The following is a 45,274-nucleotide window of genomic DNA, read 5'->3' as shown; positions in this document are numbered from 1 at the left end:
TACCCATTACTATTGTCCCTAGCCCCGATAGCAGCGGTTACCCCACAGCATAAAAGGAAAAGAAGAAGGATTTGGCTATGGCAAAGCAGGGCGCGAGGAGTAAGAGCGGATAGCGGGATAAAGCTCCGGAAAATGATTTTAAGAATGGATTTAAGCTTTTGTGTTTAATAAGGTTTAAATTTAATGTATAATTATCTGCATTATCTTTCTGTGATGAAATATCTAATTCGGGCCTATTGTAAAAACTATTTGTGTGCTATACGCCGCCGCCGGAATGGTTACGGAAACGCCTCTTATCTCCAGCTGTACATTGATGCCGGAGTAGTTTACAGTGTTACCAACACCTAATACACCGGTAAAGGTTATTGTGGAAAGTGTGGCCGACGTCGCCTGGGGAATCTCTACGTAAGTAACGTTACCTCCATTGATCGTTGCTGTACATAAGACACAAACCCCGTTAATGGTAGCGGTTCCCCCATTTCTCTTTGCATACAGATGCAGATTGCTGTTCCAGAGGGTGGGAACATAGTGCATGCTGATCCTGGCACCGGCGCTTGTAAGAAGATTGAGGAAAGATTCCGGTAATGCACCGGATAAGGTAATTAAGTTTGGATTATCATAAGTTCCCGTATAATTGGTTCCTGCTTCAGTAATTGCTGGAACACTAACCGCCCAGCTGGTGCCGGCAATACTTATTGTTTGTCCTTCAGTCTCTATATGACCTCCTATCATTAAAAGAATAATGTAAAGGTATTTTTTCATAAATATTTTCCGGATAAAGCGATTATTGGTTTTCATTTTTCAATTTTATTCGGTGATGGTGTAGATGATGGTAACGACTGTATTAGCCTGGGCCTGTAAATTAGCATAATTCCCGGGAACTAACGAAATGGTGAGCCCATGACCGTTGTTTGGACCGTTGCCTGTATAAGCACCCCCTATGCCGCTGATAATGGTAACAGGAGTTGTTGATAGAACCACCTGCCCCGAGGATGTTCCCAGGGTTCCTCCTCCCGCTCCGGAAGCAGCAGCGGCCAGCAGCCTTATATTAACCCCGTCAATGATTTTATTCACAGAGGCTGTAATTCTTCTGGTAAGTCCTCCGGAAGCAATTGCAGAGGTATAATTGATCCACTTTGAAGTATTGGGTGCCGGATTTGCCAGAGCGTTCCCGGCTTCGGTAGGAGCTGTAAAGTTTAAAGTTATATTGCCTGAAGGTTCTATATCCATTAACATGACTTTAGCTAAGGTCATTGTAACGGTAAGGTTGGCAGTCTGGGAATACAGGCTGCCGTATATTATAAAAGCTATTGTTGATAATACGGAACGCATCAGAATCATTTCTTATTTTTTATTTGATTATATCCTACTTTCAGGGATTCCTGCTGGTATTTGATTTCTATCGGCTGTTTGACAATACTGATGTTTAAGTTTTTTATCTCCGCAGGCTGTATGTTAAACTGAAACCGGGTGTTTGAGATCTTGTACCGTTTATCAAGACCGTTCCGGTAAACTTTCACCGTCCAGTTGCCGGGTCTGAGATAGGTAAAATCGAAGTCTTCTCCTATAAAGCAGATTTTACGGTAAGTCTGGTCACTGCTGCTTGCCTCTACAATAATGCTTTCTCTTTTACTTTTGCCTTTTTTATCAATATCTGTCTTATCTTTTTCTTCTGTTTCCTGCAACTGGATTTTCCCCCGGACACCGGCTGCTGATGTTAATCCGAAATTGAAAAAATTTTCTTTATTGCTGAGAGAAAGGGCAGCCGGGAAAGCCTGTGTTGGGATGTCATTGATTTCGGTGGTTGAACGGTCTATTTCCAGGAAATAGTTTCCCGGGATTACATTTCTGAACAGGTAATTCCCTTCTTTATCTGTAACGGATAAATAATTTCCAAGCATCAGCCGTATCCCTTCTGTCTTTTTTATGCCGAGATTACTGATATTTCCGGATAAAGAAATGTATTCTGCCGTTTTCTGAACCGGAATATTGGGACGCCACGTATACCGCATTGAAAATATAAAATCTTTATGTCCTATTTCTCCTCTCTGTAATGAATATCTTCCCGAAAGATCCAGCTCATTTCCGGGAAAGAGCTGCTGATGAAGCAGCAGTTCAAAGAGATTTCTGTCTTTAAAATATTCTTCAGGAATATAATTGTTCTGATAAAATATGCTTAAGCCGGTCTTATCGGAAAACCGGCTGAATATTCTGGCTCCGTAATAAAGATTTTTCTGATTCTGAAGCTGATACCTCGAGGTGACTGTATAGCTTCCGAACAGATTAAAAGACGTTCTGAATTTCTGAAATGAAATATTGGCCGAGTAAAGGCTTGAATTTCCACTAAATCCTGTAAGGTAATTATCTGTTTTACCAAGCTGCCCGTCGAGGCTGATCTGAAATATTCCGATCTGCTGACTGATACTTAGTTTGAAGAACCGTTCATAATAATCAAACTGTCTGGGCTCAAGGCGATCCTGATACTTCTGATAGGCATTATTAAGGGTAATGAAGCCTGTGGAGAGATACCTGTACTGTATTCCGTATTGAAAATATTTTCTGTACGGTGCTGCCAGCAATAAATGGTCCCGTTGAAATTTGTTGGCATCCTGTATATAATTGGCGAAAACACTGAACTTTTGCGTAATATTGTAATATATATTGCCATTGAACGTATTGGTATTGGTAAAATACCCCGCAAATTCCGGACTTGTTCTGATATACATTAAACTTCCGTTGAACTTTTCAAAAATAGCTTCCGCCTGAAGCATATAAGCTGTTCCGTCTGTTTTCTCTGCGGAACTGTAAGCCGCTTCTCCGGAAAGTTTTATATTCCTTGAAATTTTGAATTTTCCTTTAACGTAAGGAAGATGGGTATCCGCATGTAATCCTGTATCTGCATAACCGATTTCTTTGCTCCCCGGAGTCTTATAAAGGTATCCAACGGAAAGTTCCGATTCTTTCCTGATTTTAAACGCTGAATAGATATTGAATTCATCTTTAATCTCTTTGAAAAATCTGGGACGGTTGTAAAACCCGCCCATACTTATCCTGTTAAAATCATACCGGACTTCCGCCCCGCGCCCGTATCTTGCAAACTCGGTTAAATAAGACGATGAATAGGTCTTATCCCCAAGATGAACAAAAAAACGGTCCCGTTTATAATTCACAAAATATTCTTCATATTGGGTAAATGAATTGAATTCTACCGGATTATGTGTGACAGCACGAAACTCAATCTGGTTTTTATTTTCTTTATCCAGTGTCCCCCTGCCATATATCTCCCCCTGGAAACCGTCCCGGTAAACCCCCATATTCTGCATACCGATAAAAGATAAGGATGCCGCGACAGGAAATCTGTGGTAAATGTCATCATCTGCTGGCCTTATCGATATCACCTGCGTGCTTATATAGAGGTCCTGTTTTTCTTTGGGATTATCTTGGGAATAGGCAAGAAGATTCAGATTCTGAATTTCATTCTGTCTGAGTTCCGTGCTCGTGATCCTGTGTATATGAATAACTTTTGATTCACCGGGAGCTAAAGTGACAGATGAAGTATCATCAATAACAGCATTTTTACTTTCCAGAATAATGTTTTCAGTTACATTCCCGTTATTTTTCAATAAAAATGAAGCGCGTATAGTCTCCCCGGCTCTTATAAATTCAGGGAAATTTAATGAGGAAAGGAAAAGCTTCCTGCTTCCTGAAATAGTAATGGGAGAAGTCTTTATAAAAGAGAGTCCGTTGCGACGGTCTGTAATATTCAGCGATACAGTGTAAAGGCCCTGGGCAGTTTCTGCGGCAATCCGTAAGGGAACCAGATATACTGAGGTTTCATGGGAAGGAATTTGAATTTCTCCCTTCTCCAGAATAGGATTGATATTAGGGGTGGAAGTGGTTACTGAAATATCATAAACCTTGCTTTCAGCTGAAATATTTTCTAAAGTGAAGGGAATAGAAGTAGACATTCCGGGCATAAGGCTATCTCTTTTACTGCTCAATCGGTTGGATTGGTGCTGAGAAAAAATAAATACCGGGAATAATAAAAGAATAATGGATGCTGTCCGGGTTCTAATCATTTTTTACTTCTAATTCCACATTCAGGGCAAAAGCATTCTCTTCTTCGTCTGTGGCTATTATGGTGGCATTATATTGGCCAATGGGTACTTTGCTGATGTCGATGTAAAATGTTTTGGAGGTATCGGGAAGCAGCCCCATGACAAGGCTTGAATAGGTTCCTGCCTTTTCGCCGGTTTTACTGTTATAGATTTCAACCGAAGCTGTCGGTTTACAGTAAAGGTTACCATGATTGGCTATGGCAACCTTTAGGGTTTGCTTCCCTTCCTGTTTTTCTACTTTTACACTTTCAAACTTAAGGTTCGGTTTTGCCTTTTCGGTTTCATAATCTGTAATGATCTGGATGGCGTACCGTATAACAGAAGTAATGCTTACCCCTGCTTTGTGTTCACTGGGCTTTATTTCTTCCACGGGCTCTACAATAATCACACTCCAGTAGCTTCCGGGAGCTGCGGTCTGATTGGGGACTGTAATTTCGTAAAGCACTTCTGTCTTTTCTTTGCCCTTCAGCGTGATCAGATTGGTGTTGAGCTTTATCCATTCTCCATTACTGCGTTTATTGGTGCGTAATGCTGTATAATTGATGGTTCCGTCTGCGTGGTAGGCAAAGTCCTGTAAAAATAATTTTACAGCCTGGGGGCTGGTGCCGGTGTTTTCAATGGCAACCTTTCCTTTGTAAACTTTTCCGTTTTCTACCTGGTAAGAATGCGTAAGACCGTTAAGAATCACAATGCCGGCATGTAAGAAGCTGAACTGCAAAATCAGGGTGATTAAAAGAAGAATACGCTTGATCATTATGTAAAGTTGAGGGTTAAATTATAGATCATAGAAAAGCAGGAAGAAACTGAATAACAATTTCTTCATGTCTTTGAAATACAGAACAGAGAATTATACTGAAATTCTAGTTATCTGATATGGTATAGGTAACGGTAGCTACTGTTGTTGCGGTAGCCTGCAAATCTGCATAAGCCGCCACTCCTCCCGGCCCGCTTCCTGCGGCAAGAGCATAAGTAAGATTATGGCCGTTATTGGTTCCGTTACCGGTATAAGCACTTCCGATACCGGAAATAATGGTCTGGTCTGCAGCACTTAATGTCAGCAGCCCTGCAGAAGTACCCAATGTACCGCCTCCGGAACCCGTTGCTGCGGCAGCAGTTACATGAAGGTCCACTCCGGGAATGATTGCATTCATTTTTACACTGACGTTACGGGTAGGATCTGCAACAGATTTTATAGACGAATAATTAAGCCATAAGGTAGTATTGGCTGCACTCGGAACAACAGGATTTCCTGCTTCATTGGGTGCAGTAAACCCCAGTGTGATATTTTTCGTGGCAGCAGGTTCAATATCAACCAGGGCAACTTCCGGGATGGAAATCGTTACCGTGTGATTATCCGTATTCGTGTCCTGTGCTCTCAGGTTTCCGGAGAATGCTGAAGCAAATAATACAATTGCAAAAGGTAATTTCAATTTTTTCATGGTGTAGGTTATTTAATAAAGTGAATTTAATAATAATCGATAAAATATGAAAATAAATTTCTTTTTTTTAAATATTGTTGTTTATTTTCATATTATATGTAATTAATATTGTGAATTATATATGTTAACTATAATAAAAGATATTTTTTCTATAAGTGTCATTATAATAAAAAAGCCTTACACCGGAGGGTATAAGGCCATACAGGTAAATGAATAACTCCTATATCCAGTGTGGATCCGAAACAGACACTTTTCCGTTCTCTATTCTTCCCGCAAAATGCCAGATACAGTCCCCAGATGTGATTTTAAAATCATACCAGCCTTTGTTTTTGGCCAGATCAACGGTCATTTTTTGTTCAGTTTGATGCACCGGAATATTTTTCCGGCTATTTTCGTAAAGATCTTCCAGAACAAAGCTGATATTTCCTTTTTTGTTTTGTCTGAAAATAAATTCAGCCTTATGACTGGCAGCCCTGCTTACAAAAAGCACTTCTGTTTCCTGAATCATACCGCCTTTGAATTTTCTGAAAAAGCCGTTCGGCCCGAAGACCTCACAGTCATAATGCTGAACCGGTATTTCATGGTTCATTTCCTGTTTGGAATACAGGGCATAGGAATAATAAGAAACTCCTTTGCCCGGCATGGCTCTGTCATAAATAATCAGCGGAACCCCGTTTTCTTTCAGATTCTCCATGTGAATATTCTTATTTTGGAGGTTGACGTGGAAATGATAGGGCAGCGGATTAGAAGGCTTGCCACCCCTTTCCTGAATATGGAGAAGTTTTTCATTAAGTTCATTTTCATCATACCATTTCAGATCGGGAACAGGTTTATTTCTGGCCGCATTAATGGTTCTGGCATAATCTTTCTGATCGATATAATCCATCCGGGGAACATTCGTATTGGCTGTATTGAAAGCGGAAGTAAGATCTCCGCAAACAGCTCTTCTCCAGTCACTGATATTGCTTACGGTAACGTCTTTCCCTGATTTCTTTCTGATGAATTTTTCAAGGAACTGAAGTACGGAAGTATGGTCCGAAACTTCAGAATTCACAAAGCCGCCCTTCGTCCACGGAGAAGCGATGATCATAGGTACCCGGTATCCCAGGCCTACGGTTCCTTCAATTCTTTCATGATCTTTCAGAGGAAGGCTTTTCATATACTCCTGGGAACGGTCCACATATTCAGCCCCTTCTTTACTGTTCATATCAACAGGCTGATTGGGGTTTAACGGAGGTGCAAAAGGAAGCACATGATCAAAATAGCCGTCATTTTCATCATAGTTGATGATGAAGATTGTTTTTTTCCATACTTCAGGATCTTTGGTAAGGATGTTCAGAACTTCTGAAATATACCATGCTCCATACCACGGTGATCCCGGATGGTCGGAAAAATGTTCAGGAGCAACCAGCCATGAAACCAAAGGAAGTTTTTTTTCCTCCACATCTTTCCGGAACTGGAACAGGACATCTCCTTTCGGAACAACAAGTCTTTCTCCATGCTCATCCTGCCCGATCTCAAGATTCCGGTAATCCGGATCTTTGCTGTTCGTGGTAAATGCTTTTTCATGAAGATTCCTTTCCTTCTGTGATAGTTTTGAATAATTCTTAGGATCATACCGGATCTGATCTTCTTCCAGTTCACGGATGATCTTTTCCAGTCTTTCTTTCTGTTCCGGTTTCTTCTGAATTTCCTGTTTCAGATGGTCAATCATTTTAGGAATATGCTGATGATAGCCTTTTGAAAATTTAACATTGAAACCTGAAAACCATTCAATCGGGTTATCTGTAAAATTACTTAACCAGGCCTCTTCTTCACCGGACATTCCCTTCGGAAGACTGATTTCATTCTGATAAATCCTCCAGGAAACATTCTGATCTTCCAAAATCTCAGGGAAACTTTTCCAACGCGCCTGTCTGGCTTTATCATAATCAATATTGTCATTGTAGACATTCGCTTTTACTTTACCGGTTGGCTGCTCACGAAGTGTTCCGGACCAAAGGAAAAGCCTGTTGGGAGTGGTCCCTGTAAGAGAAGAACAGAAATATTGGTCAAATATCGTAAACGCATCGGCCAGCTGGTAATAGAACGGGAGATCTTCCCGGTTGTAATATCCCAGGGTAAGCGGAATATCTTTATAATCTTTATTGCCCGAAGCTTTTGCCTGAAGCCACTGGTCGTACTTTCCTTTATTCAGGGCTTTTTGCTGGTCAGACCATGAATGAGGCAGTGAGCTCATCCAGGTAGATTTTGTATTTCTGAGATTCAGCCGTGCAGGCGAAGCATATTTGCCGGAATTTCCTTTCTGGAAAAATACAGAATGGCCATCCTCTTTTATAAAAGCTCTTTTGTCCAGGAACCCCCTTACTCCTCTGAGTGCACCGAAAGCATGATCGAAAGAACGGTTTTCCTGCATCAGGATCACTACATGTTCCGCATCATAAAAAGTAGACTGAGCGGCAGGCTCAATAGTCAGGGCTTTTAAAATGGAAGGGTGCAGCACACCTGAGGTTCCCAGCCCCGCCAGCAATAGACTTGATTTTTCTAAAAATTCTCTTCTGTTCATAATCTGTCGTAATAGAAAGAAACCGCAAGTTAACAGGATTTTCTTACGGTTTCCGGATTTTTATACAATGAATTTGTTTTTAGTTTACTGAAGCCACCACGGTTTGGAATTGATATTGTCGTTTCCTCCGTACTGTGCATTAAGAGCTGCTTTCAGGTTAGCGCTGTTATAATTATATTCAGATTGCGGATACCTGAATCTGAATGGAGCCGAAACCCCTGTCTGCAGCGGGTAATTCGGGAAACCTGTTCTCAGGTAATCGTAATAGGAAGTCCATTGAGCCTGGTGGAACATGGTCATATATTTCTGGATCATGATCTTTTCTATACGGTTTTGCAAAGGATCGGCATCATTATAAACCACCATTGGTGAGGCCAGATACAGATTCACATCAAATCCTGCAAAATACAGATCAGGGTTCTTTACATACGTCTGGTAAAAGCTGAAACTTGCTTTAACGGCATTGTCATAATGAGTTTTTGAAGATCCTGAGATCCATCCTCTGGCTGCTGCTTCCGCTAAAATAAATTCCAGCTCGGAATAGCTCAGTACTGAAGAAGGCTCGTTCGTAGCATCCTTATAAAAACGGTCATTTACCTTTGAGATATTTTTCGCGGTGATCAGTGCTGCATTATCAGAATAAGGAGAAGTAGGGTTTCCTCCGTTATATCCTGTAAAATCAGTAACCGGTTTTGCGGCTTCCTTAGCTGCGGTAGTCTGTGCCGCGAATGTGAAAAGTCTTGGATCGTGCCGGTCTTTAAACATATTAATGAAATAATCCGCCATATATAAACTCGATCCGTAACCGCTGTTATTGAACATGGTGTACCGGCTGTCTGCGGCATCGGCAAATTTCAGTTCGCCATTATCTCCGATAGAAGTCATCAGGGGCTGATTAGCCGCTATTGAAGCAAATTCTCCGGCAACATTGTAGCTGCCCAGCGTAGTCTTTTTAGACATGGTGATCAGGATCTTCAGACGGAATGAATTGATCAGCTTTTTCCATTTGGAAGCGTCACCGTTGTAAATAATGTCCCCTTCAATCTTGTCTGTGGAATTGATCAGGTCGTTGGCTTCTTTCAGTTCAGTAAGGATACCTGCCATCACTGCTTCCTGGCTGTCATATTTCGGCTGGGTAATTTTAGATTCACCTTTTATCGCTTCAGAATAAGGAATGCTTCCCAGCTTCATACTCAGATTAAAGAAATGATAGGCCCGGTAGAATTTACCAATGGCAAGATAATTTTTATTGCCGGTTTTTTCTGCTTCCTGCATCATTTTTACCGTATTCAGAAGGCCTTTGGTGTACACTTCAAAAGAAGCTTCATTCCATTTCATATACTGGTAGGTATTTTCACCGTCGGTTCCTATCATCATTCTTGAGGCATACATATTTTCACCGTTTACCTGGAACGTGTTCATCGATACGTATGTTAAAAGAACTTTCGGGTCTACACTGGCCTGGTCATTAGGATTTTCGTTGATGGTATCAAGACTGGTTTCACATGAGGCCATCATCAGGATTCCTGCTGCGAACAGGGATTTTACAGCTGCACTTTTCAGCTTTGCTGCTGTTTTGTAGGGCATACTGGCTTTTATATTAAGAATTGTATTGTTTTTCATTGTACTGATGCTTTTAAATTAGAATTTGAGATTGAACCCGATTCCGAACCATCTGCTGGAAGGGTCCTGTATATCATTGGAGTCTTTGGTTTTGAGCTGGAAGTCCGGATCGGAATAGAGGTTTTTAGACTTTTTCCACATGGCCAGGTTATATGCTGAAACATTCACGGTTAAATTTTTTACCATTCCTTTAGGATTAAGAAGGGAAGAGAAATCATATTCTAAAATAACAGATCTCAGCTTGATGAAGGTCCGGTCAAAAACATTGGCAAATAATTTACTTTCATCTTCTGTAACCCTTGCCTGGTATGGATAATTCTGTGCCCAGTCCTGGAAGCTGATCGGTTTGGTGTGCGTGGTATATGTTCCTGTGGCAGCATTGTAATTAACTCCGTCCGGTACAAAATAATATGTTCCCGGATTGGCATATTCCAGATCCCTGTATGCCGTAGAGTTCGGGTGTTTCCCGCCCCACCACATTTTTTCAACTACCTGCGATCTCATCACTCCGCCGATGCTTCCGTCGATCCCTATATTTAAAGAAAGCTTTTTATATTTGAAGGTATTGTTGAATCCGAAAGTCCAGTCCGGGTTGAAATGGCCCAGATTGCCTGGAGTATTGGCTCTTGTAGGCATTCCTGTGGCAGCATTCAGAATAACCTTTCCGTCCGGCGATTTCTGCCAGGTATAATCATAGAAGCTGTCCATTCTTTCACCGAGTTTGATGTTGTTGTAGTTCGGCATATTGTCATAAATAGAAGTCAGCTTCTGCTCATACGTACTCCAGTTGATTAAAGATCTCCATGTGAAACTGGCTGTTTTTACAGGAACCAGCCCTAATGAGATTTCAAACCCTTTTGTTGTATACTCATTCCCGTTTACATACTGAGAAGTAAATCCTGATGACTGTGCTGTCGGGAATTCAAGGATATTGTTGTAATCCAGCGTTCTGAAATACGTAGCATCTAATGTAATTCTGTTGTTGAACAATCCTGCACTTAATCCCAGTTCGTAGGATTTGGTCTGTTCAGGTTTCAAAGAATTTTCAACATTCAGGATGGTAGGGTAATAGTTGGTGGGATTGCCGTTGAACGTAATTCCTTTATTGTTCAGATAATAATTTCTGGTTGAATAAGGCTGGAAATCATAGGCTACCTTTGCCCATGAGGCGGAAAGTTTCAGCATGTTCACTGATTTCGGCATTGTGATCAGGTTGGAGATCACGGCACTCACCGAAGCGGAAGGGTAGAAGTAGGATCTGTTGGCTTTCGGAAGGGTAGATGACCAGTCGTTACGCCCTGAAATATTGATAAAGAAGGCATTGTACAATCCGATGTCAATCGTTGAATAGGCACTGTAAATCAGCTTTTCTTTCAGGTAATCATAGTATTTTAAAGCTCCGATGGAGTTTTCCAGAGTATACCGTTCCGGAATTTTCAGCCCGTCTGTTGATGCATTGTCAATATCATTTTTATAGTAAAATGCCGAACCTCCTGCATTCACCGTGAAATCAAAATTGTCAGATATTTTCTTTTTATAGGTAGCCAGCACATCGTAGTTCAGGTTCCATGTCTTGGAATCATTCAGAATATATCCGCCGCTTCTGGGAGCACTGTAATTGAAATAAGAATACGGGCTTAATATTTCCTGCTTATTGTGGTTTTCCACGATAGATATTTTACCCTTTACCGAGAAATCCTGAGTGGCTTTATATTCAAGACCGGTCTGCGCATTGATGATGTTGGTCCTGTTTTTATTTTTGTAGTATTCAGCCCCGAACCAGGGATTATTGTACCATGCATAATTCCAGTTGGCCTGTGCTGTACCTTCTTTTCCCGGGATCCACATATGATTTTTAAGATCTCTTCCGTCTACATCGGCTCCCATCCAGATCAGGATGGTATACATATGCCCGCTTGGGTTGTAATCGTAATTGGGAATATTTGGGGTAAAGGTCTGGTTGAAATTCAATTTGGTATCAAAGATCAGCTTTTCACCCAGATGATTTTCAGAAGAGAAGTTGATTCCATACCGCTGAAGGTAAGAACCCGGAATGCGGTCGTCATAATTCATGAAATTTCCCGAAAGACGGTAAATATCCTTATTGTTTCTGTAACTTACGGCAAAACTGTTGTTATTGATAACGGCCGGCTTCAGGAATGTGTTTAAATTATCATGATACTGCCAGTCGATCGGAACTCTTTCATATCTTGATTTGTCGTTGTACTGCGTTCCGGTTACCGCTCCATACCAGGGGATGACCTGTCCGGTTACTTTATCCCGGATCGGGCTGTTCCATTGGGCAATTTTCAGGCCGGGTGTAAATTTGGGTCCCCAGATCATGTCTCCGTCATTTACTCCGCCATCTGCTCCGTCCCAGAATTCATATTTTCCGTGGGAACCGTTTCCGTATTCGGTCTGTGTTTTTGGAAGGTTGGTGAAACCTCCCGTAATCATGGTATTCTGTGAAAAATCAATGGTAAAACCTTTCTTTTTGGCTGTTTTTGTGGTGATCAGAACAGCTCCGTATCTTCCTCTGGAGCCGTATAATGCGGAGGCAGTTGCTCCTTTCAGAACGTTGATATTTTCAATATTATTGGGATCTAAATTCTGAAAAACCTCTTTTTCTACGATGACTCCATCAATAACAAAAATCAGATTGGAGTTTCCCCTTAAGGTAAACTGGGGAGCCTGCTGCATTCCTGTGGGATTGGAAACGTTCAGTCCGGCAACCTGTCCGGAAAATAAATTTCCTATACTGGGTGTAGTAATCGTTTCAAATTGTTTGGTCCCGACTTCCTGGGTAGCATAACCAATTTTTTCTTTCTTTTTGGCGATTCCCAAAGCGGTTATTACCACTCCTTCAATCTGTTTTTCCTGTGGTTTTTTCAATACTACGGAATATTTTCTTCCGGAAGAAACTTCTACGGTGAACAGTGAAAAATCAGGGGCATAGAACTCAAGGATATCTTTCGGATTGGCTAAGATGGTAAAGTTCCCATTTTCATCGGTAATTGCTGTATTTCCGGTGTTTTTGTCGGTAATACTTACTCCGGAAATTACGGAGCCGTTCTCGGATTTTACATTTCCGGAAATGTTAATTTCTTGGGCAGTAAGATAAAGGGGAAGTAAAAAAACTGCAAAGGAAGCTAGAGTCTTCTTCATTTTTTTGAGGGCAAATTTAGCCCGGCAGTATTACCTGAATTTTACGACCGTATTAAAATAAAAATATGATTTTAATATTTTTTAACACATATAATTAACATTTTGATAAAACGGAATTTTTCTTTTATATAGCAGATTTTGCTTTATTATACTATTTATAGCAGGGTAGAAATCCTGGCATTAATTTTTTTTTGATACCATGGATATACGAATGATTTTATTAGTGGCTAAAAATAAACATTGAACAAAGCAATAATTTAATCAATCCTGTATTGCAGAGTTTATATTACCACGCAAAGTTGATGGATAATTCCGCTTTATTTTAAGTGAGTAAAGTGATGCGGCTTCGTCGCTGGCTTATTCATATACTTCGACGGACCAACGAAGTTGATTCCAGCTTTTGCTCCCTTAAAATCAGCAGTCTTAAAAATGGAAAATTTGCGTTAAGCTGTTTCTAATCAGTGTATTGTATTTTAATCAAAAAATACTCAAAAAATGTGGTTTAGATAAAAAAGATGTGAATGTTATACAAAAAATCAAATTTAGAAATTTAAACAAGCTCTTAACAGTCTTGGTGTATACCGTGTTTAAAATAATTATCCGCCTTTTAGAATCTGCTCAGGATTCCCCAATGGATCTTTATATCATTGAATTTAAAAGGATTTCCAAATTCATTACCATTGGAAAGCTGGAAACTCATCAGCCCGATCGGAATAAAGAAATTAAATCCGAGGCCGACACTGTAAAGCTTCGGCTTGACGTTGAGCGATTTATTATTAAGCTGGCCGTATTGTCCGAAGAGGTCAAAGAAGGCCTGACTGCCTATCAGATACCGGTATTCCAGTCCTGCATAGTAATAGAAATCGGCAGCGAGGGATTTTTCATTGAAACCCCGCATGGAATTCCAGCCTCCGAAGCGGTATAATTCGTTGGCAGAAAACTCTATTTTAGAATCCATCATGGCACCTTCCGCCCTGATATTGAGGAAGTGGTTTCCGGAAATATGATAATTGTGTTCCCCGAAGAAATAGAACTGGTTCTGGTTGGCTTTGATATTATCTTTGGTGTACGTCGTGGTCAGATAGTCATAACCGGCATTGATCCTTGTTTTGTAAAGGAAAAGATCAATATCCGTAGGTTCCGTCATTTCAAACCAGATCCCGATTCCTTTTTTGTTGTAATCTTTTCCCTGAACATACAGGGTATCAATAATGCTCGATGTTTCCAGGGTTCCCCTGATTCCGATCTTATTCCGGTTATTGATGTTATAATAAAAAGCAGGAAGGAATTTCACATTGGCAAAAGTGGAATCCTGTCTGAAGATATTTACCTTCAGGTTCATGCCCACATTAGATTTAAGAAGGTAGGGAATATCGGTCTGAAGGTCAAAAGTCTGCCCTTTATCAGGGTTTCTCTGCCAGTAAAGGTTAACGGTTTCAAAGCCGTTGAACATATTCCTGAAATTCACATTCAGGGTTCCGTTCAGGGTGAATTTTTCCGTTTTATCGTTTCCGAAACCGATTACCCCGTCAAAAGTATTGGTCTTTTTCTTTTCCATGAACAGATAAATACTCGTGGAATCTTTGGTAAACAGAGTTTGGGGCGGCCGCTCCAGAGTTACAAATGCATGGCTCTGAAAATTTTTGCTGATGGCCAGAAGGTTTTTATCATCGTATGTTTTTCCTTTGAATTCCTTTTCGAGATTTTTCATGAACCTCTTCGGAACCCTTTCGTAGCCTTTTACTACAAAACCGTCAATGGTCCGTTTATCATTTTTATTGATGTCAAGCTCAATCACCGGATAGCCGTTTTTCTGACCTTTATATTTTGATTTGATCCGGCTGAAAGAATACCCTTCATCAATAAATTTCTTGTTGATGCTCTTTTTGGTGGAATCTAAATTTTTAGTGAAAAAATCTTTTTGAAGCTTCAGTTTCAGAACAATGGAGTCTGAGAGATTCACAAAGGTTTCATTGAAATTTTTTCCTTTATCAAAGAAGATTTCCGTGCTGTCCCCTTTTACTTTTACCTCTCTCAGCTGGGTGAAGAAATAATTATTCTGTGAAAGGGAATCCAGGAATTTTGCGGCCGATGCGGAATCTTTTACTTTTTTCCGGACATTGGTTTCCGTGTCAATAAGCCAGTACTGTTTGTTCTGTGCTTTAAAGAAAGTACAGGATAACAGAAATAATATGGTAATTAAACGGATCAAATAATAATTTTTACTTTGCTATATATTCTTTTCCTGATTCATCAATGTAGAACTCTTTTCCATCTCTTTCTACCAGCATCATTCCATCTGTAAACCAGGAAAATTTATCATAGGTTTTATCATTAATGTATTTTCGGGCAGGTAAGTTGTATATTTTCTTATTACCATTTTTATCAGCAACAATGGTTAATTTTCCAAACTGATGGATTGAAGAATAACGCTGGTAATTGTCTAAAAATAATTTCCCGTCTTTGGTAAAGTACTGATGCTTTCCGGTATTGGAATATGATCCGGCGATGATATAGGGTTCAAATTTACCCGGTGATGTCTCATAGCCGTGCCCTTCAATATAATCGTAATCAGCAGGGATTATTAATTTTCCTGTATTGCTGATGATTCCGCTTTTCCCATTCTTTCTTACCAGGAACAGAGGTATTGATTTTGCAAAAACGTCAATTCTCTCATATTGCTCCTGAATATCTTTAGGAAGCCGGCTGATGATCTCCTGCTTTTCATTTTCAGCTTTCCTCTCAATTGCTTTTACTTCTGTTTCTGTATCAGACATAAAATCATTCTTCACCTCTGAAGGATCTTCCAGTTTTTTACAGTCTATTTCAGTATTGTTTTCTGCAATACATTTAGATTGGTTATTGAGGCGGACATGGGCAGACATCACATGAGTATAGTTCTTACTCTGGGGATTATATACTTTATATTCTTTAAAAGGGTAAGCAAGATCATATTGAGGTGCAATCACCAGTTTATTATTCTGATCAACAAAACCCCACCGATCTCCTTTTTTAGCAGGAAATAAGGTGGCGTTCTGGCCAAAAACAAGAGATGAAAACAGTAAAAAAATAATATTCTTCATGGCTGATACCGTATATTTAAACTGAAATTAATCCAGTTTATTATATTTTTTCATCAGATTTTCATAGGTTCCCTGTGGAAGAATCCACTTTAAAGGAACTCCTATTTTCTGTCCGAATTTACCAAAATAATAATGGGCTTTCCATTTCTTTTTTCCTAACAGGTTTTCGACATAAGCGGCTACTTCCAGAGGTTCTGTTCCTTCACCTACATGAGCATTCATTAAAGAATATACCTTGTCGAAAATATTTTTATAAGGTTCAGAAACTTTCGTTTTCACCCGGTTTTCTGCAATATTGGTTTTGATATCTCCCAAATGTAGAGAACATACATCAATATTCCAGGGATATACTTCATATCTTATGGCTTCTGTTACTTTGTCCAGTGCAGATTTTGAAGCAGAATAGAAACCACGGAAAGGAAGCCCCATTTCACTTCCGATGCTTGAAATATTAATGATTTTTCCGGATTGATGCTCCCGCATTTTAGGCAGAACAGCACTCATCATCTGAACGGCGCCCACAAGATTGAGGTTGAAAAGCTTTAGAATATCTTCTTTCGTAGAGTCTTCCACGGCTCCTACCATTCCCATTCCTGCATTATTGATCAGAACATCAATCCTTGATTCTGTTTTCAGAACTTCTGCAACAGCATCCTGTATGGCATTATTATCGGTAACATCTGTGGGAACAGACCTGAAATACTGACTTTCCGTATGCTTTCGGCTTAAGCCGTATACCTTATGGCCTTTTTTACCAAAATATTCTGCCAGTACGAAACCTATTCCTGATGAGGTTCCTGTGATGATGATGGTCATGTATTGATATATGAATTTTAGACTTGTTTTTATTCTTCTTCCGGTTTCTGATTGTGAGCCGTATTTCCAGCAAATGTAAAAAAAGAAAAGTGAATCTGCTATTTATTATAATGCAAACATCAATTTTAGTAACGTCTGTTACCATTTTTTAATAAAAACATAAAAATAGATTAACTGAACGGTGCGCATGCTGTTCTATTTTTGCACCTTCTGTTATTAAACTTGTTTAAACTCATTTTAAGTTTAACCCCAAACCGGAGGTTCGACGTAGTCAAAAGAAACAACATTTATGCGCAAAGTATTTAAACTTAAAAAATGACTAAAGTGTTTAAAATAAAACTTTTGTGACTGTTGTGGTTTAATAAAAAAGTTTAAAAAGCTTTATTGAAAAATAATATCCTTAATGACAATCAAATGATAAAGTTTCTAAAAAAGACAGGTATTTTCCTGATGCTGGCCGTTTTTTCAAAAAATCAGGCACAAAACTATCTTCGGTACACTATAAATAATGCTCATTCTCATAATGATTATTTACAGGAAATTCCTTTTTGGGAAGCTTATTATGCCGGGTTCGGATCAATAGAAGCGGACGTTTTTCCGGTAAAAGGAAAGCTTCTGGTAGCGCATACGGAAAAAGAGCTTTCTCAGGAAAGAACACTGGAATCCCTTTATCTGAATAATATTTCAAAGCAGATCAGACAGAATAAAGGCAGTATTTATCCTGAGCCTGATAAAAAACTTCAGTTGCTGATCGATGTTAAAAACGATTACAAAACAGCTCTGAAAATATTAACCGCCGGGTTAAAAAAATACCCTGAAATAACCGGCTGCCCGGGAATTAAGATTGTCATTACCGGAGGAAGACCGCAGCCTGAAGATTTTAAGAATTACCCGGATTATCTTTATTTTGATGGTGATCCTGATAAAGATTACACCGAAGACCAGCTGAAAAGAGTAGGAATATTCAGCGCGGATCTGAAGGAGCTGGTGCAGTGGAACGGAAAAGGAATTCCACGGGATGAAGACACAGAAAAAATAAAAAATATTGTTGAAAAGGCGCATCGTCAGCAGAAGCAGATCCGCTTCTATGGTGCTCCGGACTTTCCGAATGCCTGGGTAAATCTCATGAGCCGGAATGTGGATTTTATCAATACGGATCATATTCCCGATCTTAAAAAATTCCTGAATAATGTTCCGAAGAATTTTTACAGAAATACAAAAGACTATCCTGTTTATACTCCCTCCTATAAATCTGACGGGATCAGCAGGAAAGTAAAAAACGTTATTCTCCTGATTCCGGACGGAACTTCTCTTCCCCAGTATTATGCCGCGTTTACCGCGAATAAAGGGAAGCTGAATGTTTTCAATATGAAATCAACAGGGCTGTCGAAAACCAATTCATACAATGCTTATATCACCGATTCTGCACCGGGATCAACAGCTTTTGCCACAGGAGTGAAGACCAGAAATACATTTGTGGGAGTTGATGCGTCGGGGAAAACTCTTGCTCAGATTCCTGATATTATTGCCGCTAAAGGAATGGTCTCGGGGCTTATCTCTACCGGAGATATAACAGATGCAACACCGGCGGATTTTTATGCCCATTCAGACAACAGAAATAACTCCGGAAGTATAATGACGGATTTTATCAGTTCTAAAACTAAGGTTTTAGTTGGAGGGCCGTCTGGCGGACTGACGCCTGAAAACAGACAGAAGATCAGAGCCGCCGCCATTGAAATCTATGATGATCTGAAATCGGTAAATAAAATCGGCGGCCGAATGATCATTGCAGATCCTCTGGCTTCCAAAAGACTGAGTGAAGGAAGAGGAAAATGGCTGCCAGACGCATTTGATCTGGTTCTGAATGACCTGAAGGATCATAAAAAAGGTTTTTTTATGATGGTGGAAACTTCACAGACTGATGGAGGAGGGCACAGCAATAATCTGGAGCAGCTGGTGACCGAGTTACTGGATTTTGATCAGGTGGTGGGAAAAGCAATGAAGTTTGCCGATGAAAATAAAGAAACGCTGGTTGTCGTTGTCGGAGATCATGAAACCGGAGGGTTAACTCTTCTTGACGGAAGTCTTCAGGAGGGCTGGGTATTTGGAAACTTCAGTACGAACGATCATACGGCAATTCCTTCCAGTGTGTTTGCGTATGGACCCAATTCAAAAGCATTTACCGGAATGTTTGAAAATACAGAGATCTTCAGTAAGATCCTGGAAGCCTGCGGAACCCGGAAATAAGAGGACTGTGGATAAGATTGTGGATAAGTATGAATTGAAGGAGTAAATCTAAATGAGATGATTCTTTTTAAAATTGAATTTTGCATTTTAAAAATGATCGATTTATCTTATTTACAGGCGTTTTTATTGTTTTTTATCTGATCCTGTCATCAGTAAACAGCAATTTACAGCATGCTTATTCCGGTTGTGGATAAGTCTGTGGATAAGTCTGGATTTAAGGATCAACTTAAAGAAAAATGATGAACATTAAAAATATACCCGTGTGGTCTGGAAGTACTCCGCAATTGTTGAGCATTATGATAGATAAAAATCCCGTTTTTCAATGTGGATAACTTTGTGGATAAGTCTGTGGATAAACTGTAAACCTCAGTATTTAAGGTAAATGATCCGGGAGCTCGGTTAAGAAATTCAGGTATCATTATAAAATTAAAAAAATAATTTTTGAGGTTAAATCCTAATAGTTTAAATATTCTTTCAATGGTATAAAAGAGCAAAAAGAAATCAACATTTTCATATTGATGACTTACATGGCTTTCCTCTTCCGTCTTCAAACCTTATCCCGGAAAGAGATTAAATAAGAAACTTGCTGTTAAAACTGAATCCGCCTGGTATTCTAAAAATATAAGTATTCATCCGAGCCGGGAACTTTGATTTTATTTTCCCCGATTCTGAAATCATCCATCCGGATCAGTGGTTTAAACGGATGGATAAATTCTTTGTGGTAATCGTCAGGAATTTCAGCATCATCGTCACAGGAGGAATACTTTTTGTTGATCACAGCTTTGCCGGTTGAAAAATTAATTTCATTCAGGAATTCAAAATCACAGGTATCATCAAATTCATCCCGGGAACCGATGAGGTAAAAATCTCCGTTCTGAAATCTGAAAATATGACGGTAAGCCTGAGTGTGCCGTGAATTGGTAGAAAATTGCTGCTCCACTGTAAAAGTATTGTTTTTAATTTCAATTTTCAGCGAATTGTCCTGAGGATAGAATCCCGTTCCGCTGGAAAAAAGAAGTGTTCTGTTCTCTTTCCAGATCCGAGATTTTCCGTTATTATTTTTTATAATATACAGAGCCCTCACAACGCCGTTATTGCCATCGAACTTGGAATTACTTTTTATATGGGTATTGAAAACGAATACAGTCTCTTCTTTCCCGTCTTTATCCAGATCTCCTTTAGCTTCAGCTATTTTCTGATAGCCTTTAGGTATATTGAAATCTTTCAGGTTTTGTGCCTGAAAATTTAAACCCAACAGAACGGCGGCAAAGAAAAGAATTTTCATTCTGAGCAGAAATTGAAATTATAAACCGAAATCTTCTTTTTTTATCAGCTTGTTATCTTCCAGACTGCTGAGATGTCCTTTCACGGTTTTATAGCTGCCGGCAATATCAGTTTCCCTGCCTTTGCTGTCTGTTACAGTGACTCCGGCAGAATATGATTCGTCTTCCGCCTGGTAGGTTCTGTAAAGCTTGTAGCTGTAACCGTTGTTGGTGAATAAAAGATAATTCAGCTCCATTCCCGAATTTTGTTTTCCTCCGCCTCTGTAATAGGAATTATAGGTGAATTTTTTCCAGCTTTCTTTATTTCTTTCGGCGGGAAACTCCATTTCAACTTTGTTCTTACTTCCAAACCGGTACTGGATATATTCATTATTTTTATCCTTTACCAAAGCCATTTTCTTTCCGTTTTTGGTTTCAAAGGAATAGACGGTTTCTTCATTCGGGCGTAAGTATTGTGCCCAAAGAAATGCTGGGAATAAGGTTAATAAAATCAGGTATTTCATGATTGGAATTATATATAAAAATACAGTAATCTGAAACAATGTGGCATAACATTTTCAAATTACTGCATTTTCAGGTTTTCAACTTAATGGGCAACTACGCTTTCAAGGTCTTCCCAGAACATCGGATACGATTTTTCCACTACCTCTTCATCCTCAATATTCAGTTCTCCCATCAGGCAGAACGGGGCAAAGCTCATGGCCATTCTGTGATCCTGATACGTTTTAATGGAAATATGTTCTTCCGGTTCTCCAAAGCTGACTGAACGGATCGTCAGGTCTGTGATTTCAGTTTCAGTTCCCAGTTTTTTCAGTTCATTGTATAAAGCCAGAAGCCTGTCGGTTTCCTTTACCCTTAAAGTTCCCAGTCCTGAAATATCGAAAGGGATTTTTAATGCAGCAGCCGTTACACAAAGAGTTTGTGCAATATCCGGGCAGTTGTTCATATCCAGAGCGATTTTTTCCGGGAAAACGAAATCGGGTACCGGCTGAAGGGTGATCTTATGTTCATCTTCAGTAAAGAGGGTTTTGATTCCGAAGAACTTCTCATAAATTCCGGCAATAGCGGAATCTCCCTGGGTAGACTTTTTGTAAAAGCTTTTCAGGTGAATGGTTTTTCTTCCCAATGCACAGATGGAGTAGAAGTAAGAAGCCGAGCTCCAGTCGCTTTCCACTTCATAATCAGTTGTCTGGGTTTCACCGTTGAAAGGTTCTACTTTTATTGTGTTTCCTTCAAAGCTGTTCTTTATTCCGAATCTTGTCAGGATATCCAGCGTCATTTCAATATAGGATCTGGAAGTAACATGGCCTGCAAGATGAATTTCCAATCCGTTTTCCAGTTTTCCGGCAATCAGAAGAAGAGAGGTGATAAACTGGCTGGAAATGTCTGCAGGAACATTCACTTTATCCTGAGTGATCTTTTTTCCGGTGATTTTCAACGGAGGAAAACCTTCATTTTCCAGATATTCAATCTCTGCTCCCAGATCTTTCAGGGCACTCACCAGATTTTTGATCGGCCTTTCTTTCATTCTCCCGGATCCGGTAAGAACGATGGTCTTTCCTTCCATAATGGAATAATATGAGGTAAGGAAGCGCATGGCAGTTCCGGCGTGGTGAATATCCACTGTTTCTGTATTTTCAGATAAAGCTTTTTTTAAAAGCTGTGTATCCTGGGAGTTGGAAAGATTTCCGATTTTGATGTTTCTGAATACACTTTCCAAAATCAACAAACGATTCGAAATACTTTTCGAACCGCTGATCTGTATGGTTTTATCTCCTATTAATTCTGATTTTTCTAACTTCATTTTGATTGTTGCTTCATTGTTTATAAAATTTTACCCCGTTCTGATCGGCATAGCAGAAGAAATTTCCGTTCTGGTCATAAAGCTCGATGAGGTGAAAACCTTCTTTGCCGTAATTTTTTTTCTCCAGAAGAGGGAGCATTTCAAACTTAGCCTGATACAGCTTTTTCTCATCACCGTTAAACTCCAGGATCTGATAATGCTTTCCTTTTTTAACGATATAAATACTGCAGAAAGCACAGTAGGTACTCATCATGGTGATCTCGTCGTATTCTGCCGGAATGATCCAGTCATTTTTAGTGGTATCAAAAAATCCTGTTTTTCCGTTCACGGTCTTTAGAACTGCATTCGGGGAAAGCTCAGCTTTATTTATTTCCGTTTTTTTCCGGCTGAAAGGTTCCGTATATTTCTTGGAGGCCGATATTTTTTTCATTTCCGGAAGCGGCTGTTGTGGTTTTGTTCCTTCAGACGGGTAAGGTTTAATTGTCTCATTATAATAAGAGCCGGATCCTGAAGAATAGCTTCCGTACCCTGAAGATGATCTCTCTTCTCTTACGGCTTCTTCAGAAAAATCCTTAACCTTGCCGTTTTCAAAGTTGATGGTCAGCTTTTTTTTAGACAGTGGCGGTGTGGAATACGTGATGCTGAAAGATTTTGGAAACTTATTGTAATCCGTTGTGCTTTTCTGTGCATTTTCAAAAAATGTTCTGGATATTTTCAGCGTTTTTTTGTCGAGCAGAATCAATGAATAACTATCGTTCAGCTCGTTGAGCAGCACTAAAATCTCATCTTTCAGTGCCGGTTTTTTATCGTCTTCCACATAATATACATTTCTGAACGAACGGTCAAATACTTTTTTCCCATCCAGAGTATACACATCTGTGGTAGAGTATCCGACACCCTCCGAAGAATAAAAGCCCTGAAGATTATCTATTTTTACTGCATTCACCAAAGAATAATTTTCATTGAAAAAATTATAGCGGCTGTCTTTGAGGACAATTTTATTCCCATAAATATAGGTAGATGTAAAGCTGTCTGCGGTGTTGCCTTTAGAAGCTGTAAATTCTCCCGGATGCAGCGTGGAAATATCTATTTTGTCATATTCTGCCGGAATGATCATTTTTCCCGATGTGTCCGAAATACCGAATCTGTTCCCGATCCTGTAAGGAACGGAAACCTGGCTGTATGCAAGGATACAGGTGAAAAGTAAGGCAGAGATCAAAATTCTCTTCATATTATTTCAGCTTCTCATTGTTCTGATGTCTTTCTTTATCCCGGTCGGTCTTGATCTTCATTTTTTTATCAAAAGCTTCCTGAAGATTTACCCCGGTCTGATTGGCTAAACATAAAGTCACAAACAGTACATCGGCCAGTTCTTCTCCCAGATCTTTGCTTTTATCACTTTCTTTTTCGCTCTGTTCACCGTATCTCCGGGCAATAATCCTCGCGACTTCACCTACCTCTTCGGTAAGCATAGCCATATTGGTAAGTTCATTAAAATAACGGACCCCGATGGTTTTGATCCACTCGTCTACCTGCTGCTGCAGCTGTGTAATTTCCATTATTGATAAGCTCCCAAAGTAGGATTAGAAGTTCTTGATACGTTTACAATGTCGAAAGGAACCGTCCCTGCCACAGCGGTATTTCCTTTTCCTCTTGCCGGCGAAGTGGATTTAACCCGCAGGTTCATTTTCGCGGCAAAATAATTCAGAAACTGTGGATCTTCATTTTTAAAACTTTGTACCACATTCATATTACTGTCAAAAGTGAAACCGGCTTCCGATACTCCGGAATATTTTATTAACGTGTTCTGAAGCAGGTATTCAAACTGCTGCCCCGGAGTCTGTTCAAAATTAACCGAATTATCCCGGTCCGAATAAACAATAGAGTTCTTGATATCAAGACGCTGAAGGGCTCCCTGCTCTGTCTGTCCGGCAGCATTTTTCCATTCATTCGTCGCATAGATTCCAAGTCTGTTGAAGCTGCCCATCGTTTTGGAGTAATTGGCAATGGTGGAGTGGGTATAGCTGTGATTTCCTCCTCTGAAAATTCCGATACAGGATTCCCCACAGTTGTTCATTACCAGGTTTTTGGCATTAACAACCGAACCTACGGCATAAATTCCATATTCAAAAAAGGTATGGATGAATGAATTGCTGATATTGGCGTTGGCCTGTTTCATATCCAGTCCTCTTGTACCTCCTAAAAGTCTTGCATAGTTCATATTAAGATTGGAGGTTGCTTCCATTCTGATGGAGTTCCAGTTTTTAGGAATCGTATCATAATAAGGATCATTCCTGTCTCCGCGAAGGATCACTTCATCATTTAAAGCTCCGTTGATGTTCAGGGAAGCTCCTGCTGAAACTTTCATTCCGCTGTTTTTATGAAAATAAACCTTAGTTCCGGGCTGGATATCCAGAGTGATATTGGGATCAATAGTCAGATCACCATAAATAATCTTGGCTTTATTGCTATTCCAGGTCGTATGATTGGAAATTACATTGGGATTGCCGGGAGTCTGAATAAAAAACTCGGCATCCTGAACGACTGAAAATAAGGTGACATGCTGCTGGCCGGCCCCACTGTTAAAAAGAATTTTATCTTCAGCAATCGCTTCCGGTCCCGTAGCTTCGGGAGCAATTTCAACAAAAATATACATGCTGTCTTTCTTTCTCAGCGGAACATCTTTAAAATCATATCCCGGTTTTCCGTCCACATTGATTCTGTATAAAGAAGAAGCTCCTTTCTCCAGACTGATTCTTGGGATCAGAACATCTTTATCTTCATTATTATATACTTTTACAGCATAGGTCTCAGAACGCACCTGATGATAAACTGTGTCACAGAATACGGTGTCTTTTGAAAAACTCAACAGCTGTGAAGGCGCGTCAAATGTAATATCGTCTTTATTACATGATACCGCTACCAGAAGCATCCAGAAAGAAAAAGCCAGTAATAATTTGAATTTCATTGAAATTAAAGTTTAAATAGATTCCAAATTTAACGAAAATACTTTGAATTTCTTATCAAGAAAAAAATATTGAACAGGGTATTTGGAAATTAGAAAAAATGTTGTACTTTTGCAACCTAAAATTAGCAGAGAAATATCCATTACTATTTCGAAAGCAAACTTTAATTTTTTAAAAATTGTATTATGAAAAACGGAATTCACCCAGAAAATTATAGACTTGTTGTTTTCAAAGATATGAGTAACGACGAGGTGTTTCTTTGCAAGTCTACTGCAGAAACAAAAGACACTATCGAATACGAAGGACAGGAGTATCCACTGATCAAAATGGAAATCTCTTCAACTTCTCACCCTTTCTACACTGGTAAAGTGAAATTAGTTGACACTGCAGGTAGAGTTGATAAGTTCATGAACAAATACAAAAAATTCGCTAAGTAATTTTTTGAATATAAAAATATTAAAGTCTTCCGGTTTTGGGAGACTTTTTTGTTTGGGTAGTATTCAATATTGGAAAATCCAGGCCATTGGGTTCTGATCAGTGAAAGATTGAATTAATGTTCCTGTCTGCCATGACTATGTAAAATGACGGATATATTCAATTGGAACAGGCTTTAGCCCGTTTAAAAATATGAAACAAAAATCCATTGGCTTTGGCCAAAACCTATAATCTAACAAATAAACTCAATGATATAAGACATTTTATATTCCTGTGTTTTCGTATTTTTGTTCTGAACAGAAGCGGAATCTGAATATCAGACCGGAATACAGAATTGATCCGGTTTCTTTCAGTCTCTGTTTCTGATCTCTAACTTTTAATATCCAGACAATGCAATTAGTATTTTCAGACGCACAATATTGGGAAGATTTTCTTCCGCTTACTTTTACCCGTCCCGTTGCTGCCATGCGGTGCGGCATCCTTACCTTCTCCGAAAGATGGCAGAAAATCCTCGGAAATACCGAAGTTTCCTATTTTACGGAAACCTACCTTCAGCATAAATTCAAAGAGCCCGAAGATAAGGAAAGTCTTTTCCTGGTGACCAACTTCCTGCCGACGGAAACCGTGATTCAGCAGATCAGAGATCTTAAACAGGGGGAAGCATTGGTATATGAAGATGAACTGGTGGCTGCCAGAATCAATATGAAAGGTTTTTCTCTGAACCAGATCGAAAAAATGACCGATATTAAGGAAGAACTGATCTTTTTCAAGAGACCGGCAGATCTTTTTACCTATAATCACCATGCCATCGATTTTGATTTTGATCTTCTTACCCGGGGAAGAACTTCTCAGGAACTTTCTGCAACCAACGGCTTTTTAGGAGATAAAAAAGATCTTTTCATTGAAGAAGGAGCCCAGGTGGAATTTTCAACATTAAATACCAGAACCGGAAAGATCTACATCGGGAAAAACGCTGAGGTGATGGAAGGCTGCAATCTTCGTGGCCCTGTCGCATTGGGAGAAGATTCCAAATTCAATCTGGGGTCTAAGATCTATGGTGCTACAACCATCGGACCTCACTGCAAAGTAGGCGGTGAAGTGAATAACATTATTATCTTCGGCTATTCCAGCAAAGGCCATGAAGGCTTCATTGGAAATTCGGTGATCGGGGAATGGTGTAATTTCGGAGCTGATACCAATTCATCCAACCTTAAAAACAATTACAGTCAGGTAAAACTCTGGAACTACCGTACCAAAGCTTTTGAAGATACAGGACTGCAGTTTGCCGGACTGATTGTGGGAGACCATTCCAAAACAGCCATTAACACCCAGCTGAATACAGGAACTGTGATTGGGGTAGCCTCCAATATTTTCAAACCGGGATTTCCTCCCAATCTGGTGGAGAACTTTTCATGGGGCGGACTGAAAGATGATGAAAGATTCAGACTGGATAAGGTTTATGAAGTGGCAGAAAGAGCTATGGCCAGAAGAAAAGTAGCTTTGACAGATGACGACAAGGCAATTTTAAAACATATTTTTGATACATACTAGAACAATAACCTCCGGAGATAACGGAGGTTTTTTTTTAATTGGAATACAATAAACGCAGGCTGTTTAAGTAGCTTTTTCCGGAAATCACTTCAGCTTCCTTATCTTTAAAAAAGAAGAACTGATAATCCGGGTTTTCCTTCTGCAGCTTTTCAAATTTTCTTTCACTGATACTCTTGCCATTGAAATAGTAGTAATCAGGAGGTCTTTCATCAGATGTAAAGAGTCCTCCCAGGTAATAATGCTCCGAATCAATCTGAAATTCAAGATTGTTGATTTTTTCATTTTTAGAGAAGAATACGGATGTATTTTCGTATGTATCTCCATTCATCGTATCGGCAGGCGTTATACGGTAGGCTTCTCTGAGGCTTTTATTGAGCTCTTCGAAATCAAAATACAGAACATTTTTCTTTTCAATAAATTCATTCGGGATTTCCAGAACAAAATTTCCTTTTTCATCTGTTAATGTTTTGAAATACCTGCTTTTGCTAAGGAAGAAAACTTCAGCATGGGCAATTTCTTTTTTGTCCGGCTTGAAAATAAGCTTTCCGGATAACCTTGTTGTAGCAGCGGTTTTTTGTTCGGTAGCTGTGGTAAGATCTGTTTTAGCCTGGGCCTGCACGAAACTCAGATTGGTCACCAGAATAATGCCTGCCGCAAACATAGACAGAGAGGGAATTTTTCCACAGATTTCCTTATCTCCGGAATTATTGAGCATATCCTGAATCTGTTCATTCGTTTTATCTGTAAGATCTGCAACACATTGGCAACATTTTTCGCAGAATTTTCCTTCAGAAGTATTCTGCATGGTTTCCCATTTTTCAGGGCATGGTTTGCTGATTTTGATGTTCATTTTCAATGTAATGGTTATTTCGTATTAAATATAATTATTTTATTCTGCAATTCCACGTTCCTGAGAACCAGTTTGGGTTACCGATAATAGATTATTCCATTCTTTTATAAAGAAAATAGTGTAATTTTAGGAGTTTGATATCAGGAGATCAGTCACGGCTGTTTTCTACGGAAAAGCTCCATATATAAAGAGACTGGAGGAAAAAAAATGTACTGAGCATCCGGTGTGTGAAAAATTTTAATAAAAAAAATCAACTTTTTTATTATATGATGTAATAAAAATGAAAAGGCAGTTGTCTTACTTACAGAAACAAAACTCATGACCCAAGAAACTTTTAAGAATACGGTGTTTATTCTCAAAGACGAGATGTATCGTTTTGCGAAAAGATTCGTCATGAGCAGTGATGAGGCAGAAGACGTAGTACAGGACCTGATGATGAAGTTCTGGCAGAAAAAAGATGAACTGGAGCAGTTTGGAAATTTCCGCTCCTATGCTTTGAAATCTGTACGGAACGAGTGCCTGAACCGTCTGAAGCATCACGATGTGAAGCTGGGATTTGCAGATATGCAGCTTCACAGGTCAGAATTGTACAGCATGGATGTCAACAATCTGAAGGAACATATAGTTGGCTTTATCAACCAGCTCCCTGAAAAACAGAAAATGGTGATCCATCTGAAAGACGTAGAAGAATATGAGGTATCTGAAATTTCCGAAATGCTGGAAATGGAAGAAAATGCAGTAAGAGTAAACCTGATGCGCGCCAGGCAGAAAGTAAAAGAACAAATTTCACAACTGATGAGCTATGAGCAAAGATCAATTTCAAAATAAATACGACGAAATCTTCCGTGAAATAAAGGAAGAGAAAATGGACTGGAATTTCGAGGATTTTCTTCAGCAGACACAAGAAGGAAATACCGAAACAAAAGATGTCCCGGTTATCCCTCTGAAGAAAAAGCCCTCTTTCCCGAAATGGGGCTGGCTGGCTGCGGGACTGCTGATCCTGCTCAGTATCGGTTGGGTGTTTAATGGATTGAATACCAGTGTTCAGGACAGAGAAAAACTGGTAAAAGATGAAGTGCTGAAACAGAAATCAGGATTTATTGAAGAGAATAATGATCATCAGGAGCAGGTAGCCGTTAATCACACAGATTCTATTTCCGGAGCCAAAAAAGATTCTATCTTTCAGGATAATCCGGTGGCGGAAAAAGATGTTATGGATGAGATCCTTCCGAAAAGAGGCCGCCTGAAAAAGGAGACCAAGCCGAGATATGTAAGCAGTTCCTCCTTTCAGAACGGCAAAGATGTTAATGATTCCACACAATATGATGACTCTTATGTGATTGTCAACGGAAAGAGAATCAGCAGTGAAAAAGAAGCAATTGATGTTGCAAAATATTCCTTTATGAAATTGGGTAATGAGTTTAAAAAGACAGTAGCCACTTCCCAGAAAAATGAAAGCATTGACAATGAATATTAACCCCCAATCAACCCCATGAAAAAGATATTATATATATTAACCATTATGTTAAGCGGTTTGGTGACCTTCCCGGCACAGACCGAGCAGCTTAATCAGCTTTTCCAGAGTTTTGAGAAAAGTGGTGGCGTAACTTCCATCAATATCAAGAAACCTATGTTCAAATTACTGAATACCCTTGATATTAATGACGAATATGTAGGCAAGATCAAACCCATTCTGAATGAGGTAGACGGCCTTAAGCTTCTCATCATTCCTAAAATCACATTCCCGGATCATCTCAAAAATGAAAACCTGGAACAGATCAAGCTGAATGAGCAGCAGTCCAGTAAAGTAAACAGAGCATTAAACAGTCTTAAATTCAATGAGCTGATGTCTATGAACAGCGATGGTGTTTCTATGAAATTCCTGGCTGAAACTGAAAAAGACAATTATCTTGAGAATCTGATTTTCAATGTAGATTCCAAAGAAGAGAACATTATCTTTATCCTCAACGGTAAAATGAAACTGTCTGATGTGAATAAGATCATCAATTCCAGCGAAGTGGCAGTCAGTTCTTCACAATCTTCCATGAAAAGTTCCTTTACCTCGGATAATGCATCTTCTTATCTGAACGGGGACAGCAGAAATGTAGGGGAATTCTCTAAAATAGACGCCAGCCTGGGTGTGAATGTCATCTATAAACAGGAAAATACAAGAAGTGTGAAGGTGCTCGCAGATGCAGATAAACTCCAGTATGTAATTACCAAAGTAGAAGGCGGAGTCTTAAAAATCTATGTAGATAACAAAGGGGTAAGGAATCTGAGGTTTAAAAATCTGAACGTGAATGTTTCAGCCCCTCATATTAATGAGATCACAACTTCTACCGGTGCTGTTTTTACGGCGGTAAACCAGGTAACAGAAGATAATTTAAAGATAGGTGCATCATCAGGCGGTGCAATTAAAGGTAAATTCAATGTCAGAGAGGTGGCGAGTGTAGGCATCAACTCAGGAGCAGTCTTAAATGCTGAGATTTCCACTCAGAAGTTAACGCTGGATACTTCAAGTGGTGCAAGCGCATCAATATCCGGGAAAGCAGAATCTGCAACCATTGATATCAGCAGCGGGGCTGCCTGCGATGCAGATGGTCTTAAGATCGGTACCGCTACCGCACAGTCTACATCAGGAGCCAGCCTTTCCCTGTTTGTAACGGATAAGCTGAAGGTAAGAGCTTCTTCAGGAGCTGCCGTAAGATTAAAAGGAAATCCGGAACTGGATGTAAAGGTAGACAAAGTTTCAGGAGGAAGTTTCCGACAAATAAAATAAACAAATTAACCATGAAAACTCTTAAAAACATTTTTTGCGCTTTTCTGGCCATTGTCATGCTTCAGTCCTGCGTAGTATCCGGGAAACCGAATATGGCTTTTTTTAAAGACAAAAGCTATGATTTTGAAGGAGCCCAATTTTTAAGTGTGAATGTTCCGATGTTTCTCGCAAAGCCTTATATAAAGAAGGTGTTGAGGGAAGACGGGGAAAGTGAAGAAGTTATCAGGCTGGTTAAAAAGATATCCAAAATAAAGGTAATGACAGTAGAAAACGGCAGCAGTGCCATGCTGAATGACTATGCCGGTTATCTGAACCGTAATCATTACGAAGAATGGGCTACCATCAAGCACGATGGAGATAATGTGAATATCCGGGTAAAACAGGACGGTGATGCTATTAAAAATATGCTGATCACGGTAAACTCTGCCAAAGATCTGGTTTTTGTAGATGTTAAAGGAAACTTTACGGCAGATGATATCTCCAGAATGATCAATGCTGCGTCAGACCGGTAGTTGGTATTCATTCCTCCCCCCAAAAAAAATCTTAACATGGAAAAATTAATCAGAGAAGTGCGTATCCTTAAAATTTACGCAGGATGCCTTACTGCCGCATGTATTCTGTTTTTCTTTCTGGCATTTAAAAATCAGAATTCAAAACAGCGCTTTGAAGAGATTGATGTGGAACGGATCAATATCATTGAGAAAGACGGAAAACTGAAAATGGTGATCAGCAATCAGAAACGCCAGCATCCCGGAATGTTTAATAATAAAAACCTTAAGCCCAGGGAAAGGAATGCCGGTCTTATTTTCTTCAATGAATTGGGTGATGAATGTGGCGGGCTTGTATACGGAGCGGATGACAGCGGATCTGGGATGGTATACTCCGTAGATCAGAGAAAAACAGATCAGATCATGCAACTGCAGTATACTGAAGGAACGGGAGATCAGAAGAACCGGACCTACGGGTTGAAATTATGGGACCGTCCGGACGATTTCCCTATTGAAGAGATCATCAGATTCGAAGATTCTTTAAAACGTCTCAATGATCCTGCCGCTTCCAAAAGAGCATATGCAAAATTAAGGGCAGAAGGAAAACTCACCAGCGAAAGATTTTTTGCAGGAAAAGCGGCCAACGGAGATGTAGGGCTTTTTATAAAAGATACCAATGGCCGAATCCGGCTTCGGGTATATATTGATAAAAATAATCAGACCCATATTGACAGGCTGGATGAAAGCGGGCAGGTTGTAAAATAATCTGAAACTGATATATCCACCTAAACTGAAAACAAGTAGTTTCATATAACACTTTATTTATTTTGTACAGAAAAACCGTTCACATAAGAGCGGTTTTTTGATTTAAGTTATTGATTATTAAATTTTATTTAAACTATCAAAAAGGATTTTCATATCTCATCAAAATAACCTAATTTTGCAAAGAAAGTAAAGATGTCTATTCATAACAAAATTGTAGAGACAGCCATCACTTTCGATGACGTTCTTCTAGTACCTTCTTATTCAGAAGTTTTACCTAATCAGGTTTCATTAAAATCAAGACTTACCGACAAAATTACGCTGAATGTTCCGATCGTTTCCGCTGCAATGGACACCGTTACAGAAGCTGATCTGGCTATTGCCCTGGCAAGAGTGGGAGGGCTTGGATTTATCCACAAAAATATGCCGGTTGCCGAGCAGGCAGCACAGGTAAACAGAGTAAAACGTTCCGAAAACGGAATGATCTCTGACCCGGTAACTCTTTCCAAAGATCATACCCTCGGCCAGGCCAAAGAGCTGATGGCAAAATTCAAAATTTCAGGTCTTCCGGTTGTAGATAAGGATAATGTCCTGATCGGGATCATCACCAACAGGGATGTGAAATACCAGGAGAATCTGGACATGAAAGTAGAAGAGATCATGACCAAAGATAATCTCATCACTTCCGATAAAGATACCAATCTTGAGAAAGCAAAAGAAATTCTTCTTAAAAACAGAGTAGAAAAGCTTCCGATTGTAGATAAGGACAATAAGCTGGTTGGCTTAATTACCATTAAAGATATTGATAACCAGTTAGAATATCCTAATGCCAATAAAGATGAAAACGGACGCCTTATTGTAGGGGCCGGAGTTGGAGTAGGAGAAGATACACTGGAAAGAATCGCAGCTTTGGTTCAGGCCGGAGTGGATATTATCGGTATCGATTCTGCCCACGGACATTCAAAAGGAGTTCTGGATAAAATCTCAGAAATCAGAAAAGCATATCCGGATCTGGATATTGTGGGTGGAAATATTGTAACGGCTGAAGCTGCCGAAGATCTGATCAAAGCGGGGGCCAATGTCCTTAAAGTCGGGGTAGGTCCCGGATCTATCTGTACCACAAGAGTTGTGGCAGGAGTAGGAGTTCCTCAGTTATCTGCCATTTATAATGTGTATGAATATGCAAAGACTAAAAATGTAGCCGTAATTGCAGACGGAGGAATCAAGCTTTCCGGCGATATTGTAAAAGCTATTGCAAGCGGAGCAGGAGCGGTAATGCTAGGTTCACTTTTAGCAGGAACAGATGAAGCACCGGGTGAGGAGATTATCTTCCAGGGAAGAAAATTCAAAACATACCAGGGAATGGGAAGTCTTTCCGCAATGAAGAGAGGTGGAAAAGAAAGATATTTCCAGAGTGAGGCCAAAAAATTCGTTCCTGAAGGAATTGAAGGAAGAGTTCCGAGCAAAGGAAAACTGGAAGATGTGATTTTCCAGCTTACAGGAGGTCTGAGAGCAGGTATGGGATACTGTGGGGCTAAAGATGTTGAAGCATTACAGAAAGATACCAAAATGGTAATGATCACGGGAAGCGGATTAAAAGAATCTCACCCTCATGACGTAATTATCACGCAGGAAGCACCGAATTATTCATTATAATATCGGGTTTTATCATAAAAAAACGGGCTGTTTCATTTCTGAGACAACCCGTTTTTTTATGGGGATTCACCCTGTTTTGATTGTTTTTTTAAAATAATTAACTGAAAGCTATTGTTCAATTTAATTATTTTCAGGAAAATTCATAAAAATTTGTAACAAAAATCATTTTTTTCAACTAACTGTAATAATTTTTGAAGTATATGCGCTTTTTGTGTTAGGTGTGTATGTTTTAAGAAAAATATATTTGGAATATCAATTTGAAAAATTTAGAAATGAAAAAAACTTTCCTTTATGGATTAATGCTGGTATCTTTTTCTTTATCTGCACAGCAGGTGAAATTATGCGGTTTGGATGAGGCTCAGGCTCCATTTGAAAAACAGAATAAAGAAATAGATAACATGATTTACGGTATCCGTAATAAGATCCTGTCATCAAATAAGAAGGGTTCGGCAGGTAACGGAGCCGCTTTTAAAACGCTGAACGGAGTTTACGAAATTCCGGTTGTTGTACACGTTATTGTGCCTTCAAACGCTGCTATCGGCACATCATATAATAAAACAGACGCAGAAATCCAGGCATGGCTGGATCACTGTAATCAGATGTATGCAGGAACTTATCAGTGGGCAGACGGGATTCCGGATGATTTTGGAACAGCGGCAACGATGCCTATAAAGCTGGTACTGGCTAAAAGAGATCCCAACTGCAATCCTACCACAGGTATTGTAAGATACAACGGAGGAACGCTTGCCGGTTATGATACCTATGGCGTAAAACGTCAGGGTAATAACGGAGTTACAACAGCACAGGTAAAAACAATTGCACCACACTGGCCGGAAGCATCTTACTTTAACATTTATATCATGAATAAAGTAGATGGAGGTGGAGGCTACGGAATTATGGGCTGGGCCGGCTTACCTGCCAACCCCGATTCCGGATATGAATCATTTATGAAATCTTTTGTAGTAACCCTGGAGGATGATGTAACGCTTGCCCATGAATTCGGGCACAGTATGGGACTTCTTCATACTTTTGGAAATGCGAATTCAAATCCGCCTGCGGGAACATCTTCCACTACTTATTGCCCGGCAGAGACCAACAACAACTGTAATCAGGATGATGACGGAGTATGCGATACAGAAAGATCCCGAAGTCTTCTCAATGACTTTCAGGTGCCAACCAACAATGATATGAATTATTGCACGGGAGCCAATTATCAGGGAGTTCAGTATAATATGATGAACTATACCAATCCCCCTGCATTTAAATTTACCAATGGCCAGCACGACAGAGCGGCAACCTATTTCTTTTTAATGAGAGGATCCTTGAGTACTTCTCTTGGAGCAACTGCTCCTGCGCCTACGGCAAATATAGGAACACCTGTTGCAGCCTGTTCACCTACGGGAGTAACCACTCTGGCAAACTATTTTGTAGGGCCTACACTGGTGAAATTAGGAAACATCAATAATGCGACTACGGGAATCTGGCAGAATAATACCAGTTTTTATGAAGATTATACCGGCTCAGGCTGTCTGAAAGCAACAACAACCCAGCTTTTAATCAACCAGTCACACAATCTTCAGGTGAATGTTTCCGGGAGTGACAATGATGTAAGAGCCTGGATCGATTTTAACAACAACGGAACTTTTGAAGCCAATGAACTGATCGCTTCAGGAGACAATATCGTTGCCGATCCTACCACATCAATAGGTACTTTCAATGCTGCATTTACAGCTCCTGCATCTACAATACTTGATACACCATTAAGAATGAGGGTGATTGTGGATGATGAAAATACAAACATTACCCCTTGCGGCCAGCTGAAATACGGGCAGGCGGAAGATTATACCGTAAAGTTTGTAACTACTCTGGGAACCGCTGAAGTAAAAGCAGATAATGATGACCTGACGATTTATCCTAATCCGGTGGCTACGGGAGATAAAGTATTTATTAAAGCTAAAAACGGAAAGAATCTGAAAGTTTCAATTTCTGATATGTCCGGAAGACTTGTGGCTAATCCGTCGGTAGCAGAAGAAAGAAACGGAATTTACAGAATCGATCAGCAGCTTGAAAAAGGAGTTTACATGATACAGATATCCAATGGAAAAGAAAGTAAAACTTCCAAACTGATCATTAAATAATTTTTCTCAATATATTCTGATATGCCTCCCGAATAAAGTGGAGGCATTTTTTATGGTTATACTTTCGCTTACTTTTTAGAATATCTGAATCTGGGTTTTATCACTGTATTCAGAAACTTTCCCTTAGATTTTGCCGATTTAAATTTATCATAAATAGAAAACGGAACTTTAAAATAATCATATACAGCACCCGACTGATATACAATTCTCAATATTTCAGTTTCCGGAAAATAAATAAAGCTATTCACAACGCTTGATGGCATGATATACTTTCATCAAAAAATATTCCTTTTTAAATAACAGAAACAGCCCTCAGGAAATCTGAAGGCTGTATTGATAATCATTAATATTATAAAATGCCTTACTTTTTAACGAACTTAAATTCAAGTTTTTCGAAATTTTTAGTGGTCACCACTAAAATATATGTTCCTGCAGACAGTTGAGAAACATTGATTTTTTCGGCAAAATCTTCCGAGTTTACCAGCCTTCCGTCTATATTATAGATTTGTATGGCTTTGCCATCGTTAATTCCGGAAATAGAAATCACATCTGAAGCAGGATTGGGGAAAATCCGGATTTTCGCGGCTGTCATTTCAGAAGTTCCCAGTGTGGTACTGTGCACATCACCCGTCATTGTGGAATTGGTTCCGTTGAGGTTCCCTCCGCACTGTCCGCTGGTAATGGCTGTATTTTCAACCCATAATCCGAATGTGTTGCTCGGCGGTCTCGGGCTGGTACTATTTCCGGTAGAATTATAGTAGATGAGGTTAGGCGTTGCAAAATCTCCGTCACCGTCATCCGCAAGAAATTCCCATCTTGATAAGGAGTTGTTCCATTGGATTTTAAATTCGCAGGATCCCAGTCCTCCACAGGGTTGTCCGTCTACCGGCGTTGTGATATAGATATTCTTGTTCTGGGCATCAACTCCGGTTTTCGTGAATACAAAATTCTGATTGTCAAACAAATTATGACAGCCATTGAAAGTAATAGTCTGTGCAGAGACTAAACTTCCCAGAGCCAGGGCTAATAAGTACAAATTTTTCATCATTTATTAATTAAAAGATGGATAAATTCCCTGTAATGCAATAAGGCATCTTATGGCAACGAAAGGCGAGCGGTTTTCATGAGGAAGGTTTCCTCCCGTTGGGTTTACCATAGTGGCTTTCATGGTAGTGTTGGCATTGGCACTGGAGTATTCCTTATCCAGAATTTTAGTGTCCGCCGGAAGATTGCCTGCAGGAGTGTTCTCATTGCCCTCTGAAGTCACTGCATTGATGGTGTGTGAGTGAGCAGGCATCTGAGAAGATAGTAACGTTACGGATTCTGCACCTCCGCTTTGCCCTACAACATAATTACTAAGTCCTGGCCCCTGGCCCTGACCAATCATAGATCTTCCCCTCATATCAGGAAGAGCAAAAGTAGTAACCCCATCACCTCCGAAAGTAGTTCCTATCAGAGAGAATAATGCTACATTCTGGCTTATGGACATCAGTTGGCCGTTGCATTCAGCCCATCCATTCGGAACCCTGTTGTAAGGAACGAAGATAATTTGTCCCACATAAGGTTCAATCTGTGCTTTTAAAGTAGAGGTAAATGTACTGCAGATCAGCAGTGTACATGCAATAATAAAGTTTTTCATGACAAACAGTTTAGTGATGGTAAAATTATAAAATATTCTATTATAAATTGATTATATAGAAAAAACCTTTTAGAATTAACTAAAAGGTAATATTTTATTAATGTATATCTATTAAAGTGTAGATTTTTTATAAAGAATCAAGCATGTCATTATAGTTGGTAATGTGAAGATAACCTTCTTCTCTTATGCTGACATCCAGATGGTGTTTTTTTGCTGTTTCATAAATTTCTTTCGGCAGCATACTTCCTTTTTTGCTGAGTTCTCTGCTCATGTCTTTCAGAAGATCAATATGAAGAAGCAGATCTTCCCTTGTTTTTTGTACAAGTTCCTGCATGAGCTTTTCAATCTTTGCGTCAGTGAGATTTTGCTGCATACGGTGCGGATAGTCTTCAAGGCTGTACGAGGCCTGATATTCCTCATCAAACCCATATCTGCGGATATAATCCGCGGCAAGTGCCGTGGCCTGTTCACGGTCGTGGCTTCTGCCTATACTGGCATTGTTCTCTCCGAAGATAATTTCTTCGGCAATACCTCCGGCCAGATAGATTTTGATCCTGTTCAGGATACTTTCTTTGGTATCATGAATCTGGTGCGGGAAAGTAAATCCGGCGGCATAGCTGCTGGCTACTTTGCTTTTGAGCTGTAAGGGAGCAAACCCGGTATGTAAAATATATGAAACAGCGTGCCCGCATTCATGAACACTGATATTGGCTACCGTATCAGGCTGGTTGGCCTGGCGTATCTTGTCAATTCTTCCTGTGTACGGGATCTCAATTTTTCTGTTTCCTATTTTTCCGGTAATGACTTTCTGCTCCTCCAGATAATCAATTTCTATGGTTTTGTCATCATGAATAACCGCTTCAAAAAGAAACTTACTGAGGTTGGTATCCAGAATATCCACCACACTGCTGAAAACAGGACGTACTCCCTGTACAGGAAATACACCGTTTCGGTAGATCAGGGCATTGATGTTTTTATTGATTTTTAAGCTGACACCAAATTTTGATTTTGTTTTTTGTTTAAGATTACTGATCTCTCTCTGAATCAGTTTCTGGAAATCCTCTGTTCTTAAAGAAAAATAAATCAGATGAATATTTCCGAATCTGGCTACCTGCTCAGGACGAAATTTTCTGGACAATGCATTTTTGATATCCACCATCGTTATCTTCCGGGTAAACGCATGGAAGATATTGGCATCCACATCGGCCTCACTGGTTTCGCGGGACATCTGAAACGCTTCATCCAGGTTTCCGCTGATGATGATCAGCATCTTACTGTAATCTACTGGTTCGTAGATCTTTTTCTCTTTCTGCTTTTTCAGGATCAGTTTGATCATATCTTCCTCTTTCATGTCGATAATGCTCATCACATCATCCTCCATGCTGAGGTATTTCTTGAGTTCTTTGGCATCCCACAGGTTCAGGTACGGATTTTCATCCACTTCTGTTTCCCCGCTCTGCTTTCTTCTTTCATTTTCTTTTTTACGGATCAGATAAGAAAACAGATAATGTTCCAGGTCGTCACGTTCCCGTTTACTTAAACGTCCGTCGCTCAGAAGTTCCCAGAAATCTGTGAAACGGGTTTGGGAAACAGGGCTTCCGTCAGCTTCAATGGTATTAAAACGCTGAATTTCATCAAAGAGTACAATACTCGGCTTTTCATCGCTGAGACGGTTGCTCTGAAAGATATCAGAGACACTCTTGCTCCACGAAGTTTCATCATTATTGCTGAGTTCTATTTCTACAAAACGGTTCTGAAATCCCAGAAAGCTTACGGTTTTCCTTACCAGGTCTGTTTTTCCAACCCCCGTCATTCCCCATAAATTGATAATTACAGGGCGCGTCAGGATTTCAGGCATCAGGTACCAGATCTGGATGTATTCCATTAAATCATCAATAATTTTATCTATTCCGATGAACTCCTTTTTCAGAAATGTTTTGCAGTCGTCCAGTTTTTTCTTTTTCTTCTGAATCTCTTCTTTATCAATAATCATGGAGGAAAAATACGCTATTTTTTTAAATTATCTTTAAAATCATCAATACGGAAATCGGTGAGTGCATTACCCTTTTCGATTTTTTCTTTGGCATACAGCCTGAAATCATTTTCTGTTTTTTCCAGAAGATGGTCATAAGGTCCTACATGGGAGATCAGCTTTACCAGAACCGGAGAAATCTCAAGACAGATAAAAAGTCCCATGATAAATGCTGCGGCCAGCCCGATAATGGCAGAATTTTTCCCCAGCTCATCCAGCGCCTGCAGTCTGGCAGCAAACCCGTTGAATTTGTCCTCAAAGGTTTCCGTAGATTTTCTCTCCGTTTCCAGATTGGTGTATACCTTTGAAATTTCCTTATCAAGATATTCGAGTCTTGGAGCCGTTTGCTTCCGGAAGTTTTCAAGATCCTGTCTTCGCTGTTCTTTCAGCTCCTGTTTACGTTTGGCATTGGGGCCGTAACCTTCTTTTCCACTGGTTAATCCGGACTGTTTTCCCAGGATTTCTTTTTCAAGTTCTACGGAAGCAGAGTCGTAGGCTATCTGATATTGAGCTGTTTTTTCGGCAATCTGCTTTTTTTCTGTTTCAAAAGGGCCGCTTTGCTGAAGGATTCTCCCGTTCATTTCGCCCTGAAGCTGTTTCTTATTTCTCTGAATGATAGTGTTCAGCTGTTTGTTGACCTCTTTCTCAAAAATCTTAAGCTCCAGTGGTTTTGAAATGATAATCCCCAGAAATGTAGCGAGGACCAGACGGGGGATAGCCATTAAAACCTGATTCCACCAGGAACCCGTTTTTTTTATGGAAGAAACAATGTACCGGTCCAGATTAAAGATCATCAGTCCCCAGAGGATACCAAATCCTACCGAAGTCCAGATATTATCGAATACGGTATACATCGCATACCCTGCAGAAAGGGTTGCAAATACAGCAGTAAAAAGAACAATTCCCCCGATCCCTGAAAACTTGTTCCATTCGCTTGGTGTCTTTCTTAAAATATGAATGTTTCCGCCGGAACATACCATCAGAAACTTCTGGAACCAGTTAATTTCGTGATTCGCCTGATTTATAGTTTGTTGTTTTGTTTTCATGACTGAAAATTTATACAAATGTAATACTAAAAATCATACCAATGTAAAAGATAGTATTATGTTTTACCAAGTAATTGCGGCTGTTTATGTAAGTTATTGACTATCAATGCGCTTATTTGGCTTTTTGAAATTTTATGGCTCCGGACTGATTATCAAATTTTTTTCCTCTGAATAGGAGCCGGATATTGGTACTTATTTCAAGCGGTCCGGATTCTGCTTCAGAAAGCTTTCCCAGCCGCTGTACGATTTGGTATCCGTTATACTTCCGGAGTTGAAATGATGGCATACCGCAACGGCAAGACCATCGGATGCATCGAGGTATTTGGTAGGAAATTCTTTTAATTTCAGAAGGTTCTGCAGCATTCCTGCTACCTGTTCTTTACTGGCATTTCCGTTCCCGGTGATCGCCATTTTAATTTTTTTGGGAGAATATTCAGTGATGGGGATGTTCCGGTAAAGACTTGCGGCCATCGCAACCCCCTGTGCACGGCCGAGTTTCAGCATACTCTGTACATTTTTACCGAAAAAAGGAGCTTCAAGCGCTACTTCATCGGGATGGTATTCATCAATCAGGGCTAAGGTTTTTTCAAAGATATATTTAAGCTTGGTTTCGTGATTGGGATATTTTTTAAGGATCAGCTCATGAATCGAAACCAGTTCCATTTTACTTTTTTTAATGGAAATAATACCGAATCCCATCACAGTGGTACCCGGGTCAATGCCTAAAATTATCTTCTCTGAAATCATTGGTTCAAAGATAAGGTTTTGCAGGGGATTTTTTACTTCATCCGGTCTTATTGGTTCAGATAAAATGTAAACATATTCTTAAACCTGCTGCCGGACAACTTACTTTTTACCCAGTTTTTTTTCAGCAACCGGGACCCATTTTCCATCAAACCGGAGTAATAGAATTTTGTCAACTAAGAATTTAGTTTTGTATTCTTTGTTTTCATATATTTCCCATGCCTTCAGGTAATTTTCAAAGGTCAGATTCCTGTATCCTACCGTCATATGCGGGGAGAAAGAATATTTGTTAAAGCTGAACTGCCGGGCCACATGCTGATGAAGTATATTTAAATTCTCACTGTATTCCGGTTTTACATATAAAACAGGATTTTCAGGATTAGGAAAACTTCCGAAACCGTTTAACACGACTTCAAAAGGAGACATATCCGTATCAATCTTCTGAAAAGCTGTATGGATGTCGCTTTCCAGTTCCGTTTCCCTTGAGAAAGGGGGAAATAAGGTGATGTGAGCATCATTGTTCAGAGCTTTGGAGTTTTCATAGTGAAGAGCAAGATCTGTTTTAAAGACCCTTATCTCATCAATGATCTCCTGAGAAGGGTAAACAGCGATGAAGTACATTTTTTTCATACGGCAAGTTAAATTTTTTACCTGAAATTTTTATACATAAGAAAATTATGCATAGATTTGTAAGGTATAAAAACAATTTCCATTGAAAAAGAACAGTCTATATAAAGGAACGCTGCAGAACATTATTCTGAAACTTCTTTCAAAAGAAGTGAAAATGTACGGCTACCAGATTACCCAGAGAGCGAAAGAGCTTACCCGGGGCGAACTGGAAATGACGGAAGGAGCACTTTATCCCCTGCTTCACAAACTGGAAAGCGACGGAATTATTACTTCAGAAGTCCTGAAGATCAACGGCAGGGACCGTAAATATTACCTGCTGACGGAAAAAGGGAAAAAACAGCAGGCAGTACAGGAAGATGAAATGAAAAACTATCTGCTTAACCTTAATACGATCTTTAATATATGATGACCGAAAGACAGGAAAGCCAGGTCATGGATTATCTGGTATCCCAAAATCTTCCTCTGGATATTTTACTGGAGATTAAGGATCATGTGACGGCCCAGGTTCAGGATATTCAGCTCAACGAAAATGTAAGTTTTGAAAATGCCTTTTCAAAAGCAAAAGAATCATGGAAGGGAGAATTTGAAACCGTCAGTTACCGGATGTTTTTTCCGGTAAAAATTCCTCTGATCGCCAAAAGGATAATAAAGGAAAAATATAACGGATTCCTGAAAAAATCACTGCTGATCGGGCTGATCGTTTTCGGGATTAATATGATGCTCATCTACCTGTCACGGGATCAGGAGCAATATGGAATATTTTTCAGGATACTGAACGGAATGTTTCTATTGGTAATGGGCTGTACATGGCTTTTAAACATACATATCCGGAAGTACATGAGGATAGATTTCAAATACAGGGGAAGATGCTTTTATACGATGTACCAGCAGAATATGGGGCTGATGATTACCTGTATGATCGCTATGGTACAGATCACCGGTAAAAACGGGCACTATGCCTATCAGTTTTTCAGAGAACATTCGGTTTCCGATATACTGATGTTCCTGATCACTTTAATAATTCCTTTTTTGGTTCAGACAAGCTGTGTTTTCGCACTTTTCTGCTTTTCAGAACACAAGAAAACCTTAAACAGAATGAAGCGTTTTTTACAGTCCGCTGCTGAAGCCTGATACAATAAGAATAAACAAATAACCTGAAAATATGATCACTATAATAGAAGAAAACGAGATTGTACGGTATCTCACCTCAAGAAAATTAAGTTACGGACTGCTTTTGGAAATCAAAGACCACTTTATGCTTCAGATCTCCGATCTGATGGAAGAAAGAAATATAGGATTTCAGGAAGCTTTCCTTATCACAAAAACAAACTGGCAGCATGAGCTGGAAATGGTAAGGGCAGACCGGTTTTCATTCAGAAAAATAGCAAGAATCGAAAAGACTGCAGTACAGTCCAGGTTCAGAAATATTGCTGTAACCGCTGTTATTTCCTCTCTTGTACTTTCCGTTTTGCTGTACTTCAGCCCGGATGCTTTTATTTATCTGCAGATGACTTTGTGGGTGATCACAACCGGACTTTTAGTCTATAATTTCATCTGGAGAAAAATGAATCTTTACCGTTATCTTCAGTTTAGCTTTCATCCTCTGGTGCTGAGAAATACTGTTATCGGGGCGGCCATCAGCATCGGTGCGTGTTTCTTTTTTAAAGAATTTCCCCTGTACAATGCACAGGATTTGCTGAATACGGAGATGATGAGGATATTTTTCATCTATGTGATGATGACCAATATTCAGCTTTTATACAACAGCGCCAGAAGAATTAATGTTTTGATTTAAAGAAAATACCTGCTATAAAAAAACAATGACCTACGAAATGATTTCCGGAGAACAGGAACAGCAGATCACAGACTATCTGATGCTGTATAAGCTTCCGTTGGATATACTGCTGGAGATAAAAGATCATATGACTTCCCAGATTACAGATATTCAGCTGGAAAGAGATCTGGAATTTGATCAGGCATTCCATGAAGCCAAAAAGTTATGGGAAAGCGATTTCAAAATGACGCAGTATCCGTTTTTTTATAATGAGCAGATTCCTGTGATTGTAAAAGAAATAACCCGTTCGAAACATCATGCTATTCTTAAGAAATCGTTATTATTGGTACTGATTTCCTTTGCCGTGAATATGCTGTCGGTTTATTTATCCGCAGATCAGGAAGTGTATACGGCCCTTTTCAGGCTCCAGAACTCATTATTCATTCTCGTTCCGTTGGGTATCTGGATTTTTGATTCCGATATGAGAAGGTATCTGAAAGGAAATTTTAAATACCGGGGAAAACTGTTTTATACCATGCATCAGCGAAATCCGGGATTACTGATTGTAAGCATCAATGCTATGTTTCAGATCGTTCTTAAGAAAGGAACGTATCCTTTTGAATATTTCAGAACAGCAGATTCAGTAAGCCTGTTCCCGGTAATTCTTATGCTGATAATTCCGTTAGTCTTACAGATGACAGTACTCTTTGTGATGATTAATTTTTTCGAGCATAAAAAAGCACTGGCCAGAATACAGGGGTTTCTGAGAACTTCCGGAGAATAAAAAAGTTGTTATCGGGATAAGAATTTAAGCGTAAGGCTGGAAGCTGGAGGAATGAGGCCGGAAGTTAATTTTAGTTATAGATACTGAAAAAAACGTAAGATCAGATGATCTTCAAAAGATGACTTCTCTCTTCCGGTACCCGGCTTAAAATCCTGTCAATAAGAAACTCTTATTCTGAATTCAGGTTTTGCTGGCTATATTTTTGGAGTATGACGCTTCATCTTTAATACCGAATTTTCCAGGGCATCCGTAATTTTTTTGATTTCGGTATGCGGTCTGAAGGTTGTACTTTTTCCTTTCTCTTCATCTGCGGTGTTAGACAGAATGATTACAGAAGTTTTCGTCTCTGGATAATAGATATTCAGAGAAGGAGAGCCTTTTACATAGCCGCTGTGAAAATAGCTTTCAGGCTGTCCGATATTCAGCATGATTCCATAGCCATAGCCCATTTTTCCGAAAATCTGATGCCGTCTTTCGGCACTCTGAGAGACAAACTGTCTGAGTGTTTCCGGTTTCAGGATTTTTCCGCCGTAAAGCGCATTATTCCAGGTATGAAGATCGTCTGTTGTAGAAAGCACACCTCCGGCTGGTGTTCCGATATCTTTTCCTGCGAGCCTTTCCGGCATATTGGGTACTTCCTGAAATGTTTTTCCGCTGCCCAGATAAGCGCTGGCAAAATTGCTTCCTTTAAAGACAGCTCCTGTGGAAGAATGTTTCATCCCTGCTTTCAGAAAAAGTTCCCGTGCATTCTCATCAAAAGACTTTCCGGTAACGGTTTCTACAATTTTCCCCAATGCATTAAACCCATCATTGGAGTAGAAGAAATCAGAACCGCTTTTAAACATTAATTTTCCTC

Annotated in this window: 40 protein-coding genes (1 of these 40 cut by a window edge); 14 read left to right on the top strand and 26 right to left on the bottom strand. The window is 39.6% G+C overall.

All coding sequences use genetic code 11. The annotated features are described in order from the left end of the window. Positions 1-222: 222 nt before the first annotated feature. The 11 genes from AC106S_RS19025 to AC106S_RS18975 all read right to left on the bottom strand — a co-directional run bounded on the left by AC106S_RS19025 (position 223) and on the right by AC106S_RS18975 (position 16,810). Complete coding sequence (locus AC106S_RS19025) at positions 223-798, bottom strand: hypothetical protein (RefSeq protein WP_482441247.1); 576 nt, start codon at positions 796-798, stop codon at positions 223-225. Positions 799-807: 9 nt separating this feature from the next. After that, entirely contained in the window at positions 808-1,332 is a 525-nt protein-coding gene (locus tag AC106S_RS19020; RefSeq protein ID WP_482441246.1) for a hypothetical protein, read from the bottom strand. A gap of 5 nt (positions 1,333-1,337) precedes the next feature. Then, positions 1,338-3,977, bottom strand: coding sequence for a COG1470 family protein (locus AC106S_RS19015; RefSeq protein ID WP_482441245.1), 2,640 nt, complete (start codon positions 3,975-3,977; stop codon positions 1,338-1,340). Positions 3,978-4,071: 94 nt separating this feature from the next. Next, positions 4,072-4,872 carry a WxL protein host-binding domain-containing protein gene (locus tag AC106S_RS19010; RefSeq protein ID WP_482441244.1) on the bottom strand — a complete coding sequence of 267 codons (801 nt, stop codon included), beginning with the start codon at positions 4,870-4,872 and terminating at the stop codon, positions 4,072-4,074. Between the two features lie 106 nt (positions 4,873-4,978). Further along, positions 4,979-5,557 (bottom strand): hypothetical protein, encoded by a 579-nt coding sequence (locus tag AC106S_RS19005; protein WP_482441243.1) that lies wholly within the window; start codon positions 5,555-5,557, stop codon positions 4,979-4,981. Positions 5,558-5,777: 220 nt separating this feature from the next. After that, the gene (locus AC106S_RS19000) at positions 5,778-8,123 is read right to left on the bottom strand and encodes a phosphocholine-specific phospholipase C (protein WP_482441242.1); all 2,346 of its coding nucleotides are present in this window, start codon (positions 8,121-8,123) and stop codon (positions 5,778-5,780) included. Between the two features lie 84 nt (positions 8,124-8,207). Then, complete coding sequence (locus AC106S_RS18995; protein WP_482441241.1) at positions 8,208-9,746, bottom strand: SusD/RagB family nutrient-binding outer membrane lipoprotein; 1,539 nt, start codon at positions 9,744-9,746, stop codon at positions 8,208-8,210. A gap of 18 nt (positions 9,747-9,764) precedes the next feature. After that, complete coding sequence (locus AC106S_RS18990; protein ID WP_482441240.1) at positions 9,765-12,911, bottom strand: SusC/RagA family TonB-linked outer membrane protein; 3,147 nt, start codon at positions 12,909-12,911, stop codon at positions 9,765-9,767. Between the two features lie 607 nt (positions 12,912-13,518). Beyond that, positions 13,519-15,123, bottom strand: coding sequence for a BamA/TamA family outer membrane protein (locus AC106S_RS18985; protein ID WP_482441239.1), 1,605 nt, complete (start codon positions 15,121-15,123; stop codon positions 13,519-13,521). Positions 15,124-15,133: 10 nt separating this feature from the next. Next, positions 15,134-15,994: a WG repeat-containing protein gene (locus tag AC106S_RS18980; RefSeq protein ID WP_482441238.1), complete on the bottom strand. Its 861-nt coding sequence runs from the start codon at positions 15,992-15,994 to the stop codon at positions 15,134-15,136. Positions 15,995-16,021: 27 nt separating this feature from the next. Further along, the gene (locus AC106S_RS18975; RefSeq protein ID WP_482441237.1) at positions 16,022-16,810 is read right to left on the bottom strand and encodes an SDR family oxidoreductase; all 789 of its coding nucleotides are present in this window, start codon (positions 16,808-16,810) and stop codon (positions 16,022-16,024) included. A 414-nt stretch (positions 16,811-17,224) separates the two neighbouring features. Here AC106S_RS18975 and AC106S_RS18970 point away from each other — a divergent pair, with 414 nt between their 5' ends. Next, complete coding sequence (locus AC106S_RS18970) at positions 17,225-19,057, top strand: alkaline phosphatase (RefSeq protein WP_482441236.1); 1,833 nt, start codon at positions 17,225-17,227, stop codon at positions 19,055-19,057. A gap of 613 nt (positions 19,058-19,670) precedes the next feature. On the opposite strand, the gene AC106S_RS18965 is transcribed toward AC106S_RS18970, so the two are convergent. From AC106S_RS18965 to AC106S_RS18940, 6 genes are all read right to left on the bottom strand, one after another. Beyond that, positions 19,671-20,342: a hypothetical protein gene (locus AC106S_RS18965; protein WP_482441235.1), complete on the bottom strand. Its 672-nt coding sequence runs from the start codon at positions 20,340-20,342 to the stop codon at positions 19,671-19,673. 18 nt (positions 20,343-20,360) lie between these two features. Further along, a complete protein-coding gene (locus tag AC106S_RS18960; protein ID WP_482441234.1) occupies positions 20,361-20,843 on the bottom strand; it encodes a hypothetical protein in 483 nt (160 codons plus the stop codon). Between the two features lie 83 nt (positions 20,844-20,926). Further along, entirely contained in the window at positions 20,927-22,144 is a 1,218-nt protein-coding gene (locus tag AC106S_RS18955) for a 3-phosphoshikimate 1-carboxyvinyltransferase (RefSeq protein ID WP_482441233.1), read from the bottom strand. Between the two features lie 13 nt (positions 22,145-22,157). Beyond that, positions 22,158-23,375 (bottom strand): WG repeat-containing protein, encoded by a 1,218-nt coding sequence (locus AC106S_RS18950; protein ID WP_482441232.1) that lies wholly within the window; start codon positions 23,373-23,375, stop codon positions 22,158-22,160. Between the two features lies 1 nt (position 23,376). Beyond that, the gene (locus tag AC106S_RS18945) at positions 23,377-23,703 is read right to left on the bottom strand and encodes a nucleotide pyrophosphohydrolase (protein ID WP_034731670.1); all 327 of its coding nucleotides are present in this window, start codon (positions 23,701-23,703) and stop codon (positions 23,377-23,379) included. Further along, positions 23,703-25,112, bottom strand: a complete 1,410-nt coding sequence (locus AC106S_RS18940) for a hypothetical protein (protein WP_482441231.1) — start codon at positions 25,110-25,112, stop codon at positions 23,703-23,705. The genes AC106S_RS18945 and AC106S_RS18940 overlap by 1 nt, the downstream gene beginning before the upstream one ends. A 183-nt stretch (positions 25,113-25,295) precedes the next feature. Here AC106S_RS18940 and AC106S_RS18935 point away from each other — a divergent pair, with 183 nt between their 5' ends. Both AC106S_RS18935 and AC106S_RS18930 read left to right on the top strand, forming a co-directional pair. Beyond that, complete coding sequence (locus AC106S_RS18935; RefSeq protein WP_002976190.1) at positions 25,296-25,547, top strand: type B 50S ribosomal protein L31; 252 nt, start codon at positions 25,296-25,298, stop codon at positions 25,545-25,547. 388 nt (positions 25,548-25,935) lie between these two features. Continuing rightward, positions 25,936-27,096: a GlmU family protein gene (locus tag AC106S_RS18930; RefSeq protein WP_482441230.1), complete on the top strand. Its 1,161-nt coding sequence runs from the start codon at positions 25,936-25,938 to the stop codon at positions 27,094-27,096. Positions 27,097-27,130: 34 nt separating this feature from the next. Here AC106S_RS18930 and AC106S_RS18925 read toward each other — a convergent pair whose 3' ends face one another. Continuing rightward, a complete protein-coding gene (locus tag AC106S_RS18925) occupies positions 27,131-27,946 on the bottom strand; it encodes a hypothetical protein (RefSeq protein ID WP_482441229.1) in 816 nt (271 codons plus the stop codon). Positions 27,947-28,264: 318 nt separating this feature from the next. Between AC106S_RS18925 and AC106S_RS18920 the strand changes: the two genes are divergently transcribed. The 7 genes from AC106S_RS18920 (at position 28,265) to AC106S_RS18890 (ending at position 35,769) form a co-directional block, all read left to right on the top strand. Further along, on the top strand, positions 28,265-28,774 hold the full coding sequence (locus AC106S_RS18920) for an RNA polymerase sigma factor (RefSeq protein WP_482441228.1): 510 nt from the start codon (positions 28,265-28,267) through the stop codon (positions 28,772-28,774). Next, positions 28,749-29,423, top strand: coding sequence for a hypothetical protein (locus AC106S_RS18915; RefSeq protein WP_482441227.1), 675 nt, complete (start codon positions 28,749-28,751; stop codon positions 29,421-29,423). Before AC106S_RS18920 ends, AC106S_RS18915 begins: the two co-directional genes overlap by 26 nt. A gap of 15 nt (positions 29,424-29,438) precedes the next feature. Further along, positions 29,439-30,725, top strand: coding sequence for a DUF4252 domain-containing protein (locus tag AC106S_RS18910; protein WP_482441226.1), 1,287 nt, complete (start codon positions 29,439-29,441; stop codon positions 30,723-30,725). Between the two features lie 11 nt (positions 30,726-30,736). Then, entirely contained in the window at positions 30,737-31,237 is a 501-nt protein-coding gene (locus AC106S_RS18905) for a DUF4252 domain-containing protein (protein WP_482441225.1), read from the top strand. Positions 31,238-31,273: 36 nt separating this feature from the next. After that, a complete protein-coding gene (locus AC106S_RS18900; RefSeq protein ID WP_482441224.1) occupies positions 31,274-31,978 on the top strand; it encodes a hypothetical protein in 705 nt (234 codons plus the stop codon). A gap of 192 nt (positions 31,979-32,170) precedes the next feature. Further along, a complete protein-coding gene (gene guaB, locus AC106S_RS18895; RefSeq protein WP_482441223.1) occupies positions 32,171-33,631 on the top strand; it encodes an IMP dehydrogenase in 1,461 nt (486 codons plus the stop codon). Positions 33,632-33,903: 272 nt separating this feature from the next. Continuing rightward, positions 33,904-35,769 (top strand): zinc-dependent metalloprotease, encoded by a 1,866-nt coding sequence (locus tag AC106S_RS18890; protein ID WP_482441222.1) that lies wholly within the window; start codon positions 33,904-33,906, stop codon positions 35,767-35,769. Between the two features lie 68 nt (positions 35,770-35,837). Here AC106S_RS18890 and AC106S_RS18885 read toward each other — a convergent pair whose 3' ends face one another. The 7 genes from AC106S_RS18885 to AC106S_RS18855 all read right to left on the bottom strand — a co-directional run bounded on the left by AC106S_RS18885 (position 35,838) and on the right by AC106S_RS18855 (position 41,860). Continuing rightward, a complete protein-coding gene (locus tag AC106S_RS18885) occupies positions 35,838-36,032 on the bottom strand; it encodes a KTSC domain-containing protein (RefSeq protein ID WP_482441221.1) in 195 nt (64 codons plus the stop codon). A 98-nt stretch (positions 36,033-36,130) separates the two neighbouring features. Further along, positions 36,131-36,817 carry a T9SS type A sorting domain-containing protein gene (locus AC106S_RS18880; protein ID WP_482441220.1) on the bottom strand — a complete coding sequence of 229 codons (687 nt, stop codon included), beginning with the start codon at positions 36,815-36,817 and terminating at the stop codon, positions 36,131-36,133. A 3-nt stretch (positions 36,818-36,820) separates the two neighbouring features. Next, positions 36,821-37,408 carry a phage tail protein gene (locus tag AC106S_RS18875; RefSeq protein ID WP_482441219.1) on the bottom strand — a complete coding sequence of 196 codons (588 nt, stop codon included), beginning with the start codon at positions 37,406-37,408 and terminating at the stop codon, positions 36,821-36,823. A 127-nt stretch (positions 37,409-37,535) separates the two neighbouring features. After that, complete coding sequence (locus AC106S_RS18870) at positions 37,536-39,401, bottom strand: AAA family ATPase (protein WP_482441218.1); 1,866 nt, start codon at positions 39,399-39,401, stop codon at positions 37,536-37,538. 14 nt (positions 39,402-39,415) lie between these two features. Continuing rightward, on the bottom strand, positions 39,416-40,486 hold the full coding sequence (locus AC106S_RS18865) for a DUF4407 domain-containing protein (RefSeq protein ID WP_482441217.1): 1,071 nt from the start codon (positions 40,484-40,486) through the stop codon (positions 39,416-39,418). A 192-nt stretch (positions 40,487-40,678) separates the two neighbouring features. After that, positions 40,679-41,233: a crossover junction endodeoxyribonuclease RuvC gene (gene ruvC, locus AC106S_RS18860; protein ID WP_482441216.1), complete on the bottom strand. Its 555-nt coding sequence runs from the start codon at positions 41,231-41,233 to the stop codon at positions 40,679-40,681. Between the two features lie 99 nt (positions 41,234-41,332). After that, on the bottom strand, positions 41,333-41,860 hold the full coding sequence (locus AC106S_RS18855) for a 2'-5' RNA ligase family protein (protein ID WP_482441215.1): 528 nt from the start codon (positions 41,858-41,860) through the stop codon (positions 41,333-41,335). An 82-nt stretch (positions 41,861-41,942) separates the two neighbouring features. Between AC106S_RS18855 and AC106S_RS18850 the strand changes: the two genes are divergently transcribed. Genes AC106S_RS18850 through AC106S_RS18835 form a run of 4 tightly spaced genes read left to right on the top strand, consistent with a single transcriptional unit; the run spans position 41,943 to position 44,418 of the window. Then, entirely contained in the window at positions 41,943-42,266 is a 324-nt protein-coding gene (locus AC106S_RS18850; protein ID WP_482441214.1) for a PadR family transcriptional regulator, read from the top strand. Beyond that, on the top strand, positions 42,263-42,991 hold the full coding sequence (locus tag AC106S_RS18845; protein ID WP_482441213.1) for a hypothetical protein: 729 nt from the start codon (positions 42,263-42,265) through the stop codon (positions 42,989-42,991). Before AC106S_RS18850 ends, AC106S_RS18845 begins: the two co-directional genes overlap by 4 nt. A gap of 31 nt (positions 42,992-43,022) precedes the next feature. Beyond that, positions 43,023-43,655, top strand: coding sequence for a hypothetical protein (locus AC106S_RS18840; RefSeq protein WP_482441212.1), 633 nt, complete (start codon positions 43,023-43,025; stop codon positions 43,653-43,655). 25 nt (positions 43,656-43,680) lie between these two features. Continuing rightward, positions 43,681-44,418: a hypothetical protein gene (locus tag AC106S_RS18835; protein ID WP_482441211.1), complete on the top strand. Its 738-nt coding sequence runs from the start codon at positions 43,681-43,683 to the stop codon at positions 44,416-44,418. 194 nt (positions 44,419-44,612) lie between these two features. Here the strand turns inward: AC106S_RS18835 and AC106S_RS18830 are convergent, their stop codons facing one another. Beyond that, positions 44,613-45,274, bottom strand: partial view of a serine hydrolase domain-containing protein gene (locus AC106S_RS18830; RefSeq protein ID WP_482441210.1) — the 3' portion only. 472 nt of this gene lie beyond the right edge of the window; 662 of the gene's 1,134 nt are visible here — the last part of the coding sequence; the start codon falls outside the window, past its right edge; the stop codon is at positions 44,613-44,615.

The sequence above is a fragment of the Chryseobacterium sp. FR054 genome (assembly GCF_056844565.1).
The sequence above is the reverse complement of the archived record's forward strand: the minus strand, read 5'-3'. Positions and strand labels throughout refer to the sequence as shown.

Bases quoted from the DNA above. Each gene is read 5' to 3' on its own strand.
- AC106S_RS19025 (WP_482441247.1), bottom strand. From the start codon at position 798: ATGAAAACCAATAATCGCTTTATCCGGAAAATATTTATGAAAAAATAC.
- AC106S_RS19020 (WP_482441246.1), bottom strand. From the start codon at position 1,332: ATGCGTTCCGTATTATCAACAATAGCTTTTATAATATACGGCAGCCTG.
- AC106S_RS19015 (WP_482441245.1), bottom strand. From the start codon at position 3,977: ATGCCCGGAATGTCTACTTCTATTCCCTTCACTTTAGAAAATATTTCA.
- AC106S_RS19010 (WP_482441244.1), bottom strand. From the start codon at position 4,872: ATGATCAAGCGTATTCTTCTTTTAATCACCCTGATTTTGCAGTTCAGC.
- AC106S_RS19005 (WP_482441243.1), bottom strand. From the start codon at position 5,557: ATGAAAAAATTGAAATTACCTTTTGCAATTGTATTATTTGCTTCAGCA.
- AC106S_RS19000 (WP_482441242.1), bottom strand. From the start codon at position 8,123: ATGAACAGAAGAGAATTTTTAGAAAAATCAAGTCTATTGCTGGCGGGG.
- AC106S_RS18995 (WP_482441241.1), bottom strand. From the start codon at position 9,746: ATGAAAAACAATACAATTCTTAATATAAAAGCCAGTATGCCCTACAAA.
- AC106S_RS18990 (WP_482441240.1), bottom strand. From the start codon at position 12,911: ATGAAGAAGACTCTAGCTTCCTTTGCAGTTTTTTTACTTCCCCTTTAT.
- AC106S_RS18980 (WP_482441238.1), bottom strand. From the start codon at position 15,994: ATGAAGAATATTATTTTTTTACTGTTTTCATCTCTTGTTTTTGGCCAG.
- AC106S_RS18975 (WP_482441237.1), bottom strand. From the start codon at position 16,810: ATGACCATCATCATCACAGGAACCTCATCAGGAATAGGTTTCGTACTG.
- AC106S_RS18970 (WP_482441236.1), top strand. From the start codon at position 17,225: ATGATAAAGTTTCTAAAAAAGACAGGTATTTTCCTGATGCTGGCCGTT.
- AC106S_RS18965 (WP_482441235.1), bottom strand. From the start codon at position 20,342: ATGAAAATTCTTTTCTTTGCCGCCGTTCTGTTGGGTTTAAATTTTCAG.
- AC106S_RS18960 (WP_482441234.1), bottom strand. From the start codon at position 20,843: ATGAAATACCTGATTTTATTAACCTTATTCCCAGCATTTCTTTGGGCA.
- AC106S_RS18955 (WP_482441233.1), bottom strand. From the start codon at position 22,144: ATGAAGTTAGAAAAATCAGAATTAATAGGAGATAAAACCATACAGATC.
- AC106S_RS18950 (WP_482441232.1), bottom strand. From the start codon at position 23,375: ATGAAGAGAATTTTGATCTCTGCCTTACTTTTCACCTGTATCCTTGCA.
- AC106S_RS18945 (WP_034731670.1), bottom strand. From the start codon at position 23,703: ATGGAAATTACACAGCTGCAGCAGCAGGTAGACGAGTGGATCAAAACC.
- AC106S_RS18940 (WP_482441231.1), bottom strand. From the start codon at position 25,112: ATGAAATTCAAATTATTACTGGCTTTTTCTTTCTGGATGCTTCTGGTA.
- AC106S_RS18935 (WP_002976190.1), top strand. From the start codon at position 25,296: ATGAAAAACGGAATTCACCCAGAAAATTATAGACTTGTTGTTTTCAAA.
- AC106S_RS18930 (WP_482441230.1), top strand. From the start codon at position 25,936: ATGCAATTAGTATTTTCAGACGCACAATATTGGGAAGATTTTCTTCCG.
- AC106S_RS18925 (WP_482441229.1), bottom strand. From the start codon at position 27,946: ATGAACATCAAAATCAGCAAACCATGCCCTGAAAAATGGGAAACCATG.
- AC106S_RS18920 (WP_482441228.1), top strand. From the start codon at position 28,265: ATGACCCAAGAAACTTTTAAGAATACGGTGTTTATTCTCAAAGACGAG.
- AC106S_RS18915 (WP_482441227.1), top strand. From the start codon at position 28,749: ATGAGCAAAGATCAATTTCAAAATAAATACGACGAAATCTTCCGTGAA.
- AC106S_RS18910 (WP_482441226.1), top strand. From the start codon at position 29,439: ATGAAAAAGATATTATATATATTAACCATTATGTTAAGCGGTTTGGTG.
- AC106S_RS18905 (WP_482441225.1), top strand. From the start codon at position 30,737: ATGAAAACTCTTAAAAACATTTTTTGCGCTTTTCTGGCCATTGTCATG.
- AC106S_RS18900 (WP_482441224.1), top strand. From the start codon at position 31,274: ATGGAAAAATTAATCAGAGAAGTGCGTATCCTTAAAATTTACGCAGGA.
- guaB (WP_482441223.1), top strand. From the start codon at position 32,171: ATGTCTATTCATAACAAAATTGTAGAGACAGCCATCACTTTCGATGAC.
- AC106S_RS18890 (WP_482441222.1), top strand. From the start codon at position 33,904: ATGAAAAAAACTTTCCTTTATGGATTAATGCTGGTATCTTTTTCTTTA.
- AC106S_RS18885 (WP_482441221.1), bottom strand. From the start codon at position 36,032: ATGCCATCAAGCGTTGTGAATAGCTTTATTTATTTTCCGGAAACTGAA.
- AC106S_RS18880 (WP_482441220.1), bottom strand. From the start codon at position 36,817: ATGATGAAAAATTTGTACTTATTAGCCCTGGCTCTGGGAAGTTTAGTC.
- AC106S_RS18875 (WP_482441219.1), bottom strand. From the start codon at position 37,408: ATGAAAAACTTTATTATTGCATGTACACTGCTGATCTGCAGTACATTT.
- AC106S_RS18870 (WP_482441218.1), bottom strand. From the start codon at position 39,401: ATGATTATTGATAAAGAAGAGATTCAGAAGAAAAAGAAAAAACTGGAC.
- AC106S_RS18865 (WP_482441217.1), bottom strand. From the start codon at position 40,486: ATGAAAACAAAACAACAAACTATAAATCAGGCGAATCACGAAATTAAC.
- ruvC (WP_482441216.1), bottom strand. From the start codon at position 41,233: ATGATTTCAGAGAAGATAATTTTAGGCATTGACCCGGGTACCACTGTG.
- AC106S_RS18855 (WP_482441215.1), bottom strand. From the start codon at position 41,860: ATGAAAAAAATGTACTTCATCGCTGTTTACCCTTCTCAGGAGATCATT.
- AC106S_RS18845 (WP_482441213.1), top strand. From the start codon at position 42,263: ATGATGACCGAAAGACAGGAAAGCCAGGTCATGGATTATCTGGTATCC.
- AC106S_RS18840 (WP_482441212.1), top strand. From the start codon at position 43,023: ATGATCACTATAATAGAAGAAAACGAGATTGTACGGTATCTCACCTCA.
- AC106S_RS18835 (WP_482441211.1), top strand. From the start codon at position 43,681: ATGACCTACGAAATGATTTCCGGAGAACAGGAACAGCAGATCACAGAC.